The 57,671-nt window shown below is 55.5% G+C and carries 38 protein-coding genes (2 of these 38 running past the window's edge); 18 read left to right on the top strand and 20 right to left on the bottom strand.

The genetic code is table 11. The features are described from left to right. Window positions 1-704, top strand: the 3' portion of a protein-coding gene (locus tag OQH67_RS05130; protein WP_215458902.1) for a DUF3313 family protein. The gene continues 28 nt to the left of window position 1, outside the view; the window shows 704 of its 732 coding nt (coding positions 29-732); its start codon lies beyond the left edge, outside the window; the stop codon is at window positions 702-704. 19 nt (window positions 705-723) lie between these two features. Here OQH67_RS05130 and OQH67_RS05125 read toward each other — a convergent pair whose 3' ends face one another. Next, window positions 724-1,494 (bottom strand): PP2C family protein-serine/threonine phosphatase, encoded by a 771-nt coding sequence (locus OQH67_RS05125; RefSeq protein WP_215435573.1) that lies wholly within the window; start codon window positions 1,492-1,494, stop codon window positions 724-726. 16 nt (window positions 1,495-1,510) lie between these two features. Then, on the bottom strand, window positions 1,511-2,992 hold the full coding sequence (gene lysS / locus OQH67_RS05120) for a lysine--tRNA ligase (RefSeq protein ID WP_215435574.1): 1,482 nt from the start codon (window positions 2,990-2,992) through the stop codon (window positions 1,511-1,513). Between the two features lie 433 nt (window positions 2,993-3,425). Between lysS and nifJ the strand changes: the two genes are divergently transcribed. Next, window positions 3,426-7,010 (top strand): pyruvate:ferredoxin (flavodoxin) oxidoreductase, encoded by a 3,585-nt coding sequence (nifJ, locus tag OQH67_RS05115; RefSeq protein WP_215435575.1) that lies wholly within the window; start codon window positions 3,426-3,428, stop codon window positions 7,008-7,010. 276 nt (window positions 7,011-7,286) lie between these two features. On the opposite strand, the gene OQH67_RS05110 is transcribed toward nifJ, so the two are convergent. Next, the gene (locus tag OQH67_RS05110; RefSeq protein WP_215435576.1) at window positions 7,287-7,739 is read right to left on the bottom strand and encodes a cupin domain-containing protein; all 453 of its coding nucleotides are present in this window, start codon (window positions 7,737-7,739) and stop codon (window positions 7,287-7,289) included. Window positions 7,740-7,893: 154 nt separating this feature from the next. Between OQH67_RS05110 and OQH67_RS05105 the strand changes: the two genes are divergently transcribed. Continuing rightward, entirely contained in the window at window positions 7,894-8,214 is a 321-nt protein-coding gene (locus OQH67_RS05105; protein WP_240042109.1) for a winged helix-turn-helix transcriptional regulator, read from the top strand. Window positions 8,215-8,233: 19 nt separating this feature from the next. On the opposite strand, the gene OQH67_RS05100 is transcribed toward OQH67_RS05105, so the two are convergent. From OQH67_RS05100 to hisF, 3 genes are all read right to left on the bottom strand, one after another. Beyond that, complete coding sequence (locus tag OQH67_RS05100) at window positions 8,234-9,298, bottom strand: hypothetical protein (protein ID WP_215435577.1); 1,065 nt, start codon at window positions 9,296-9,298, stop codon at window positions 8,234-8,236. A gap of 274 nt (window positions 9,299-9,572) precedes the next feature. Further along, window positions 9,573-11,705, bottom strand: a complete 2,133-nt coding sequence (locus tag OQH67_RS05095; protein ID WP_215435578.1) for a glycoside hydrolase domain-containing protein — start codon at window positions 11,703-11,705, stop codon at window positions 9,573-9,575. Between the two features lie 54 nt (window positions 11,706-11,759). After that, a complete protein-coding gene (gene hisF / locus OQH67_RS05090) occupies window positions 11,760-12,527 on the bottom strand; it encodes an imidazole glycerol phosphate synthase subunit HisF (RefSeq protein WP_215435579.1) in 768 nt (255 codons plus the stop codon). Window positions 12,528-12,985: 458 nt separating this feature from the next. Between hisF and OQH67_RS05085 the strand changes: the two genes are divergently transcribed. The 4 genes from OQH67_RS05085 (at window position 12,986) to OQH67_RS05070 (ending at window position 18,993) form a co-directional block, all read left to right on the top strand. Then, window positions 12,986-13,759, top strand: coding sequence for a PEP-CTERM sorting domain-containing protein (locus OQH67_RS05085; RefSeq protein ID WP_215435580.1), 774 nt, complete (start codon window positions 12,986-12,988; stop codon window positions 13,757-13,759). An 85-nt stretch (window positions 13,760-13,844) separates the two neighbouring features. Beyond that, entirely contained in the window at window positions 13,845-16,292 is a 2,448-nt protein-coding gene (locus tag OQH67_RS05080) for a sialate O-acetylesterase (protein WP_215435581.1), read from the top strand. A 237-nt stretch (window positions 16,293-16,529) separates the two neighbouring features. Then, a complete protein-coding gene (locus OQH67_RS05075) occupies window positions 16,530-18,278 on the top strand; it encodes a TrkH family potassium uptake protein (protein WP_215435582.1) in 1,749 nt (582 codons plus the stop codon). Between the two features lie 10 nt (window positions 18,279-18,288). Beyond that, window positions 18,289-18,993, top strand: a complete 705-nt coding sequence (locus OQH67_RS05070) for a potassium channel family protein (RefSeq protein WP_215435583.1) — start codon at window positions 18,289-18,291, stop codon at window positions 18,991-18,993. 667 nt (window positions 18,994-19,660) lie between these two features. On the opposite strand, the gene hrpA is transcribed toward OQH67_RS05070, so the two are convergent. Then, on the bottom strand, window positions 19,661-23,356 hold the full coding sequence (gene hrpA, locus OQH67_RS05065; RefSeq protein WP_215435584.1) for an ATP-dependent RNA helicase HrpA: 3,696 nt from the start codon (window positions 23,354-23,356) through the stop codon (window positions 19,661-19,663). A 69-nt stretch (window positions 23,357-23,425) separates the two neighbouring features. Continuing rightward, a complete protein-coding gene (gene ilvN / locus OQH67_RS05060; protein WP_067569564.1) occupies window positions 23,426-23,908 on the bottom strand; it encodes an acetolactate synthase small subunit in 483 nt (160 codons plus the stop codon). Between ilvN and OQH67_RS05055 the strand changes: the two genes are divergently transcribed. Beyond that, window positions 23,813-24,070 (top strand): hypothetical protein, encoded by a 258-nt coding sequence (locus OQH67_RS05055; protein ID WP_215720087.1) that lies wholly within the window; start codon window positions 23,813-23,815, stop codon window positions 24,068-24,070. The genes ilvN and OQH67_RS05055 overlap by 96 nt on opposite strands. On the opposite strand, the gene OQH67_RS05050 is transcribed toward OQH67_RS05055, so the two are convergent. Further along, complete coding sequence (locus OQH67_RS05050) at window positions 24,033-25,493, bottom strand: trypsin-like peptidase domain-containing protein (protein WP_215458904.1); 1,461 nt, start codon at window positions 25,491-25,493, stop codon at window positions 24,033-24,035. The two genes, OQH67_RS05055 and OQH67_RS05050, sit on opposite strands and share 38 nt — an antisense overlap. Window positions 25,494-25,752: 259 nt before the next feature. Between OQH67_RS05050 and holA the strand changes: the two genes are divergently transcribed. The 3 genes from holA to OQH67_RS13120 all read left to right on the top strand — a co-directional run bounded on the left by holA (window position 25,753) and on the right by OQH67_RS13120 (window position 29,150). Continuing rightward, a complete protein-coding gene (holA, locus tag OQH67_RS05045) occupies window positions 25,753-26,859 on the top strand; it encodes a DNA polymerase III subunit delta (RefSeq protein WP_215435586.1) in 1,107 nt (368 codons plus the stop codon). Beyond that, window positions 26,859-28,733, top strand: coding sequence for a tRNA uridine-5-carboxymethylaminomethyl(34) synthesis enzyme MnmG (mnmG, locus tag OQH67_RS05040; RefSeq protein WP_215435587.1), 1,875 nt, complete (start codon window positions 26,859-26,861; stop codon window positions 28,731-28,733). The genes holA and mnmG overlap by 1 nt, the downstream gene beginning before the upstream one ends. Window positions 28,734-28,850: 117 nt before the next feature. Continuing rightward, window positions 28,851-29,150 (top strand): YqaE/Pmp3 family membrane protein, encoded by a 300-nt coding sequence (locus tag OQH67_RS13120; RefSeq protein WP_215435588.1) that lies wholly within the window; start codon window positions 28,851-28,853, stop codon window positions 29,148-29,150. On the opposite strand, the gene ribD is transcribed toward OQH67_RS13120, so the two are convergent. Further along, the gene (ribD, locus tag OQH67_RS05030) at window positions 29,144-30,199 is read right to left on the bottom strand and encodes a bifunctional diaminohydroxyphosphoribosylaminopyrimidine deaminase/5-amino-6-(5-phosphoribosylamino)uracil reductase RibD (protein ID WP_215435589.1); all 1,056 of its coding nucleotides are present in this window, start codon (window positions 30,197-30,199) and stop codon (window positions 29,144-29,146) included. The two genes, OQH67_RS13120 and ribD, sit on opposite strands and share 7 nt — an antisense overlap. Window positions 30,200-30,617: 418 nt before the next feature. Between ribD and OQH67_RS05025 the strand changes: the two genes are divergently transcribed. Together OQH67_RS05025 and dnaN are read left to right on the top strand one after the other, a co-directional pair. Beyond that, window positions 30,618-31,433, top strand: a complete 816-nt coding sequence (locus OQH67_RS05025) for a DapH/DapD/GlmU-related protein (protein ID WP_215435590.1) — start codon at window positions 30,618-30,620, stop codon at window positions 31,431-31,433. 430 nt (window positions 31,434-31,863) lie between these two features. Continuing rightward, window positions 31,864-32,964 carry a DNA polymerase III subunit beta gene (dnaN, locus tag OQH67_RS05020; protein WP_067569578.1) on the top strand — a complete coding sequence of 367 codons (1,101 nt, stop codon included), beginning with the start codon at window positions 31,864-31,866 and terminating at the stop codon, window positions 32,962-32,964. A 220-nt stretch (window positions 32,965-33,184) separates the two neighbouring features. On the opposite strand, the gene OQH67_RS05015 is transcribed toward dnaN, so the two are convergent. Both OQH67_RS05015 and OQH67_RS05010 read right to left on the bottom strand, forming a co-directional pair. Then, window positions 33,185-33,625, bottom strand: a complete 441-nt coding sequence (locus OQH67_RS05015; RefSeq protein ID WP_215435592.1) for a hypothetical protein — start codon at window positions 33,623-33,625, stop codon at window positions 33,185-33,187. 98 nt (window positions 33,626-33,723) lie between these two features. Beyond that, window positions 33,724-34,782 (bottom strand): Rossmann-fold NAD(P)-binding domain-containing protein, encoded by a 1,059-nt coding sequence (locus tag OQH67_RS05010; protein ID WP_215435593.1) that lies wholly within the window; start codon window positions 34,780-34,782, stop codon window positions 33,724-33,726. Between the two features lie 448 nt (window positions 34,783-35,230). Here OQH67_RS05010 and OQH67_RS05005 point away from each other — a divergent pair, with 448 nt between their 5' ends. From OQH67_RS05005 to OQH67_RS04995, 3 genes are all read left to right on the top strand, one after another. After that, on the top strand, window positions 35,231-40,960 hold the full coding sequence (locus OQH67_RS05005; protein WP_265145677.1) for an RHS repeat domain-containing protein: 5,730 nt from the start codon (window positions 35,231-35,233) through the stop codon (window positions 40,958-40,960). A gap of 596 nt (window positions 40,961-41,556) precedes the next feature. Beyond that, the gene (locus OQH67_RS05000) at window positions 41,557-42,354 is read left to right on the top strand and encodes a hypothetical protein (RefSeq protein ID WP_215437343.1); all 798 of its coding nucleotides are present in this window, start codon (window positions 41,557-41,559) and stop codon (window positions 42,352-42,354) included. Between the two features lie 328 nt (window positions 42,355-42,682). Then, window positions 42,683-42,916 (top strand): hypothetical protein, encoded by a 234-nt coding sequence (locus tag OQH67_RS04995; protein ID WP_215437346.1) that lies wholly within the window; start codon window positions 42,683-42,685, stop codon window positions 42,914-42,916. A gap of 483 nt (window positions 42,917-43,399) precedes the next feature. On the opposite strand, the gene OQH67_RS04990 is transcribed toward OQH67_RS04995, so the two are convergent. From OQH67_RS04990 to OQH67_RS04980, 3 genes are all read right to left on the bottom strand, one after another. Then, window positions 43,400-44,104 carry a L,D-transpeptidase family protein gene (locus tag OQH67_RS04990; RefSeq protein ID WP_215437349.1) on the bottom strand — a complete coding sequence of 235 codons (705 nt, stop codon included), beginning with the start codon at window positions 44,102-44,104 and terminating at the stop codon, window positions 43,400-43,402. A gap of 30 nt (window positions 44,105-44,134) precedes the next feature. After that, window positions 44,135-44,617, bottom strand: a complete 483-nt coding sequence (locus OQH67_RS04985) for a LysM peptidoglycan-binding domain-containing protein (RefSeq protein WP_215437351.1) — start codon at window positions 44,615-44,617, stop codon at window positions 44,135-44,137. 68 nt (window positions 44,618-44,685) lie between these two features. Continuing rightward, on the bottom strand, window positions 44,686-45,501 hold the full coding sequence (locus tag OQH67_RS04980; RefSeq protein ID WP_215437353.1) for a TatD family hydrolase: 816 nt from the start codon (window positions 45,499-45,501) through the stop codon (window positions 44,686-44,688). Between the two features lie 73 nt (window positions 45,502-45,574). On the opposite strand from OQH67_RS04980, the gene OQH67_RS04975 reads away from it, so the two are divergent. Beyond that, window positions 45,575-46,693: a lipid A deacylase LpxR family protein gene (locus OQH67_RS04975; protein WP_215719995.1), complete on the top strand. Its 1,119-nt coding sequence runs from the start codon at window positions 45,575-45,577 to the stop codon at window positions 46,691-46,693. A 199-nt stretch (window positions 46,694-46,892) separates the two neighbouring features. Further along, window positions 46,893-50,636, top strand: coding sequence for a glycoside hydrolase family 2 TIM barrel-domain containing protein (locus OQH67_RS04970; protein WP_484460791.1), 3,744 nt, complete (start codon window positions 46,893-46,895; stop codon window positions 50,634-50,636). A 348-nt stretch (window positions 50,637-50,984) separates the two neighbouring features. Here the strand turns inward: OQH67_RS04970 and OQH67_RS04965 are convergent, their stop codons facing one another. The 5 genes from OQH67_RS04965 to OQH67_RS04945 form a co-directional block, all read right to left on the bottom strand. Next, the gene (locus tag OQH67_RS04965; RefSeq protein ID WP_215437361.1) at window positions 50,985-51,677 is read right to left on the bottom strand and encodes a PEP-CTERM sorting domain-containing protein; all 693 of its coding nucleotides are present in this window, start codon (window positions 51,675-51,677) and stop codon (window positions 50,985-50,987) included. Between the two features lie 12 nt (window positions 51,678-51,689). Continuing rightward, window positions 51,690-52,694, bottom strand: coding sequence for a hypothetical protein (locus OQH67_RS04960; RefSeq protein ID WP_215437364.1), 1,005 nt, complete (start codon window positions 52,692-52,694; stop codon window positions 51,690-51,692). Between the two features lie 110 nt (window positions 52,695-52,804). After that, a complete protein-coding gene (locus OQH67_RS04955; RefSeq protein WP_215437366.1) occupies window positions 52,805-54,220 on the bottom strand; it encodes an alpha-L-fucosidase in 1,416 nt (471 codons plus the stop codon). A 345-nt stretch (window positions 54,221-54,565) separates the two neighbouring features. After that, entirely contained in the window at window positions 54,566-56,923 is a 2,358-nt protein-coding gene (locus OQH67_RS04950) for an exo-alpha-sialidase (RefSeq protein ID WP_215437368.1), read from the bottom strand. Further along, window positions 56,805-57,671: the 3' portion of a hypothetical protein gene (locus tag OQH67_RS04945; RefSeq protein ID WP_215437370.1), read on the bottom strand. It continues 36 nt past the right edge of the window; the window shows 867 of its 903 coding nt (coding positions 37-903); the start codon falls outside the window, past its right edge — the gene reads right to left on this strand; the stop codon is at window positions 56,805-56,807. The genes OQH67_RS04950 and OQH67_RS04945 overlap by 119 nt, the downstream gene beginning before the upstream one ends.

The raw sequence follows: 57,671 nt of genomic DNA, 5'->3' as shown, positions 1-57,671 counted from the left end.
CCTGCGCCGCCCTGGCCGGCCTGTTCTGCTCATGCACGGAACATCTGCTTGCCAAAATACCGAAGACAGAGTTTGCCCCCGAGACCCTGCAACCGTGGAACGCCCCCTTTGAAGGACTTTGGGTGAACCCGAAAGTCCAGGGAAAAGAGAAGCATTACAAGCGGCTTTACATCGCTCCAACGACCATCGACTACCTGACGCCGGGAGCGGACCGGCACTGGCATCCGGAAGAGTTCAAGGCCCAGGCCATGAAACTGGCGGGAGAGTTTGACCGAAAACTCCGGGAAGATCTGGCCGCACAGCCGGGACTTCCCATCGCCCTGGCGGACAGCCGTCAAAAAGCTGACCTGGTACTGGAGACAGCCTTTGTCAGCATCAACCGCACCCTGGTGGGCGTCAATCTCCTGTCCCTGGGATCCTCCTTTTTCATTCCGGGGGTTTCCTACGGCCTGGGGTTGATCTCCAAAGGGGACATGGCGATGTCGGGCCGTGTGACGGATGCACGCACCGGGGAGCGCCTGGCCGTGTTTGGCGACTACCGTTCGGACGAACCGACCGTTTTCGGAAGCGCCAGGGATTACACGATGTACGGCAACCACCGGAAGACGATCGACATGTGGAGCGCCAAACTGGCGGAGTTGATTGCCAAGGGACGCAACGGGAAGGTGGCGCCCGCCCTGTGGTTCACGCTGAATCCGTTTTAACGGCTGTAGAGGAAGGTTTTCAAGACTTCCTAACCACGGCGGCCCAGACGGAAGCATTGTCCTGCTGGGGTTCCAGCATGTCCTTTACCTGCTCCATGACGGTTTCCACCAGATGCCGGCTGGAACGCTCCCGCGCCGCCTTAAGGGCCAAGAATGAAGGCTCCCTCAACAGTTCGGACCAGACCTGCAAGCCGTCCGAACAGGCCAGAACGGCATCCCCGGGATGGAGCAGCAGGGGCATCACGCTGATGTCTACCAGCTCCACGGGGCCGCCCATCACGGCGGAGCGGAGCACGCAACGCTGCCGCAGGGCCCGCTGGAGGGACATTTCCCCCTTCCGGTAAAGGCAGTCCGCAATCGGTCTCATGGAATGGTCTTCATTGAGGCGGTCCATGCAGGACCCGTCCGTGCCGCTCCACAAGTAAAGGGGGGAATCCCCCACACTGATCCACCACAGGCAGCGGTCCCGGATGAATGCGGCCAGTAGGGTGGTTCCGGATTCTTCAGGTTCCTTTTGGGTAGCGGCCAGCGCCTCATTGCCCGCGTGCAGCGCTTCCGCCAGGCGGGCGGGGATTTCCTGCTGGCCGCTTTCCGCAAACGCGGAGGCAAATGCATCCGCCACCACGCAGGAGGCGCAGGCGCCGCGGAGATGGCCGCCCATGCCGTCGCACACGATTCCCAGCATTCCGCCGTCAACGGAAAGGCTTTTGACCACGTCTTCCTGCTCGCGGCGTTTGCCGATCCATTGAGCGGAAGCGCAGTCCAGGGTATCGGGAGTGCGTCGGGCCATGCGGCATGCGGTAAAATTAACTGTCCTTCCGCTTCAACTGGGGGAAGAGCAGGACGTCGCGAATGGAAGACGCGCCTGTCAGCATCATGATGACCCGGTCAATGCCGATGCCGATGCCGCCCGCCGAGGGCATGCCGTATTCCAGCGTTTCAATGAAGTCGTAGTCCACGCGCTGGGTTTCCCCGGCGGCCTGGTGTTCCAGGCGTTCCTTCTGGACGTCCGGGTCATTGAGTTCGGAATAGCCGGGGGAGATTTCCTGGCCGTTGATCACCAGCTCGTACACATCCACCACGTCCGGGTTTTCCCTGTTGAGCTTGGCCAGGGGCACCAGGTCCTTGGCAACGTGGGTGACGAAGCAGGGGTTCATCGTTTTTTCCTCCACCAGTTTTTCATATACCTGCTGGGAAACGTCCACGTCCTTCATGTCCGGGCTGATTTCCACACCCAGTTCCGCACAGCGGGCGCGGCGTTCTTCCGGCGTGATGTCAAACCAGTCCCGGCCGGCCACGCCGCGGATCAGGTCCTGGTAGTCGGCACGCTTCCACGGGCGCGTGAGGTCAATGGTATAAAGCACGTTGCCTTCCGCATCCTTGTGGTCGATCTGGAGGCCGCCGCAGAACGTTTCCGCCAGATGGCAGATGAGTTCTTCCACCATGTCCGCCATGGTTTCAAAGTCTCCGCAGGCGCAGTAGGCTTCCAGCATCGTGAATTCCGGATTGTGGCGGCGGTCGATGCCCTCGTTACGGAAACTGCGGTTGAGTTCAAAAATCTTGGTGAATCCGCCCACCATCAGGCGCTTGAGGAAGAGTTCCGGGGCAATGCGCAGCGTGAGCGGCATGTCCAGCGCGTTATGGTACGTTTCAAACGGCTTGGCGGCGGCGCCCCCCGCCACGTCCTGGAGCATGGGGGTTTCCACTTCCAGATAGCCGCGGTCCTGAAGGAAACGGCGGATTTCCGCGATCATCAGGGAGCGGGTGACAAACAGGGAGGCGCTTTCCTCATTGGAAATGAGGTCCAGATGGCGCTTGCGGTAGGTAACTTCCTTGTCCGCCAGGCCGTGCCATTTGTCCGGCAGGGGGCGGAGGCTCTTGGAAAGGATGACCAGGCCGGAGACCTTGACGGTAGGCTCCCCGGTACGCGTCAGGAACGTGGTTCCCGTAATGCCGACCCAGTCCCCGCGGTCCAGCAGCTTCCACAGGTTCCAGGTGGTTTCGTCCACTTCATTCCGGTGCAGGAAGCCCTGGATTTTGCCGCGCACGTCCCCAATGACGAAGAACTGGGATTTGCCCATGTCCCGAATGGCCAGCAGGCGCCCGGCCACGGCCACCTGCCTGTCTTCCTGGAAGTCGGCCTTCAACTCGGCGGGCGTGGTGGTCGCGTCAAATCTTGCACCGTAGGGGTCGATTCCCAGCTCGCGGATTTTGGCGAGCTTGTCGCGGCGCACGGCAATGAGTTCGGATTCCGTCGTATTGGGATGTGCCTGCTGTTGTTCGGACATAGTGCGGGGATTTTAAAGGCTTGACTCCGTTTTGGCTAGCGGATTGTCAGGCAGAATCCATTTTTGGCGGCCCGCCCTGCATGAAATGCCGTTTACCCCAGGCATCCCACGGGGAGGATTCCATTCTCCGCGACCGGCCTGCGGCGAAGAGAAGAGCCGCTTTTTCCACAGCCGAGGAAGTTCAGGCAAATATTCTGAAATTGCATTTTTAACGTCCTGCCTTCTTTTTAAAAAGACAAGCTTTCTCTAAGAAAACCAATATCATACGCCGCAAGCGGCATTTTTTTCTCTGGTTCGTATCTGGTCTTATTATAAAAAATGAACGGCAGGGGGTCACATACGCATAATTGCTTTTACCTTTGCAGCCGGACATGTTATAACCAGCCCCGTTAAGACGCACCTTATTTATCAATTATACTATCCGTGCAGACTTATGAGTGATCAAAAAACCGTAACTTACAGCACGATTGACGCTAACGAAGCCGTAGCCTCTGTAGCCTATCGTTTTTCTGAAGTCATTGCCATTTACCCCATTACCCCGTCTTCTCCGATGGGTGAATCCGCCGAAAGCTGGGCGGCCGTCAACCGGAAGAACCTGTGGGGGACCGTTCCCTCCGTCGTGGAAATGCAAAGTGAAGGCGGCGCCGCAGGCACCGTTCACGGCGCCCTCCAGACCGGTTCCCTGGCGACGACCTTCACGGCATCCCAGGGCCTCCTGCTGATGATTCCGAACATGTTCAAGATTGCCGGGGAACTGACTCCGGCCGTGTTCCATGTGGCGGCCCGGTCCCTGGCCTACCAGGCCCTTTCCATTTTTGGCGACCACAGCGACGTGATGAGCGCCCGCTCCTGCGGCTGGGCCATGCTTTGCGGTTCCTCCACGCAGGAAGCCGCGGACTTTGCCGCCATTTCCCATGCCGCCACGCTGGAATCCCGCATTCCCTTCATGAACTTCTTCGACGGGTTCCGCACGTCCCATGAAATCGGCAAGATCGCCGATATTTCCGACGATACGCTGAACGCCATGGTGAAGACGGAATGGCTGGATTCCTTCCGCGAACGCGCCCTGACGCCGGACGCCCCGGTACTGCGCGGTACCGCCCAGAATCCGGACGTTTATTTCCAGGGCCGTGAAACGGTCAACACGTTCTATGCCGCCACCCCCGCCATTGTGCAGAAGGCCATGGACAAATTCGCGTCCCTGACGGGCCGCTCCTACCACCTGGTGGACTACACCGGCGCGCCGGACGCTGAAAACGTCATCATCCTGATGGGTTCCGGCGCCGAAGCCGTGGAAGAAACGGTGGAAGCCATGATCGCCCGTGAAAACGCCAAGGTAGGCGTGCTGAAAGTGCGCCTGTTCCGCCCCTTCCCCGCCGCGGAGCTCATCAAGGCCCTTCCCGCCACGGTCAAAAAGATCGCCGTGCTGGACCGCACGAAGGAACCCGGCGCCCAGGGCGAACCGCTCCACCAGGACGTTATCCAGGCCCTCTTTGACGCCCAGGCCAGCGGAGACCTTGCCTTTACCAACGGCATGCCCACGGTGGTCGGCGGACGCTACGGCCTGTCCTCCAAGGAATTCACCCCTGCCATGGTCAAGGGAGTTTATGACAACCTGGCCCAGGACAAGCCCAAGAACCACTTCACGATCGGCATCAACGACGACGTGCTGGGCACCAGCCTTCCCTACGACGAAGACTACTCCACGGAAGCGGACGACGTGACGCGCGCCATGTTCTTCGGTCTCGGTTCCGACGGTACCGTGGGCGCCAACAAGGACGCTATCAAGATCATCGGCCAGCACACGGACCTGTATGTTCAGGGCTACTTTGTATACGACTCCAAGAAGTCCGGTTCCTCCACCATCTCCCACCTGCGCTTCGGCCCGCGCCCGATCAAGTCCACGTACCTGATCACCAAGGCGAATTTCCTGGCCCTGCACCAGCCCTCCCTGCTGAACCTGTTCGATTTCCTGAAGAACGCCGCCAACGACGCCACCTTCCTGATGAACAGCCCGCATCCGGCGGACAAGGTGTGGGACACGCTGCCCGCCCGCATGCAGCAGCAGATCCTGGACAAGAATATCAAGCTTTACACGATCGACGCATTCTCCGTGGCCCGCAAGACGGGCATGGGCGGCCGCATCAACATGATCATGCAGACCTGCTTCTTCAAGCTGGCCGGCGTGATTCCCGCAGATGAGGCCATCGGCTACATCAAGAAGGCCATTGCCAAGACCTACGCCAAGAAGGGGCAGGAAGTGGTGGACAAGAATATCGCCGCCGTGGACGCCACGCTGGACAACCTGCACCAGGTGGACACCACCGGCAAGACCGTCAACGGCCACGTCATCCCGGCGGTCATGTCCGCAAACGCTCCGGAATACGTCCAGGACGTACTGGGCAAAATGATGTGCGGTGAAGGGGACAGCATCCCCGTCAGCCAGATGCCCGTGGACGGCACCTTCCCGAACGGCACCTCCCAGTACGAAAAACGCAACCTCGCCCTGGACCTGCCAGAATGGGACCCCACCCTCTGCATCCAGTGCGGCAAGTGCACGGCCGTCTGCCCGCACGCCGCCATCCGCAGCAAGTTCTTCTCCCCGGACGCCCTGTCCGGCGCTCCTGAAGGCTTTGAATGCCTGGATGCCAAGCATCCGGACTGGAAGGGCGAAAAATTCGTCATCCAGGTCTCCCCGGACGACTGCACGGGCTGCACGCTCTGCTCCGATGTCTGCCCGGCCAAGAGCAAGACGGACCCGACCCACAAGGCCCTGACGATGGTTCCCAACGAGAAGATCCACGACAAGGAGGAAGCCAACTGGGACTTCTTCATGAGCCTGCCGGACGTGGACCGCACCAAGGTGAAGACGGACAACATCCGCTCCATGCAGGTGCTGCGCCCGCTGTTCGAATTCTCCGGCGCCTGCGCCGGCTGCGGCGAAACCCCGTACGTGAAGATGCTTTCCCAGCTCTTCGGCAACCGCCTGGTGGTCGCCAACGCCACGGGCTGCTCCTCCATTTACGGCGGCAACCTGCCCACCACCCCGTGGTCCCACGACGCCGAAGGACGCGGCCCCGCCTGGTCCAATTCCCTGTTTGAAGACAACGCCGAATTCGGCCTTGGCTTCCGCGTCTCCCTGGACAAGCAGATGGAACACGCCATCGAGCTCCTTCATGACGCCGCCGGCATCGTCGGCCAGGAACTGGTGGACAAGATCCTTGCCAATCCGCAGAAGGACGAAGCCGACATCGCCGAACAGCGTGAAAACATCGCGGAACTGAAGCAGAGAATCACCGGCAAGCCGGAATGCGCGCGCCTCCTTACCCTGGCGGACAAACTGGTCCGCAAGAGCGTCTGGATTCTCGGCGGCGACGGCTGGGCCTACGACATCGGTTACGGCGGCCTGGACCACATCCTGTCCACCGGCAAGAATGTGAAAGTGCTGGTCATGGACACGGAAGTATATTCCAACACCGGCGGCCAGTGCTCCAAATCCACCCCGCGCGCAGCCGTGGCCAAATTCGCCACAACCGGCAAGCACAGCGTGAAGAAGGACCTGGGCCTGATGGCCATGACCTACGGCAACGTGTACGTGGCCTCCGTCGCCCTCGGCGCGAAGGACGAACATACGCTGAAAGCCTTCGTGGAAGCGGAAGCCTACGACGGTCCCGCCCTGATCATCGCCTACTCACACTGCATTTCCCACGGCATCAACATGGCCAAGGGCCTGCAGCAGCAGAAGGCCTGGGTGGACACGGGCCGCATCCTCCTGTACCGCTACAATCCGGACCTGGCCCTCCAGGGCAAGAATCCGCTGATCGTGGAAGGCAAGGGACCGAAGGGCGACCTCCGCGACGTCCTGCTCAGCGAAAACCGCTTCAAGCTTCTGGCCAAGACCAACAAGGAAGAATTCGAAAACCTCCTTGAACAGGCCCAGAAGGACGTCTGGCGCCGCTGGAACCTGTACCAGAACATGGCCGCGATGCCCGTTGAAAAACCCGCGGACGCGGAATAAGGGTCATCGCTTCTGAATTTCAACGCCCCTGCGCGGTTCTTCCGCCAGGGGCGTTTTTTATTGATTTACGGCTTGTCCGGGCATGATGCTTTCATGATCCCGCCCTTCCCTTGTTTGCCAGGCGCCGCATAAAGCATGCCCGAGTTTAAAACCGCCATGAATCCCGGCCAATTTTTCCTCCCAACGGCTGACAGCCAAAAGGAACGCCGCTCCGGGACAATCCGAAACGGCATTCTTTCCGTGATTTGCCTGGCGGGAGCACCGCGCCGCAGTCTGCTATTGCCACTTCACAGGTTCATCAAGAATGTCGCCGTCCAGCGCATCCTCGCTCGTAAACGTATTTCCGCGATACTGCACACAGAGCATCACGAGCGGCTCCGAACCATTATTGCGCACGGAACGCTTCCCCGGCGGCGCTACGCGGACAACGCTACCTTCAGCTACGGGAAAAACTGTACCGTCCACCTGGAATTCTCCCCTGCCGCTGAGGAAAAAGTAGAGTTCCTCATGATTCTTGTGCGTGTGCAGGAATCCCGTTTCCGTGCCCGGCTGAAAAAGCTGGAAGGAAAAATCCCCCCCGCCTGTATGCAGGGCAGCTCCTCCGAATACCTTGCCCGGAATTTTCACTTCCGGAGAAAGTTCCAGAACATAATCGCCCAATTCATTAAATTTGCCGACACTTGACGCGCTGAAATTTTCACCGCCGGCTATTTTTTCCATTCGTTTCATTTTATTCCCGTGTTTGTGATTTATTCCCTATCATGCTTGCCTGTCCGGCAAACCTTCCCTACAGTAGGCCTGAATATCCCATCTGTAAAGTAGGCAGAAAATTGTGCTTTAGTTACCAAAAGGAAACCATCATTTGAAACCAATGACTTGCAAAATGACTCCATGTCCCGTCGAGACGACTCTCCAACTGATTTCCTCCCGATGGAAAGTCCTGATTATCCGGGATTTGCTGGAAGGAACAAAACGATTCGGAGAACTCCGGAAATCCATCGGTCCCGTAACACAGAAAGTCCTGACAGCCAATCTGCGGGCCATGGAAGAAGATGGCCTGCTCACCCGCAAGGTTTATGCCGAAGTCCCCCCGCGCGTGGAATATACACTTACGGAACTGGGCTACAGCCTGCATCCCATTCTGGCTTCCATGTCCCGCTGGGGAAAGGCCTATCAGCAAATGGACATCCACCAAGCCCGCTAGACAAAGAATATTCCTGTTTTTACGGCTCTTCCCGGTCCACAGCTCCTTCCGGCTTCATTGAACTTCTTTCAAATACAGTTTCAGCCGGAGATGGAAATAAGGGACAGGCTTTTACTTCTCGGAGATTTTTTACGTGAAGAAGCGCATCCATGGCCCGCACGGCTTCTTTCTGGTTCCATTGCCGGGATTGTTCAATGGCAGGACCGGAAACTTTCCTCCATTCTTTTTCCGCCTCTTTTAAAGAAACTTCCCTAAAGCATTTCCAATGGGGAATATCCTGCGTAAGAAGCTCAAATAGGGAAACAACCCAAACTGTTTCAGAAGGCTTGTTTTCTTTCAATTTTTCCTGTTCAGGTGATGCAGGCGATTTTGCCTTTTCTTTTACTATTGTTTCAAACGGATCTTCACCTTCGGCTATCTGGGAAAGAGGGACCCGGCGTCTGCCTGGGGAAAGGGAGCATGTTTCCTTAATGACGCCCGTAGTTACATAAACGCTTTCCGTCTGCTCCACACCGCTTTTCCAGTGGGTTCCATCTTTGGGATCAGTCTCTTCACAGCCACTCCATTCCAATACCCTGCCATACTGTTCCGTTAGTTCCCATTGCTTCCATCCATAGGTAAAGCGAAACCTGTTAACATGCCTGTCAGGACAAAAATAATAGGCTTCTTCACCGCGGAAAACATTGCCGATTTTCTTCCCGCGCAGGCAGAAGGAAGGAATTGTATAAAGGCAGGTACCATCTGCATTGCAGATGACCCTCACATGTTCATCCTGCCGTGGAAGGGTTCGGGCTACTTCGGGGCTTTGATACAAGAAGATTCTTTCTTTCCGCTCATCCCCCACAAGATCGATTTCCTGCATAAAAACAAGGCCTCCGTGAGGGCCTTCCGAATTCTTTAATGCAGAATTCCAGCCCGTCCAGGATTCAATAAGGTCGCCCTGTCTAGAAACTTGTTTCCGTATGTTCCACTGAAGAAAAGAGGGAAGCTCTGAAAAAGAAAGAGAAAAAACAGGGATTTCTGCCGCCTCTAACAAGGCGGCCGAAGAACATAAAAAGCATACCCCTGTGAGCAAGACGTTCATGCTAAATTGTTCTATTCCGGTCAGAATCCTGTCCTCGTCATCAAAACCGTGATTATTATATCTGGAAATGGGCCATTGTCGAGAAGCGTTCAATCACGATCAATAGTGACCGGGTTTCCCGGGATCATCAGGAAAACAGGGAGAGTATTTGCAGAATTGCCCTCTTTCCATCGGTGATAGAACAATAAAAAGCCTGTCCGTTGTTTCCGGCAGCCGGAAAGACAGAGACAAGCGTTTTATCAGATAAAGATGGAGAAATGCGGAATCTATGAAATCACCTAGTGGCTTCTGCCGTCTTCCGGATGATTTCACGGGCTTTGCGCACGTCGTCCTCATGGGAATCGCCGCGGCTTTTTTCCACGGTGAAGAGTTTGGAAAGCTCCTCATCCATGCGGGCCACGGCGGCTTTCGCCTTCGGATTTTTTGCGGCGCGGGAGCGCAGGATATTGACCTTTTCAAATTCTTCCAACCCATCGCGGAGTTTTTCAAACCGCAGGGAACTGAGATTGCCGGGATAAACCAGGTAGCAGTCCCCCGCGGGCCAGTTGCCGAAGTCCGTCTTCTCAAACGGATTGCGGTTCCAGGAATTGTAGGCCCACCTCAGAAAACCGTCCAGATGGTTGGCGGCGGCAAAGAGGGGCAGCCATTCCGCCTCCGCGAGGGGAGAGACAGTGAAGGTATTGGGCTTTTTGGGATACACGCAAACGTAAAAGGTCGTCTTTTTCCCTTCCTTCTTGCGCTGCGCCAGCAGATCGCCCGTGACTGTGCCCGCATGGTCGATCACGGGAGAGACGTCATACACGTCGCGGGTCATGGCGGTAGGGCGGTTGACGGCGGAGACGATCTTGAATTCCGGAGCATACTTGTCCAGCACGTTCTTGGCCGCCTTCACCATGGCGTCCGGCCGTTCATCCAGCCCGATGCAGGTTTTGTCCAGCCAGCCTTTGCTTTTGACGTGCTTGCGGAAATCCGTGAGGAAAGGTCCCCAGATGGCTTCGTAGGAAGGATCGTTCGGTTTGAGGTCCAGGAACTTGTATTTTCCGGTAGCTTCATCCAGATAACGGATTTTCATGTTCCACGGAATCATGGTATAGCAGGATATCTGCCCCTTGATGCCCACCTCGTTGATCATGAAGGAAACCCATTTGTCAAAGTTGGCATAGTTCCAGCGCATGGTTCCGTTCCTGCCCTTGATCCATTCGATCATGGGGGGGAACCAGTCGTAAGTCTGGGCGTTCCAGGCTTCATCAATGAGGGAACAGGTAATGGCCTTCTGCCCGGCGTCCGCCAGCCTTTTCATCACCGGCTTCATCAGCGCGAAATGTTCCGGGGACCACGGCTCCACATCATGCCAGCGGGCCACAGCCTGCGGATGCTGCCAAAGGTCCAGATGAACCTGCCAGTTGGAGGGAGCAGGCAGAAATTCCGGAGCCACTTCCAGAGTTACGGGAACGCTCACTGGAGAGCCGCTTTCAGCGGAAACCACTACTTTTCCCTTGTACACGCCGGGTTTGGCGGACGGGGGGATATTGACTTCCACCCAGACGGGCCGGACGCCTCCCGCCTGCAGGTCACAGCCGTTTTCACTGCCGATAATATCAGAAATGATCCTGTTGCCGCCCTTGGTATAGCGTATCATGGTGGTCCGGACGGGAATAACCTGCCCGGCAGCGTTTTTTACTCCGGCGCAGGAGGCGGACAACTGGGGCTGCACCTGGGAAGACCAAACGGCAATTTGGCCGGCGGCACGTTCGCCCCTCCATCCGGACAGGCGCACGGCATCCTGAAGCATTTCCTGCCTGGGAGCGCCGCTCCATGGAATACGGTCATAGTCCTTCACCGCTGCGGCCTGCAGATTCAGAGCGGCATCAGGACCGTAACCCTTGATTTCCACCAAATGCCCTCCCTTGTCATTGCCGGCGCTGTTGCCCAAGAAGGTGATTTTGACGTACCGGACCGTCTGGGGATTGAATTTGAAGGGTACGCCCTCCGAAGTGGCTGCAATGCTGTTGGATGACTGGTCCGCCAGCATCTTCCAGTTCTTGCCATCCTCCGAACCTTCTATCTTGTACTTGTAAATGCGACCCCCCTCCCAATACGGCCAGACATGCAGGGCGGAAAGCGTGCGGGGCTTCCCCATGTCTACCTGAAGCCAGACGGGAACACCTTCACAGCCCCAGTATTTGCCGGCGTTGTTCGCCTGCCCGTCCACGGCCAGTTCCGGACGGTCATTGCCGTAATGTCCGGAAGCGGTGACTTTGGCTCCGGCAAACAAATTGCCCGCATCACCCGCCGCTCCGGCGGAAACCAGGGCGGGTTCGTACAGGGGGTGCCTGTCCGGCGACTGGGCTTGAACAACAGATGCTAACGCAATAACTGAGCACAGAGGAAAAAAAAGGTGGCGCATGCGTACATTACGTACCGGAATTCCATTTTCTCTCAAGAAAAAAGAACATCCGCACTACTCCGCCAAGGGTCGCACCGGAATCCCCCTGGAGGCAAAGTAGGTTTTGGCTTCCGGTACCGTATACTCGCCGAAGTGGAAGATGGAGGCCGCCAGTACGGCGTCCGCCTTTCCCTCCATGAGCACTTCCACCATGTGGTCCAGATTGCCCGCTCCGCCGCTGGCGATCACGGGAATGCGCACCGCCTCGCTGACGGCGCGGGTCAGTTCAATGTCATACCCGGTTTTGGCGCCGTCCGCATCCATGCTGGTGAGCAGTATTTCCCCGGCGCCGCGGCGTTCCGCCTCCATGGCCCATTCCACCGCATCCAGTCCCACGAATTTCCGGCCGCCGTGGGTAGAAACGCCCCACTTGCCGGGTGCCTGCCTTTTGGCGTCAATCGCGACGACGATGCACTGGCTGCCGAATGCCGCCGCCCCTTCGTTAATCAAAGCCGGACGGTTGATGGCCGCCGTATTCAGGGAAACCTTGTCCGCCCCGGCCAAGAGCATTTCCCGCATGTCCTCCACGGAACGGATACCGCCGCCTACCGTCAGCGGCATGAAACAGCATGCAGCCGTGCGGCGCACGACGTCCACCATGGTAGCGCGGCCGTCGGAAGAAGCAGTGATGTCCAGAAAAACGAGCTCGTCCGCCTGCTGGGCGTCGTACGCCCTGGCGCATTCCACCGGGTCCCCGGCATCCCTCAAATTGACGAAATTGGTTCCCTTGACGACCCTGCCGTCCGTCACGTCCAGACACGGAATGATTCTTTTAGCCAGCACGGTCTTATCAAGCCATTCCCGCCAGCAAAGGAAAAGCCTAAAGTGCGGCTTGATTCAGGATGTTTTCAAAAAGGAGTGTGCCGTTTTTTCTACCCAAGATCTTTTTCTTCCCTTCCGACGAATTCCTTCATTTCTGTAAAATGTACATTGTATTTCAACAAATAATATTATGTATTAACGCATTTTCCATTAAATTATCTCCCTTCATGAAACAAGTACTTCCGGATTATAAATCCGCAAACAATAAGAAAAATTAACAATCAATATATTATATATTTTAATCTATTGAAAATAAGATCATTGAATTGCACCTGGTATTTTTTAATTTCTCCTCTTTCCAAACTTTCTCGGACTTGTATCAAGTCTAATTCATACTCGGAAGAAACCGGATTTATAATCCGATAGAGGAAGAGGAGCGTTATTTGCAAATGTTTTTAACTCGAACTAGCATTATGCCAATGAAGAAAACACTCTCTATGCTGATCATCAGCGCCGCCACAATTTCCGCCGCACAAGCGGCCGTTACTCTTGTTTCCGGATTTTCCCATTTCGGACAGGGAGAAACCGCAGTTTCCGACCTGGGTTCCAAATCTATCTCCCTGTCACTTGCCAATGCCATCCGAAACGACGACGGGACTTTCACCACCGACCCTGCGAATAATACGAAAACGATGCTGGACGTATCTTCTCTGGGACTTTCCGGTGCGGCCGGAGGCAGCGGGTACACTGTCAACATCAATTTTCAAAAGGCAACGGACCTCAACAATCAGGATTCCCTTTTTTGCGCTTCCATAGGAGAAGCCAATAGCAATTCCCTGATAGGGCGTTACGAAAATGGAGACAAGATTGGCATTGCCAACAACGGCAGCAGTACAGGCCGCCCCGGAAGCGGATTAAGCGGAACAGCCATTGACTTCAACAATCCTTTTTCCCTGACTCTTTCCGTCCAGGCGGAGGGTGCCTACACGCTGTTTATTACACAAAACGGCTTTGCTCAAGCCTTATCCTGGCCCAGCCAAAAACAATCCGGAACTTTGAACACGCTGTACCTCGGCTCCTGGGCTACTCTTCCCGGATACCAGTCTGCCGCAACGATATCCGGCATCAGCTTCTGGGAGGGAGCGGCAACCCAGGACGACCTGGCCGCCATCATTAATGTCCCGGAACCGGCAACCGCCTCTCTGGGCCTTGTGGGACTTGGCGCATTGTTCCTGCACCGCCGGAGGAAATAGGCCACGGCTTTTCCACTCCCTGAAAGCCGCTGACCGTGTTGCGCTGCCAACGGATTTCATTTTTACCCTTCTAACTACAACAACAATGAAACCGACTCCCTTTTGCCGCAGCCTGCTGTACGCCTGTCTGGCGGCGGCTTTAATCAGCGCGGCGGAAGCCAAAACGCTCCAATTATATATCCTGACAGGGCAATCCAATTCCCTGGGAGCCGTCAAGGGTTCCCCGGCGTCCGCAGAGCTGCTGGAGCAGTACAAGTCCGACGGAAGTACCAAATTCTGGCACAACAATTTCAACAAAAATACGGGCAATTCCGTGGATTACAATCCTCCACCCTCTTCCTCCTGGGGCTCCGTCGCTCCCCAGGTATGCGGAACGGCCGCCAGTTCTTACAACTGCATGGGGCCGGAGTATGGGTTCGCTGCCGTGATGGAGCGCAAGGGATGGTCCCTGGGCGGACCGTCCTCCGGCAATGCGGACATGGGGATCGTGAAAGCCTCCCTGGACGGAGGAGGCAATTCCTATTGGAACAAGGGTACGAACGCCTACAATGCGGTCGTGGAAACCGTCAGGAAGGCCTGTGAAAACGCCCTGGCCAATAACTACGACAAGGTGGAGATCATGGGCGTGATGTACCTGCAGGGGGAATCCAACACAGCCGCCGAAAGCAATAATGCAACCAATTCCTTGTTAACGTTTCTGGACAATTTGCAAAGGGATGTGGCACAGAAAGGGGTGGATGTCTCCCGGTTGACGGAGCACCAAGCCATACTGGGAGAACAAGCCAAGTGGAATACAACGAATGTCACCAATGCCGAAACGGGAGACGTCACCGGAGGATTCAACGGCAATGAAGGTTCCTCCGGAACGACCCGTGAACAGCAGGAGGCCCTGGCCCGGGCAAACGACCAGATGGGCTGGGTTCCCACACGGGACCTCGCCAAAATCACCTCCGGCGACAGCATGGGCGTTCATTACGACGGAAAGTCCCAGATTACGATCGGAGCCCGGTATGCCTATGAGGCGGCCAGACTGGCCGGCTATGACGTGGGCACGGTCCGCAGCGGGAATTACGACGCCGTCCTTTCCTCCACGGATGCCTGGATGAACGGCAAATTGCCGACGGACAGCGTGGCCGTCTGGGACGTAGCCTCCTCCGCCAAGGATAATATGGTGAGTTCAGCCGCCGGAATCAACGCCACGCTTTACGGCATCAGGATTGAAGATACATACCTGAATACCATCACCATCCGTGGGGTAGCCGCTGATGGCAGTTCCGCTCCCTCCATGCAGGACGGCCACTTGATCCTGGAGAGCGGCGGCATTGACATCGCCGCCGGAAAAAACCTGACCATCGCCTCCGTACTGGAACTTCAGGGCACCCAGCAATGGGACATTGCGGGAGGAAGCGCCCTGTCCATCCGGGGAAGCGGTTCCTCCGGCAACCACCAGCTCACGTTCATCACGGGAACCGGAGACATCGCCATCTGCAATTCCACGCTGGTGGAAAGCCCTTCCGGCGTGGCACGGGTGGAGGTGAATACCTATCTCAGCGCGACCGCCCCCGCTTTCACGGGTAGCTGGTCCATCGGCCCCGGTGTCGAAATGACGATGAACGGAGCCGGTTCCCAGACAGCGGGGTCCGGATGGGGAACCGGAACGGTGACCCTGCAGGGCGCCACCGTTCTTGCCGGCTGGGAAAATGCGGGCAATACATGGAACAACCGTTTTATTCTGGAGGAAGGTACCGTATCCTCTTTCGGCGGATCTTCCAATACCGCCGGGAAGGTTCTTACCCTGGACGGTGAAATTTCTGGAAAAGGGACGCTGGCCAAGACCACGAACAACACGTTGGTGCTGGCCCACGCCAATACGTATAAAGGAGGCACTCAGGTTAACGGAGGCGCGCTGCAACTGGGGAACAAGGGTGCCCTGGGCAATGGAACGGCAGCAGTCAACGTTGGAGGCACGCTGAACCTGAACCATTACAATGTTTCCAACATCATCCGCCTGGCCGGAGGAGAGGTGCTGAACTGGGGAACGGCGGCACGGGTGGAAATCGCCCACCAGGTTGTCTGGGCCAACCAGCATCTGGCAGGAATACTCACCTTGTCCGACGGTTCCCGCATCCTGGCCGGCAATTCCATGACGGTCGGAACGGGCGACGGTCTGACGGCGGGAAACTTTACCGTGGAACTTTCATCCATGAACCTGGTAGAGGGAGGCGAAGGGCTGGCCGCCATCATCATGACGGGCGGAACCTTGAATTTGCTGAACGGATTGACGCTGGACATCAGCGGAATTGTGAGTGCCGCAGATACCATGTCATTCAAGATCATGGACATTTCAGGGGGAAGCCTGAAAGGGCTTTCCTCCGCGCAAGATTTTTCCATGGCGGACGCCGCCCATGGCTGGAATGTGCTGGATTACGACACTTCCACAGGAATCGTAACGCTTTCCGTTCCCGAGCCGTCTTCAGCCCTGCTGGGACTCCTGGGGATGGCGGCCCTGCTGACCATGCGCCGCCGAGGGTGATTTTTTTCTCCCGGATATTTATCTGCCCGCGAGTTACCCAAAAAGAACGGATTCCAGTTCTCCAGAACCGTTCCGGATCATGCCGGGAATTTCCCGAGAGGCCGGTCTTTTCCCTCAGCCGTATTCACGGCATAGGTCCCGAAATTAATCTAAGGAACCCGGGTGGGGAGCGGCAAACGGCTTAAGAGCTTTTCTTTCCATGTCCAGGTGGTAGACTCCGCGCAAGGCATTTCACCCATGACAACCACGCGCTCGGGATTCACCAAACTTGCAGCCATCTGCATTGCCATCCTTCTGGGGTCGGTGATCTGGGAATTGGGCTGGCCTTTGGACCGGGCGGAACACGAATGGGCGCGCCTGATTGCCGCCGTGGCCACTTTCGGGCACTTGACGGGCGTCTTGGGTTCCTACTTCCGGAAAGAGATCAACCGGCCGCGGCCGCGGCTGCTTGTTTTCCAGATTGTCAGCTGCCTGCTTATTTTCGCCCTGATCGCGCGGGAGCAGCAGGAAGACAATTTCATGCGTTTTACGGAGCTGTCCCGTCTGGTCATCACGGCGGGCCTGATCGCCATTCCCACATTGATGTCCCTGACCAGAATTTTCGAATGGCTGCTGCGCAAGCAGAAACACGGAAAGCCGCTGATGGCTCCGGCCATGCAGTTCGTCGCCTCCCTGGGAATAGTCATTCTGGCCGGGACCGGATTGCTTCTGCTCCCCAATTCCACCTATCCCGGCATTACCTTGGGCTTTACGGACGCCCTGTTCACCAGCACCAGCGCCGTTTGCGTTACGGGGCTGAACGTAGTTGACTTTGCCAACGTGTTTACGCCGTTAGGGGAAATGTTCGTGCTGGCGCTGATCCAGATCGGGGGGTTCGGCATCATGACTTTCGCTTATTTTGTGGCCATGGTGGCCGGACAGGGCTTTTCCCTGCGCGACCGAGTGCTGCTGACGGACCTGCTGGACGAGGGGAACCTGGGTTCCGTGGTTTCCTTCATCACCACCATCATCGCCAGCACTCTGCTTATCGAATTGTGCGGAGCCGTACTGCTCTATTTTTCCTGGGAGGGGAAGGACATCAACCTGATGGGGGAACCGCTGTGGTGGCATTCCCTTTTCCATTCCGTTTCCGCCTTCTGCAACGCGGGGTTTTCCACGTTCCCGATGAATTTGATGGAACCGGGTATCCGCCTGTGCCACACCGGGCAGGCGGTCATCATGACCCTGATTGCCTGCGGCGGCCTGGGATTCGGCATTTACAAGGAACTCTACGCCCGGCTGGTCAACCGCTTTACGGCCAGGCACCGCCGCCTGCGCATGCAATGGACTCCCTATTTCAGGCTGGTGATGATCACCACCGGCATTCTTCTGGTCGGAGGAACACTGGCGATTTTCACTGTATCCGCCCCACATGCCTCCGAACCACTGGCCCAGCATTTCTGGAATTGCCTTTTCGACAGCGTGACGGCGCGCACGGCCGGATTCAACATCAGCGATTACAGCCGCTACCTGCCTGCCGCCAGCCTGATCATGTGCGGACTGATGGTCGTGGGCGGCAGCCCCGGAGGCACCGCAGGGGGCATGCGCACCACCACCTGCGCCATTGCGGGGGCCGAAATCCTGCGCATTCTCCAAGGCAGGGAGCATGTGGAGTTTTTCCGGCGCCGCATCGACCAGCGGACCGTCGCGCGATGCGTGATCACCGTGGTGGTGTCCTGCGCGTGGATCGGTTGTTTTACCATTCTGATCTGCAGCCTGGAGCCAGCTCTGAGCTCCCTGGATATCTTCTTTGAAAATTGCAGCGCTTTTGCTACGGTAGGCGTGTCGCGGGGCATCACGCCCCATCTGGGCGACCCTTCCAAATACCTGCTTATCATCAACATGCTCGCCGGCCGCGTGGGGCTTTTCGCCTTCCTCATCGCCCTGGCCGGCACCCCCACCCCGCGGCATTACCGCTATCCATCCGTCAAAATCCCGCTAACCTGAATATACCGTTATGAGATACACCGTTATCGGCCTGGGCCAGTTTGGACAGGAACTCTGCACAGAGCTTTCCGCCCGCAATATTGAAGTGGTGGCCGTCGCCTCCTCCGATGAAGAACTGGAGCAGGTCAAGGACCTGGTGACTTACGCCGTGGTGACGGATTATACCAATCCGGCCGCCCTGCGGGAACTGGAGCTGGACGACCAGTCCGCCGTGATTGTGGCCATCGGGGACAGCTTTGAAGAAAACCTTCTTGTTGTGACTCACCTCCAGAAAATGGGCGTGCGCTACATTTACGCACGCGTGATGAGTCCGGTACACGAACATATTCTGAGCCAGATGAACGTTTACGCGCTCATCAACCTGTCCCGCGTGGCGTCCAAGCAGCTCGCCAGCCAGCTGGAGTCCCCCGAATTTCTGCGCGTTTCCCCCATGGATGAAAACCACAGCATTGTGGAAATAGCCGTGCCGCGCATCTGGGTGGGCAAGCAGCTCCGCGACGTGGGCCTGCGCACGGAACACCACCTCAATCTGCTCACCGTACGCCGCGGGGAGGCCCAAACGCCCCAGGGACGCCGTGAAATCCTTTCCATCCCGCGCATTCCCGTGATCGGCACCCCGTCCCCGGACCTCGTGTTCGAGGACCACGACATTCTCGTGCTGTTCGGCAAGGAAACGAACCTGATCGACTTCGCCCAGTTGTCCAAGGGGCTGTAGTCCGGAAACATTTTCCATGGACAGGGGACCACGGCTCAAGCCGGAACCCGCATTTTTTATTGAAACTGCCGCAAGGAATGGAGAATAAGATTCTCCCGGATTATTTGCCGTCTTTTTCCGAATGGCAAATTTCTTAAAAATCATGTATCCCTGCGGATTGGTATTAATGGAAATCCAGCATATCCTCCCGCCTTCAGTAAAAGACTACGGCCAGCGGAGGAGGCAGGTTTAAATAAATTCCGGCAACCAGACAGAGGAAGGATGAACAGTTAACAGATAAAAGCAAGGGATTATTTTCCCGATGCTTCCATGCCCATAGGAGAGAAAGAATTTCTAAAAATCCCTGAATCATCCACAAAAAAATACTGAACGTCAATCCATTGCTTTAAATTCTCAGCTTTCGCAATGTTTCAAATTTATTTCGTCCCATCAGCCCCGTTACAATAAGACGGCATTTTTTCCATCTGCCAGATTCGTATTGTATTCATTCAAATAAAAAACAGGATTTTTTATTGAGTGAATTAATGAACCATATTCGGAGACAATAATTCAATTCTTGTATTTCCTCCGTTTTGTGATCTACAAGTCTGGCAAGATTTTTAATTAAATCAGTAAAATAATGGTATGAGAAAAAAATACGGCTAGTGGTAAAAAATCTCTTCAATTTCTACCTAATATTTAATTCTTCAAAAGCGGTTCCCAGGCGCTTTTCAGAGATACGGCCCTTGACGGAGACGGCAGGCGCGAAGACGGCCAGGCGGTATTCTTCCAGCAGGTAGCCGTACTGCGTCCAGCGCGGGTCTCCGGAATGTTCCGGCAGGGCCTGATGCCAGGGAAGATATACGCGTTCAAAGAGGTCGAGACGTTCGAGCTCTCTGGCAAGAGGCTGCTGGTCGATACGCCTGATGCGCTCCGCGATGCCCTGCATGTACCGCTTCAGGTCCGGCAGGCGCTCCGCTCCATGCGCCCACAGGAAACGGGGGCGGAGCAACCAGTCAAGCTGGCTCTGGAGATCAGCCGTGATGCGCTCCGTATGGCGCACTCCCTGTTGTGCGGCCATGAAGTCTCTGGCAGCATGTTCCGTAGCCGCCACCAGTTCCCATATCTCTGCTACATGATGCGCAGCGTCAAAGAGGTTCTGGCGCAGGTTCATTTCCGCAGCAGCAAATTGTTCCGCCGTGCGCGGCAAGGGGCGTCCCATGGCCATCTCCGCGGAAACGTCCACCAAGTCGTCCGCATTGGTGGACGGCACCTGCCCGAGCGTATGTAGGGAGAGTTTCCCTTCCAGCCTCAGAGGAAATTTCTTGCGGAGATGGTTGAGCTGGTCCGTCTGGCGCAGGCGCATGAAGCGCAAACACCCTTTCCGGTGGGATTCCGCCGCGCGCAGTTCATCCTCAAAAACACGGACGCCCACAGATCCGTCTTCATCCACCAGGGCCACATAACCCGGCCTTCCCGCCACATTCACCGTACGCTCCAAATTTCCGCAGCTCCATTCCTTCATGCCGGTCACGGATACGATGTCCGCCGCTGTTTCCCTGAACCGGCGGGAGAGTTTTTTATCCAGGCGGCCGTTCAGCTCCGCAATGTCCGTACCCATGGCAAGTTCTTCGCCTTCATCGTCGCACACCCAGACTTTTGTAACCAGTTCCGCCGGAAGACGGTTCATGTCAAAGAAGGATGGAGCACAGAACCTCCCTGTTTCCGCTTCCACAAATTCCGCCAGCTTCCGCGCCAGCGGGCCGTCCGGTTCCAGCCCATGCCGCAGTTCGGCAAAGTAGGCGGCTTTCTGGCTGATGGGCTGGAGAAAGACGCGCAGGTCTTTGGGAAGGGTGCGCAGCAGGCATTCCGCCCTCTGGGCCAAATGGCCCGGCACGCCCCACTCCGGCAGCCATTCCGGCACGTCCGGAAGCTGGTCGATGTGGACTCCCAAGGTTACGCCGTCATCTTCCGCGCCGGGGTCATTCTGGTAATAGACGGCGTATTCCGCGCCGTTGCATGAAATTTCATCCGGGAAACCGGCCAGCAAGTCCTTCCCCCAGAATTCATACATGGCTTCCTCCGCGGGAACATGCAGGGATTCCGGGTTCTTTTTTTCCATGCCTGCGGCCCACCGCAAAAAAGCCTTCGCCGTGCAGCAGTCCTGCGGAACAAGGCCGTTGAAGAATTGAAAAACGCCTTCCTCGCACCAGACCTGGTCCGGGCGGCGTAGTTTAAGTTCTATCTGCCGCACTTCCTCGCGGAGCGATTCCAAATGCCGGATGCAGGCGGGCTTCGTGCGGAAGCCACCGCCAAGCAGTCCTTCGCGGATCATGATTTCCCGCGCATGGGCGGGATTGATGCGTCCGTAATGAACACGCCTGTTGTCAATGATACGCAGGCCGCCGCATACCACGCGCTCCACCGCGTAAACCGCACCCTGTTCCTTGTCCCACCGCGCTCCGGAGTAATGGGATTCACAGAGATGGGGAACCACCTGCTCCACCCACTCCGGTTCCAGCCGGGCGGCGCGGCGCATCCACAGGCGGGTGGTGTCCACCAGTTCCACGCCCATGACCCATTCGCTCCGCTTCTTGCGGCGGAACAGGCCGGAGCCGGGAAAAATGCCGAAGGAACGCCCCCCCGCGCTGCGGTATTCCCGGCTGTCCGCATCCCAGAGGCCGAACTGACGCGGCACGCCGGCCAAAATGCTCCGGTGGATCATGGCAAAGGAGGCTTGGCGGTCCGTTTCCTGTTCCAGAGGGGATATTTTACACCTCAAGGTTTCCTTCACCAGCCGGGAGAGGTCCTCCCACAGGTTGAACCATTCCATCATGCGGTTGAAGTTGAGGAAGTTTTTTCCGCACCATTTGCGGAGCTGGTTTTTACGCCAACGCCGCCCTTCCCTGAATTGCCACGCATCTTTCCACAGCTTGAGCAGGGACAGGAAGTCACTGTCTTCGTCCTTCCATTGCGCATGAGCCTGGTCCGCCTTCTGGGCGGCGTCCGACGGACGCTCACGGGGATCCATGATGCCCAGGCCGGCCACGATGACAAGCATTTCAGGCAGGGCCTGTTCATGCCGGGCTTCCAGCAGCATGCGGCCCAGCCGCGGATCAATGGGTAGGCGTGCCAGTTTTTTACCTACGGGCGTGAGCTGCCGGGCCTTGTCCAGGGCTCCTATTTCCCGCAGGGTGCGGTAGCCTTCCGTCACCAGTTTGGAGGAAGGAGGGTCCGGCAGCGGGAATTCCGGCATTTCCGGCAATCCCAGGTCCTTCATCCTGAGCAGGGCTCCGGCCAGGGCGCTGCGCTTGATTTCCGGGTCCGTAAAGTCTGGACGGTCTTCCCAGTCCTCTTCACTGTACAGGCGTATGCAGACGCCTTCGCACACGCGTCCGCAGCGTCCCGCACGCTGGCGCGCGCTGGCCTTGGAGACGGGCTCTACCTGGAGCCTCTGCACTTGGCGCGCGGGGCTGTAGCGGCTGACACGCGCCAGACCGGAGTCAATGACGTAAATGATGCCGGGAATGGTCAGGGACGTTTCCGCCACATTCGTGGCAAGCACGATGCGTCTGTACCCCTGCTCCGGATGGAAGATTCTTTGCTGGTCCTCCAGCCCCAGCCTGGCAAAAAGGGGCAGGATGCGCGTGTTCCTCAACCGGCGGCCTTCCAGTTTTTCCGCCACCTCCCGTATTTCCCGTTCGCCGGGAAGAAAGACAAGCACGTCCCCGCGGTCGTCCAGTGTGTCCAGCCAGTCCACGGCGCGCGCCACATGGGCGGCCAGCTCTTCGTCTTCATGCAAGGGCGGCAAATAGTGCAGGTCCACCGGGTAGGTACGTCCTTCCACCTGCACGATGGGCGCGCCGTTGAAGAATTCGGAGAATCCCCCCGCGTCCAGCGTAGCGGAGCTGATCACCAGCTTCAGGTCCGGCCGCCTGTCCAGCAGGAGCTTGAGATATCCAAGCAGAAAGTCGATGTTCAGGCTGCGTTCGTGAGCCTCGTCCAGGATCAGGGTATGGTACTGGCGCAAGTCCGGATCATGCTGAGTTTCCGCCAGCAGGATGCCGTCCGTCATGAATTTCAAACGCGTATCCGGTCCCGCCTTTTCTTCAAACCGCACCTGGTACCCCACCAGGCCGCCCAGTTCACAGCCCAGTTCTTCCGCCACACGGCGGGAGACGGAAGCCGCGGCGAGCCTTCTGGGCTGGGTGCAGCCCACCCTGCCCGGCCTGTCTCCGGCAAGTTCCATGGCCATTTTGGGAAGCTGGGTGGTTTTGCCGGAACCCGTTTCCCCGACCACCACCATGACCTGATGCTCCCGCAGGGCCGCCAGAATGTCATTCCGGCGGCGGGAGATGGGAAGGTCAGGATAAGTGATGTTCATGGAAGGAAGGGAGAAAAAAACCCTGCAAGACCGTCCTGCAGGGTTTGATGGAAAAGCCGGAAAGGTTTCTTACTGCCGGGGTTTGGGAAGTGCGATGCGGCCGCTGCGCGTCAGCATTTGCACGTTGTAGTCTTCAATAAGGGACAGGAAGCGGTCGATTTTATGCTCGCCGCCCGTAACCTCGATGGTCAGGGCGTCTTTGGTGACGTCCACAATGGAGGCGCCCAGGATCTGGCAGAATTCAATGACTTCATGCCGCGTGGCGGAATCCACGCCGATGCGGGTCAATACCGTCTCCCGGTACACGTTGTCCGTGTTGCGGAAATCCACCACTTCCACCGTGTTGACGAGTTTTTCCAGGTGCTTGATGATCTGGTCCAGGACGTCTTCCTTTTCACGTACGACGATGGTCATCCGTGAAAAGCGCGGATCCTGGCTAGGGGCAACGTTCAACGAATGAATATTGTAGCCCCGTCCACTGAACAAACCGGCAATGCGAGCAAGCACGCCGAATTTGTTTTCAACAAGTACGGAGATGGTATGACGAGTCATAAGTTTAATTTCTTAAAGGTGATATATTATATGCGTTTTTATCTGGCAGTCAAGCCTGTGCCGGGGAATGCCGCAAAATGCGGCGGAAGAGCAAGCGTTCCGATGGGAACCGCAGCGGCGGAATTTAAAGTTCCCTCGGCAAGATGGCATTGTTTTTCGTAGCCGTGGGAATGCGGGGGAGCAGGGTTTTTTCCGACACCGGACGGGCATCCACTTTCACGTTGAACTGCTGTCCGTCACGGGAAACAGTAAGCAGTGCCGGCCCTTCCCGCAGGGCCTTGACCAGTGCTTCCATGGTACTAACGCTCTGGTGGTTTACAGCAAAGACCATGTCTCCCGTCTGGAGGATCTGGCCCACGGATTTTTTTGGGTTCACCTGAATGACCAGCAAGCCCCGTGCGCCAATGGATTGTTCTTCCGCCGTGAGTTCGCGCAAGTGCATGCCCACACCGTCCATGAAGTCCGCCCACGGAGAGGGGGCATTTTGCAGAATGCTGTCACCAACTTTCAGGGTAAGATTCATTTTTTGCCCCTTTCTCCAGATTTTCAACCGGAATTTATCGCCAATGGAAAGGTTTTCTATGCGGTCAAGCACGTCCTGGACATTCAGAATGGGAACTTCATTGAAATTGAGCATGACGTCTCCCGTCCGGAGACCGGCCTGTTCAGCCGGGGATCCGGATTTGACCATGTTCACGACAGCGCCCGTGGCTTCATGATAGTCCAGAAAACTGCGGAGAGGGGGCGTATTGGGTACGATGTCCAGTCCCAGATACCCCCTCATGGGACGGCCATGCACGCATATTTGCTGGAAAGAGTGCTGGACGAGATTGGAAGGAATGGCAAAACCGATACCCGTATAACTTTTTTCCGTATTGGGGAGAATCGATTTGTTGATACCGATGATTTCCCCGCGAATGTTGATGAGAGGCCCGCCGGAATTGCCGGGAAAGATGCTGGCATCCGTCTGAATCAGATCCAGGCCGGAATCCATCAGCTTGCGTTCCCGGGCGCTGATGATGCCGCGTGAAACCGTCGTGCCCAGTCCGTAGGGGTTGCCGCAGGCCAGAACGATCATGCCGGGAGCCACTTTGTCGCTGTTGCCGAAGGGAAGAGGATTGAAGGTCGTCTGGTTGTCCGGCTTGTCCACTTTCAGCACGGCGATGTCCAGTTCCGGGTCCACGCCTACCAGATGTACGGAGACGCTCCTTCCGTCGCTCAGGGTGACCCGCAGGGCATGTTTGTTCTGGATGACATGGTAGGCGGTGATGATGTGCCCTTCCTTGGTGACGATGACTCCGGAACCCAGGCCGTGCACCGCCAGCCTTTTTTCAATGACGGACTGGCCGTCTTCCGAAGGCTGGGTGACATTGGTTACGCCCGTGGTGTCTATGCTGACCAGCACCCGCTCCACGAGCTGCGCCACTTTTGAGTATTCCTCATTGAGCTGATGGAGAGTGGGAATGTCCGTATCCTTCAATTCGGATTCCTGGGCGGTGGTGAATACTTCCGACCGGAAGGAAATGTTCCTTTCCGTGACGCGGCTGTCCCACCTCCAATAAGCCACGGCGACAACGGTCATCATAACCGTCATCATGATGACAAGTAGAGTCCGTGTCCAGATGTTCGATCTCATGAAAATGCCCTGCCGTGGTGATGATCAAACGGTTTTCGGCTTGATCACAAGGGTATGGGAAGGAAAGGAACGGAAAAACTCCGGATTATGCCCCTCATTCCTTTCCCATTGATACTATTTAAGCTTATCTTCTTCAAATGAAAAAACTTTCTAATGACAAATACGTCTTTCAAAAAACCGGATTTTGTGGTATGAACGGGCACGCTTTATGGGCAGTTTCATTCCAGAACAACAGGCCATTCATCTCGTTTTCGGCACGGATGAAGGGATGGTGCGTGAAAAGGCTTCCGGCGTTTTTGCCGCCCTGACGGAAGGAACGAATGAGTTTTCCCATGAAATCCTGGAAGCGGGCTGCGGAGATTCCGATGAAGCGGCCCAAATTGTCCGCCAGGTCATGGAGGCCCTGCGCACACTGCCTTTTTTCCCAGGCCGCAAGGTGGTCTGGATGAAGAATTGCAACTTCCTGGGGGATTCCGTCACCGGCAAGTCCTCTGCCACGGAAGCGGCCCTGGATTCCCTGAGGCAATTGCTGGAAGCCGGGCTGGGTCCGGACGTCATCCTGGTTGTTTCCGCTTCCGAATTCGACAAGCGCCGCTCCTTCAATAAATTCCTGCTCCAGCATTCCGCCACGGCGGAGTTGAACAAGCCGGACATTACCAAGGCTGGCTGGGAAGGCAGCCTGATGCCCCTGGTAAACAAGGAGGCGGCCGCAAGAGGGATGGCCTTCGACCCTTCCGCACTGGAATTGTTCATCCACCGCGTCAGCGAGTCTTCCCGCCAGATTATTTCCGAAATTGAAAAGCTGGATCTTTTCCTGGGAGCGGAACGGCGGACGGTCATGCCGGAGGATGTGGAAAGAATGGTTCCACTCACCCGCACGGGAGTAATTTTTGAAATTTCACGGGCGCTGGAAAACAAGAAGAGCGACACGGCCATTTCCCTGATCGATTTTCAACTGGAACGCGGGGAAAATGCCGTCACCATCATGCGTGCCGCGTTTATTCCGACCCTTAGAAATTTGCTGGCCGCCAAGCTTTTGTGTGATGCTTTCAATTTGAAGCCTACCAATTTCAAGGATTTCACCGCCAGAATTTCTTCCCTGCCCTCCTATGCATCCGCGCTGATTCCCTTGAAGAAGGACGGCACCCCGAATGCCTACCCGCTTTTCCTGGCGGCCCAAAATGCCGCCAAATTCAAGACGGAGCGACTGAAACAGACCCTGAAGGAGTGCATGAAGGCCGACAAGGCCCTGGTTTCCTCTTCTCTTGATCCTCGGCTGGTCCTGCACCGTCTTGCCATTTGTTCAGCATCCTGATGAATTCCTCCACCCAAGCATCTTCCGTGTTCGACGTTCTCGTCGTCGGCGCAGGACACGCGGGCATTGAAGCGGCTTTAGCCGCTTCCCGCATGGGCTGTTCCGTAGCCGTTCTTACCCATAACCTGGACACCATCGGCCAAATGTCCTGCAATCCTGCCATCGGCGGCCTTGCCAAGGGGCATATTGTCCGGGAAATAGATGCTCTGGGCGGCGCCATGGGCCTGAATACGGATGCCACCGCCATTCAATTCCGGATGCTGAACGCTTCCAAGGGCCCCAGCGTCCGCGCACCGCGCGCCCAATGTGACAAGACCGCCTACCGTACGCGCATGAAAAGAGTGCTGGAAACCGCTCCCGGCGTACGGCTGTTCCAGGGAGACGTCGTCAAGCTGCTTGTCAATGGAGAACAACAGGCCGCGGGCGCCGTCACTTCCCTGGACTATACCATTTATGCACGCAGCGTGGTCATCTGTTCCGGCACCTTCATGAAAGGCCTGCTGCATGTAGGACTGCAGCATATCACGGGCGGCCGCATGGGTTGTGCACCTTCCACGCTTTCCTCCGGCTTGGCGGATTTGGGCTTTCAGGTGGAACGGCTGAAAACAGGCACTTCTCCCCGCATCAACGGCAGGTCCATTGATTTTTCCGTCTGCGAACTCCAACCGGGGGACACTCCCCCTGCCCTGTTCAGCTACCGCTCACGCAACCTGCTGAAGCGTTCTTCCGAACCCTATTGTACACTGAACACGTGGGGAGACAAAGATTTCCGGATGGAGCAGATGCCCTGCTGGATCACGTACACCAACCAGACCACGCACGACATTATCCGGGATAATCTGAAATTCAGCCCCCTGTACAGCGGTATCATTGAAGGGATAGGGCCGCGCTACTGCCCTTCCATTGAAGACAAAATCGTGAGGTTTGCAGAAAAAACGAGCCATCAGGTTTTTCTGGAACCGGAAGGGCGCAGCACGGAGGAATTCTACCTCAACGGCGTGTCTACTTCCCTGCCCTACTCCGCTCAACGCGAATTTATCCGCACTATTCCCGGTTTGGAAAATGCCCAGTTGATACGCCCGGGGTATGCGGTGGAATACGACTTCTGCCCACCCACCCAACTTCACCCCACTCTGGAAACTAAGCTCGTGGAGAACCTGTATTTTGCCGGACAGATCAATGGGACTTCCGGATATGAGGAAGCTGCCGCACAGGGCCTGATGGCGGGAACGAACGCCGCCTTGAAAGTTCTCGGAAAGCCTCCGCTGGTTCTCCGGAGGGACCAGGCTTATATAGGTGTCATGATTGACGACCTGGTTACCAAAGGAACGGACGAACCATACCGCATGTTTACCAGCCGTGCGGAATTCCGGCTGCTGCTGCGGCAGGATAACGCGGACCTGCGGCTGGCTCCCCTGGCGTTTGAAAACGGCCTCATCACCCATGATCTGTTCATGGAAACGGAAAACAGGCGGAAGGCTATTGAAGAGGGAATAAAGCAGGCGGCAGCAATGAAATATGAAGGCGTTCCCGTCTCCATCTGGCTCAAGCGCCCCGGAAACGAATGGTCCATGCTGCCGGAAAATATGAAAAAAATGTTCCACGTGGAACATTGGGATGCCATAGCTATAGACATCCAGTATGAGGGCCACATTGAAAGGCAAAAAAAACAGGCAGAAAAAATCGTGCGGATGGAGGAAAAAAATATCCCTGACGATATTGATTACGAATCCGTCCACGCTTTAAAAAAGGAAGCCGTCATCAAGCTGGGTAAAATACGTCCTGCCACCATAGGACAGGCTTCCCGCATTCCTGGCATTACTCCGGCGGATATAGCGCTTCTGCTTGTCTATTTGAAGAAACGGAACAGATAAACAGCATTCGCGTTACTTTTTCCGCGTGAAATTTCCTGTCTTGGAAATCTTCAGCACGCGAAGATAAAAATCATTGTGCTTGTTGATCTATAGAAAACGACATATGATCATTACATCATGCGGTACGTTCTGGCCATTTTGCTGCCGCCTTCCATGGCACTGGCTTATGGAGGATGCGGAAGCTTTACCCTCAATATCATCCTTTGCCTTGTCGGATACATTCCCGGCATGGTCCATGCCATATTAATTGTCCTGCAGAAAGAAAGCAACGACAGGCACCAGGCAATGATGAAAGAGATGGTCAAATGGCAGGCTCACCAGGATCTGAAACGGAATTCCAGAAGAAAAACGGAAATAGTCTGCCGTAAAAAGGAAGATAACGTTACAGCATCCGGAGACAAAGCTTCCTGTTATTGATAACGCACTTCACCCCGGATGCACACGTCGTCTCCAAACATCTTTGCAGACGGCTTTACAAGATGAGCTTCACGCTCCAGGAAATCCCCTCCTTCCACTCCATCAACACCGCCGCCCGTAATGACGGGAGCATAAAACCCCACCCATTCATCCACCAGCCCGGCTTTCAAAAATTCCTTCATCAGAACACCTCCAGATTCCAGCAGAAGGGAGCTTATCTTTCTTTCCGTGTACAAATTTTGTAACAATTCCAAATAATTGGATACATTCTCTACGATCAGGGTGCGGTCGCGAAATTCATCCGTCAGGCAGATGGAATTTTTCGGGATGGAAGCGGCATTCCGGGTCAGGATAATGCGCCACGGTTGTTCCTTAAGGGGAGAAACGGGTTTTTCCGGATTCCTGATCGTCAAAGACGGATTGTCCATGCGCACCGTGTTTCCTCCTGTCATGACAGCTTCACATTCGGAACGGAGCGTATGCACAAAAGACCTAGCCGCTTTTCCGGTCAGCCATTGGGAACGTTCCGGACTGCGGGAAATATGTCCGTCCAGGGACATGGCGCTTTTGGCGATTACCCAGGAACGGCCTTCCATCATGTTCAGACGGAAAGCCCTGATCAAAAAGTCACATTCCTTTTCCAGAACTCCCCGGGTAACTTTAATGCCCGCATTCTTCAAGATTTCCGCGGCAATTCCCTTGTGACCGGGATTGGGATCTTCCGAACCGTAAACTACTCTCTTGAAACCGTGTTTTATAATGGCTTCCGTACAAGGGGGAGTTTTTCCCGTCGTGCTGCACGGTTCCAATGTAACGTAAAGGGTGGAATCCGGAAACAGCCCGACATTGCCTTTGGCAATACCGTCGGCAATGGCATTTCTTTCTGCATGGGGGAGGCCAGCTTTTTCGTGAAATCCGGAGCCGATGATCTGATCCTTGTGAACGATGACCGCGCCCACGCAGGGATTGGGGCTGGTCAGTCCGAGCCCTTTTCCGGCAAGTTCAATGGCCAGTTTCATCCAGCGGGCATCCCGATCCTCTGCGTTCATGGGGACCTTGTATCATGGATCATGGAAAAAGGACAATAGAGATGTGCGTTGAAGAGTATTAGATTTAACAATATTTAAATTCCTTCTTCTTCTACCCTGTGGCAATTGTGAACAACACTGGTTCCGCGTTTAAAATGAGTGTGGTTTGTCTTTTTTTAAATGTGAATAAATTCCGTTAACAGGAATGTGAATAATGTCCGAATAAGTTATTCACAGATTGTTCACCCGTGATTCACTATTCCTTTCACACAGTTATTGCCTGAAGAGGTCACTCCGGGCACCGACTGCATTGCTCTTGCAGAAAGTACGGAACAGGGAATATCATTCCTGCATGCGGATTGCCAGATTGATTTATATTCCTGAGAGGGATCTCACTTTTCCGGCAACGGGTCCTGAAAGGCCCTTCCACGCGTTTTCCGTGGCCGGGACAAGCATCGGTGCGTATTGTGCCTTACAGCTCCGGGAAGCGGGCTTTGAAGCCGTTTTGGGACCGGAAGAGGAAGAGCGCGGGAGCGGGGATGGAGCTGTGGAGGTGTCCATGCATGATTTTTCACCGGAGGCTGCTGTGTGGCTGGCGGATTACGGACTGGGGGAATGCGAGCTAAGGAATGCGGAGGGTTGTTTTCTGGCGGGGAAAGGGGCTCCGGGAGTACGGCGGAGTTCCTTGAAAAGGGATATGGCCGTGGAGCGGCTGGTATATCCGTGGGATCTGCTGGACTGGCAGGAGAGAGTGATGAGGGGAATGGAAGGAGATGGCGGTTTCATAAAAGACGGCGCGCATGTTATGGGAACCTTGCGGCTTGGGAGGGATTCCGCAGTGTTGCCCGGCGTGGTGGTGGAAGGCTGCGTATGGGTGGGAGACGGTTGCAGGGTTGGTCCGAATTGCTATTTGAGGGGATATGTTTCTTTGGGAGACAGGTGTGTTGTGGGGCAGGGCGTTGAGTTGAAGAATTGCATTGTGGGGGACGGGACGTTTATTTCTCATTTGAGTTATGCCGGGGATTCCATCATCGGAAACGATGTCAATTTTGGCGCGGGAACGGTTTGTTCCAATTTCAGGCACGACGGGGCGGAGCAGCGGATGATGGCTGGAGGGAGGCTGGTAGAAACGGGAAGGAACAAGCTGGGAGCCGTCATTGGAGATCACGTCAGGTTTGGAGCCAATACCGTTGTACTGCCGGGACGAGTGGTTTCCCCCGGAACATGGACCATGCCCGGCGAAGTTTTCCGGTAGGACGGTTTTCCGGAACCGAACACATGGTTTGCCCGTGAACGGGGGTATCCTGAGTGGAAACCCACAAAGTTTTTTGTTTCATTCAAAGATTTCCGGAATGAGTACGGATGAAAAAGTTTTTACCACTTTATATCTTTCCGTTTCCTGCATTTGCGAAAACTTCTGTCCGAAAACCTTGCTGAAGCTGCATTTCCAATGCTCCGGCGAACCGGAAATGCCGGAGACGCACGGCTTGTGGAACAGACTTTTAAGAATGCTTAAATAATCTCAAAAAACGCACCATGCAAGATATGCCCTTCAAAATGGAGAATTACTATATATGGTATGCTTTTATAAAAAATACTGCCAAATATGCCGATTTGACGGAGAAAGAACTTGAAGAGAGGGAGGCATTTGTGAGAGGATGCGAGGCAGATAAAAGCACAGTCACATGAAGTTTACTATTTCCAAGCAAGTATTTCTGGATGGCCTGAGACAGGTAGTCAGTGTGGTGTCTTCCAAGACGACGCTGCCCATTCTTTCCAATGTAAAGATTGAAGCTGAAAACGGGCAGGTGCGCTTTACTGCAACCGACCTCGACGTCTGCATCACGGGCGTGGTGCCTGCCAACGTGGTGAGGGACGGTACGGTTACCCTCCCCGCCAAAAAGCTGGTGAGCATTATCAGCGAACTTCCTGAGGCGGAAGTGCAGGTGGATGTCAACCAGCGCAACCAGGCGACTGTGGAATGCGGCCGCTCCCAGTTCAAGTTGAACGGCCTTCCGGCGGACGAATTCCCCGAGCTTCCTTCCTTTGAACAGGCAACCGTGTACCAGGTGGAGCAGAACCTTCTGCGCGACTGCATCCGCCGGACGGAATACGCTATTTCCACGGATACGACCCGCTACGTGCTCAATGGCATTTCCCTTTCCTTCCGCAACGGGAAGATGACTCTGGTGGCTACGGACGGCCGCCGCCTGGCCCTGGCGGAAACTGCTCTGGATTTCCCGGAAGAACAGCAGCTGGACGCCATTCTGCCTACCAAGGCCGTAGGGGAACTGAGGCGCCTGCTGGATGAAGTGGGCTCCGTCACGATCCGTTTCACCCGTAACCAGGCTGCTTTTGAAATCAACGATACGTTGCTGATCAGCAAGCTGATTGACGGCAATTACCCGAATTACCGCCAGGTGATTCCGACGGACTGCAAGGAAAGCATCGAACTCCCCTGCGGAGAATTGCTGGAAACCGTGCGCCGCGTCTCCCTCCTTTCCGTGGACAAGAGCACGAACATCAAGCTAAACTTCCGGGAAAACGAGCTGGAAGTGGCATCCAGCGCGGAAGGCGTGGGTGAAGCGCACGAATCCGTGACCATCACTTATTCCGGCAGGCCCCTTTCCATCTCCTTCAATCCGGACTTTTTCATGGCCCCCCTGAAAACCATGCCCGGCGACACGATGATCACGCTGAACCTCATTGATGAAATGAGCCCGGGCGTGCTGAAGATTGGCGATGAGTTCCTGTACGTGCTCATGCCGATGAGATCTCCCAACTGATTTTGACTGGCACAAAATCATTCATACAAAGGGACAGGCGCCGTGGAAACATGGCGCCTGTTTTTTATTGTTTGAAAGTGAATGGAATGGATATGTTATTCACATGAATGTTCTACGTGGAACATTTTTCATTTTCCCGGATGAGATGAAGTATGGACCTGGAGAAAATAAAAAGCCAACACCTTCCTTTTCCCAGTGGCAGAACAGGCATTTGGAACGATTATTCGCTCAGCATGCCCGGAGCGGCAAACAGGTCCGGAGCAAGATGCACGGGATATTTGCCGGAGGCGTGAAGGGCGGCTTCCCGTACGGTGGGCAGGGAGGAGAAACAGGAGGAATCCACATCCAGAATATTGCCGTCTTTCAACTTTATTTTAAGTCCCGGCTTGTTTTCCTGGTTCGGCGTATATCCTATGCTTTCAATGGCTTCCCAGGGAATTTGCCTGCGCGTGATTCCGTTGCCCCATGCGATGAAGACGGACGTGACAGTCAGAAAATGCGGCCTGCCGAGGATGACGGGAAGCCACAGGCAAATTAGAACCGCAGCCAGTGGAAGAACCCACCAGCCGGCTCCAAAAATGCCCCATGCCAGAGCGCACCCCAGAGTGCCGTAGAGTTTTCCGGCCAGGTGATAACTGTGGTAGGAATAATAAGTGTTCATGAGTTGCGAAGCCAATGAAACGGATCCGGCAGGAATGTTGAGTTTTCAGCCGTACTCTATACGATACTCTTCCGGCTTTCCGAACGCAAGAGGATAAGTCAGGAAAGGGAGTCCAGCAGTTGCTCTGGAATGATTCCCCCGGAACGGACCAGGGACAGGAAATATTCCTCCGTTTCCGGAGGAGGCGGAAACAGGCCGGGCTTTCCGCGGCCTGCGGCCAGTTCCACGGCGCCCTGGTTGTGAAGAGCCAGGGAAGAATCAATATAGCACATTTGCGTGGGATCGGGCAGGATGAAGTTGAGGGGACGCCCTTCATTCAGAATGCGGTTTTTCGGGATGGATGGCCCCCATTCGTCTTCCACACCCATATTCGCCAGCAGAACACCGGAGGAGCAGGGCAGGGCGGGATCAATCAGATTTGACAGGGCATGCCGCCTGCCGGTGGCCGTGACGGCGCAGAAGGCCTGTTTTACCGCGTGGCTGAGAGCTGCGCCATCCGTCGCGCGGAGAAAGGAAACGGACGGGGAAGGAAGGCGTTTTTCTTCTATGTCCGCCACAATGACGCGCATCCGGTTGTTCAGGGCATGCAGGACGATGCCTCGGCCCACTTTCCCATACCCGATGACGACAAGTGTTTTCCCATGCCAGTCATCAAATCCCAGGGAGGCCAGGGCGCGGAAGAAACTTTCCCCGGTGCCCAGGCAGGTTTCAATCTGTTTGATTTTCCCCGCATCCACCATCCAGACGGGCTGCGTACATCCCACATAATGTTGCGCACCGGACCGCGTCAATTCCACATAACCGCAGAGGCTGGGGACATGGGAAAGGGCGCCCGCACAATCCAGGACGACATCGTAAGGACCTTCGGTCCGTTCCGCGCCTATCACGGGAATTCCATAGGCCGCCAGCAGGAGAAGGATTTCCGGATCATGGGGCATGACCCGGGAGACGGCCACCGTCAAATCCGCTCCGGCCGCCAGCAGGGCGGCGTATTTGGCGCAGGTGTTCCGGAATACAGGGGAGGCGTCAATCACCCGACATCCTTCCAGCGGGCGGCTTTCCAACCATCTTTTATACTGGTCGAGCAGCACGGGGAGTTCTTTTTCCCGGTAAAAAGAAAAAATGTCTTGGAGAATATGTGCCGGAGTCACAGGCATGGCAAAAGTGTACGGATTCCATGGAAAAGGAGCAATCTTTCTCCTTCTGGTTTTTCACATGAAAAAATTTGGCAAGTGCGCAGCATTTGTTTGACGCTTTGCAGAGTGTAAGAAATTCGAATGAGACCTGTTTCTGAAGACATGAGTATTTTTCTTTCCCCTACGAGAATCTTTTGCATAAGAATTTAGTTGATTCTCATACCTGGTTTTCCTTTCTTCTTATTTTATCTAACAAATAGAAAATATTTATGTCCATGGCATGGAGAAGCTGATCATAAAAATGATATACTTATTTTTTGATGGAAAATATTCACCATGATTTCATAAGCAAACAGAAATTTTCAAATAAACTTTATTGACACTGGATCTGAATAATACTACTGGGGAAATGATCATAGAGAACTGCCCTCCTCTCATTTCATTATTAATCCCAACACCTTAATACCTTATGAACACACCCCATCGTTTTTCCTCCGGCCATCATTCTTCCGTTCCTGTTTACCGCAAGTGGTACTTTGGTTCCGGTGCAAAACAGTCCGGCTCTATTCGCGGTGTGCGGTCATCCGGTGCCCCGGAGCCCGATCCGCTGCCGTTTGAACCAATCCACGAAAAAGACAACCATAAAGTAGGTCCTCCCAGCACCTCGGCGGACGGGTACGACACCTACGGCACTTTCACCATTCCGGAAGGAGCCGATGGCAAAAAACTTTACGGCACCTGCTCGCTCTTCCTGGGGGTGGACGACTGGGGGAGCCTGGAGGTGAAGGACTCCGGCGGCAAGGTGGTGGCGCAGGTGGACCTGAAGAAAAACTCGCAGACGGAAGGCGAGCAGGGCGGCCACAAATACCACACGGGCACCGGCGGGGCGCAGCTGCCTTCCGGCACTTACAGCTGGGAAGTCAACCAGACCAACATCGACTACAAGCCTGAAAGCGCCAACGTCTCCATCTGCAACTACAGCATCGACGTGGTGCCGACGGAACCGGGCGGCCAAAAGAAACCCGATCCATGCCCGTGCGAGGGAGACACGTGCGACCATAGCGGCGGAACGCCGCCTTCCCCGTCGCTGGCCCGGTCGGGATCCGCGGCGGGTGTGAGAAGCAGTACATTGGGAGATTATTCCTCGGCAGGGTGCAGCGTGACGGCGGAAAGCACGGCCACGCTGATGTACTGGTCGTGCAACTTCGGGGCATTCAGGGGACTGGGAGGCCTTCCTGCGGGCCGGGTGGAACTGAGGGGTGAGGAAAGTGTGCAGGGCCTGGAAAACCCGTCGTCTCTGGCTTACAACCATCCCTTGAACAGCCGTCTGGACGTTCCGGAAGGAGGCATTGTGCCCGGAGTGCGGTTTAATCTGATCCAGGGAGACCGGGTGATTGCGATGCGCTGCTACACCAACGGGTCCGTGCTGCCCATCGGGGTGGACACGTCGGGCGGCGGGCGTGCGGCGCTGGCCACGGTGGAAGGACAATCCTGCTTGCGCTGGGTGGTGGAAGACGGCAGCCAGTATCTCTTCTCGGCGGAAACAGGAACGCTTCTCTCCTACACCACGGCGGACAGGCAGGTCATCTCCAATGCCGCCACTTATCTGGACGTCAGGCATGCCCAGGACGGCTCCATCAGGCAAATCTGGAATCTGTGGGACGGCCTGCTCAACGTGGAAGATGTCACGGCTACGGGCTACACCATCGCGCTCTACACGCCGGGGCAAATCACCGGAACGGACGAACAGGGATTTTATACCGTTACGGGCGTTCCCTTCAAAACATTTGTCCTCTCCCTTTCCACGGACGGCCAATTCACCATCACGGAACAAACGCCAGCCAGGCAGCCCTATGCCGTCACGTGGTGGAAAAACGGCCTGGCCTGGAACATGCGGAAGGGAACGGGGGAAGACGCGACTACAACCATCCGCACGCGCACGGAGGTGGAAGCGGAAGACTCGGTCTGGCAACTGGTGACGGAAGTTTCCAAAGGGGGCATCATAGCGGCGCGCACCTGCGCCATCTACCAGACCACGGACGTAGGAGACCTGTTGCTCACTCAAGTGGAAGGCTACCAAAGTCCGGAGGCGCAAACTACGCAATACGCCTACGACCAGTGCGGGAGGCTCAAAACAGAGACCGCTCCGAACGGCAGCCAGATCCACTACGCCTATGACTTCTACGGCCGCCTTCTTACCCGCGACGAACCGTGGGCGGAAAGCGGCAGGCGCATCACGCGCTACACCTATGCGTCTTCGGGAGAAGCCGACTTCAACGACGAACCGGCCTCGGAAACAGTGGACCTGCTTCCGCTGGAAGGGCACATCAAGACGCTGACGACCACCACCTGCAAGTACACGACGGCCAACCACGTCAAAAGGACGGAAAAGCGGGTCACGGGGCTGGGCGTCACGGGCACGCGCCTGACGGCTACGGAACAATGGCTGGCCGGGGCTCCCGACGTCTACGCCCGCGGACGCACCCGGATGACCCGGGAAGTCAACGGCGTGCAAACCTGGCACGACTACGCGGCTACGACGGAACACGGAGCCCTCTACACGGAAACGGTGGAAACGCGCGTCAACGGGGAAGCCGTACCGGGACAGAGCACGCGCACCACAACGTGGATCACGGCGGAAGGGCAGCGCGTCAGGGAGGAAAGCCACGTTCTGCTCAGCAGCGGGGAATGGGTCATCACAGACAGCTCCTCTTACGAATTCGACACGCAGAACCGATGGGTGAAGCGAACGGGGGGCAACGGCCGGGTGACGCAGCGCGAATTGATGTGCGACGGACGCCTGCTGTGGAACATTGATGAAAACGGCGTAAGGACCGACTACACATACGACACGGCGCGCCAACTGGTGGAAACCACTCGCTCGGCGGTGATGGACGGGGAAACCGTCATTACGCCGGAAACCATCACCACCTACACCCGGGATGCGGCGGGACGCATCCTCTCCACGCGCCGGGATACGGGGGCCATGACGACCCAAGAAAGCTCATTGTATAACCTTCTCGGCCGCACAACAACCACCACCGACGTCCTGGGCCGGATCACTACCTACGCCTACAGCCAGGACGGTTTGACGACGACGCAAACCGTTCCCTCGGGAGCCACATTCATCACGCGCCATGCACCGGACGGAACGGTCCTGGAAGAATCCGGTACGGGACAGCGGCATCTGGCTTACTCCATTGACTTGGCCAATGACGGTGTGCGGACCTTCACGAAAGCCGTGTCCGGTGAAACGGAAACCGAACTGCAGCGCAGCATTGTCAATGGAATCGGGGAAACCCTGCGCACGGGCGTCCCCAACACCGTCGGCGGAGTCATTTACACGAGAAACACCTACAACGCCAAGGGACAGCTCACCAAAACACAGACGGATGCGGGCAACGCGGCCACGACGATGGCCCCGACCCTGTGGGAATACGACGCCTTCGGCAACAGGACGAAAGAAACCTGGAAGCTGGCCGATCCGGCCACCGTGTCCAACTCGCGCATCACTACGTGGAGCTATGGAGCGGAACAGGCGGAAGATGGCGTGTACCGTGTCGTCACGGCGACCAGGAACAACGGCCAGGGCACGACCTATGACGAAACGCAAAAGGAACTCATCTCCAGCCTCTCTTCCACGCTGGAAAGCAAAACCATCGCTACCGATCCCAGGGGAAATATATCCACGCAGTGGAGCGAATACGGAGCGGGCGCCCTGCGGACGCAAAAGAGCGCCGTTCCCACCTCGGATATCACGGGGATTATTCACGCAGTAGAAGAATTCATCATAAGTTCGACAGACTACGCAGGACTAATGAGTACGGCATCCCGAACGTATACAGAAGTGGGAATCGTCTACACCAATACGGACGGACGGGGTAACACGACTACGACGAAGACCGACATCGCCGGGCGCACCGTTTCGGTGACGGACGCGGCGGGCAACACGACGACCACCGCCTACAGCCCTTACTTCGACCAGCCTTCCGTGGTCACCAACGCTCTCGGGAACACGACCTGCTACAGCTACGACCTCCGGGGCCGCAAGACGGCGCAATACGGCTCGGCCACCCAGCCTGTCCTCTTCGGTTACGACGAGGCAGACAGAATGGTCAGCCTCACCACCTTCCGGGAGGACGCGGGCGACATCACCACCGATCCCGCGGGACGCACGGACGGAGACCTCACCACCTGGAGCTACGATGAAGCCACCGGGCTGGTTCTGCGCAAAACCTATGCGGACGGCACCCATGAGGATACGACTTACAACGCCCTGAACCTCAAATCAACGCTCACGGACGCGCGGGGTGTGGTCACCACCTGGGGCTACAACCTGAAAAAAGGAGTCAACACCTCCGTTTCCTACAGCGACGCCACGCCCGGCATCCAGTACGCCTACAACTACCTCAACCAGCTGACCCGGGTCACGGACGCCTCCGGTACGCGCACCATCGCCTACAACCAATACAGCGAACCGGACACCGACAGCATCACGATAGGGGGAGCTCTCTACCAGCTCCAGGAAAACTACGACACTTACGGCCGGTCCTCCGGCTATACCTTGAAGCAGGGAACCGACGTCCTTCAGGAAGTCAGCCAGGGCTACGCAGACGACGGACGGCTGGCCAGCGCCGGAATCATGCACGGGGGAGAAGAACAGACATTTGCCTACGGCTATCTGGCGGGAAGCAGCCTGCTTTCCAGCCTGGCGATGCCCAACGGCATCGTCAGGGAACTTTCTTACGAACAGCGGCGTGACTTGATTACCGGAATGAACTGCCGGCTGGGAGAAACCGGGCTGGTCTCCCGCACCCAGAGCTGCGACGCACTGGGACGCCCGACTGCCCGCACCCGGCAGCGGGGAACCGAAGCTGCCCGCAATGACAGCTTCAGCTACAACGGCAGAAACGAACTCACCGGAGCTTCCCTGGGAACCGCTCCCTACGGTTACAGCTACGACAACATCGGCAACCGCAAGACGGCGCAGGAACTGGCCGAGGAACTTACCTACGCGGTCAACGAGCTCAACCAGTACACCAGCATCACCAACTCCACTCTCAACTCACCACTCTCAACCCTGGAACAGCCCTTCGTTCCGCAGTACGACGCCTCGGGCAACCAGACTCTCATCAAAACATCAACGGGTATCTGGACGGCCGTGTACAATGCGGCCAACCGGGCGGTGAGCTTCACAAGCCAGGACGGAAACATAGTAGTGGAATGCGGGTATGACGATCAGGGGCGCCGCTACATGAAGAAAGTAACCGTCAACGGAACGGTCGCCAGCCATGAACGGTACCTGTACCGCGGCTACCTGCAGATAGCTGCGCTGGACATGCTCAACAGCCGGAACGTGCTTCGGACACTGTTGTGGGATCCTCTGGAAGAGGTAGCCACGCGCCCCCTGGCCCTGGTGCGAGACAATGCCCTATACTGCTATGGCATTGACTTCAACAAGAACGTTACGGAGGTGTTTGATGAAGAGGGAAGTATTGCGGCAGCTTATGACTACTCTCCCTATGGACAGGTTGCTTCCACGGGAGACCTTGTCCAGCCGGTGCAGTGGAGCAGCGAGATGAACGACGGGGAACTGTCCCTGGTCTATTACAATTATCGTTATTACCATCCCTCAGACGGCAGGTGGATCAATCGCGATCCCATCGCCGAAGAAGGGGGATGGAATCTCTATCTTTCAAATGGTATAACATATTTATCGGATTATATAGGGCTTAACAGATATATTACACATTTTGATATAGCAGGGTATGGAGGATCTGGAACAACAACACTACATGTTGGAGTAGCAGTAGATCAATGGATTGAAAAAGAGGGGAAATATATTAAGAATGGAATTGTAACATATGATTTTGCGGCTGTTTTAACAGAGAAAACGGGGTTTTGGTGTTCTGTTGGGAATATTCTGAATTGCATATCTTCTATTGTAATTGCAAAAGGAAAAATTGTATCATCAGAAGGTTTAAATCTTGAATCTCCCATTACAATGAATTCATCTCCATGCCAAGATATCGAGATGCTTTCTAAATTGAAGGAGGATGAAGCAGATCCGCCATTATATAACTTGATATTCAGTAGTTGTATAATATGGTCTAGTAAGGCTGCAGCATATGGAATGGATAAACCAGGAATTGGGAAATGTTGCAATCCGGACGGAACAATATTTAAATCCAATGAATAAATTATCTAAAAATCCGTTAACATACATTTTAGTTTTTTTTATTTTACTGTCATTATTTGCGATACATGACTATGCAGTAGTATACTGTAAAATGCAAAATTTGATTGTAGATAGCGTATGGAAAAATATTCATATATTTATTATTTTTCTAATACTATTCTTTTATATATCTTTGTTATTTTTATCAAACAGAAAAGTAAGAAAGTGTGTAATTATTAGCATTTTTATATTATTATTATTGTTTCTATTTATGACATTAACTGTAGTTTGTATACCCTAATAAGTCTGGAATTATACTCGTAATTTTTTACTTATTATTTATATAAAAACAGATGAAAAAAATGCTTATCAAAAATTTTATGAGGCAGCGAAACGATATCAAACGCTGAAGAAAAAGACATATTCAAGTTGTTTTGAATTATGTCTGGCCATGGCAGAATATGCAAAGGTATTTTTAAAAAGTGATTTAGGAAAAGGAATGGTTTTATTATTCTCAAAATTTCTAATAATAAATGAACTATTTTTATTTTTTAACATTTTGCATCATAACAAATTCTTGTTTAAGCCAGCCGGTTCACTATCAAGAATCATCTCCCATGTGTATTAATTCTGACATTGATTTACATGAAGACGGTTTGCATTTTATTCATTTATTAGAGAAACTGAATAAAATATCCAGCAGGCTGGATAGTACAGATGACGCCCAAAGCATACTTGATGAAGCACGGGAATCTATCTATGCTTATTTAAGAATTCAGTATGGTGACGGGAATTGCATAAGTAAAAAAGGTCTAATATCGTGTGGCAAGATATTGAGATTGCATGAATCACTTTACCTCCCCGGAAATAAATTTATCGCTACAAAATATGATGTAAAAAATAAGATATTTGAATATCAGCAGGAACTTGTTTCCGCTTTTCTTAAAAGGAGCAATGAGATAAAACAAGCAGAAAGGGATGTAGATCAGGAAATATTTAAGTCTTTATCAGAATTGGATTGTGATATGTTTAATTATGACAATTTCAGGAGCCATTTGATAAAACAGGGCAATGAAAAAGAGTGGTTGATACGCGGTCTTTTTTTTCTCATCCAGGAAGCTTATGAAGGTAATCAGAATGCCATGTCCATATTACTGAAAAACAGTAACGAGGGGATATGTTCCCTTGCCCTGGCTCTTATTCTAGAACGGCAAAATAGATTGCGTTTTATATTGAGCCAGTATCATGATTTATCATGGGAAAATACCTGGGGTTGCATAGATAAACAGAAAGAAATGATTTCCGATTTGTTAGAAAAGAGTATTGCCCAAGGTGAACCTTGGGCCAAAAAGATTAAAGAGGCTGATATTATCGCCAAGTCCAGCCTGGATTTCTTAAAGAGGATGTGGAAATAATACTTATGGATGCGGAATATCACTAGCCCAAGGCAACGGAGAAAGCGTTATTGATACTATATAAATTCATAGAATGGTTTAAAGTATCAGAAGCATTGTAAATAAATCAAATATATGAAAATGTTTCATTCATGTATTCAAAATGTAATAAGGATATTTAATATGAAAATATCTAATATTTCCTATAATGGCATATTGTCTTTCTGTTGCTGTTTTCTTTTTGCAGGATGCTATTCTTATATGAGCAATCATAAAACGCTACAAGCACAAGGATAAAAAGGCTAAAACAAAACCGGTAGAATTAACCGAACGGGAACGTAATGATTTTTTGAGACTTATTAAAAAATTTAGAAATAAATATGTAGAAGGGCCAGTCCCACAAATGGCCATGGATGGGATAGGAGAGGTGAATATCACTTCATATGACTCTGTCACAATTCTGTTTGATGATTTTTTTAGGACTATCCATGTACCAGGAAAAAGAGCGGATGAAGAAACAAAGCATAAACTCTACCAATTAATGGATGAAATAGATAACAGATTGTTTGAATTTAAGAAATAACCGCTGAAATCCAATTATGAGCATCATTTCTTGTCTTCCGCTTCCAGTGGTACGATGTGCGGGGACACCCGGCACCTGCACGCAATAGCAAGAAACAAAAGCAGGCTACAGCGACAATTTTAGTTATAACGGCAGAAATGCACTCATCGGAGCCACCTTGGGCTCTACAACATTGGCAAACACAAGACGGCACAGGAAGTGAGGGGGACTGTCCCATGCATCCAATGAATTCAATCAGTATATTCGCATCTCCTATATTACTTTTAACGCTCCATACCGGAATAACCTTTCGTACCGCCATATGACACCAATAGCAACCAGACCACAGCCAACACTTTAACAGGAGTCTGGCCGACACGAAAACAGGAGACCTTGTGCAGCTAGTGCAGTGGAATAGCGAGATATGCGGTTCAAAAGAATGAAGACCGAAAAAAGGACTGCCGGTAAGGCAGTCCTTTTTGAGACAGGGAATGGAAACTTCCATTATTGCACCATGGGCGTTTTCTGGGCCTCCGGCACGGGCAGCGGCGTGTTCTGAATAGTGACCGGAGTCCCTATGCTGGTCTGCTTATAGAGGATTTGGGCTACGTTCCGCGGCAGGCGCACGCAGCCGTGGGAAACGGGGTAACGGCGCACTTTGCCGACGTGCAGACCCAGCCCTGCGTTGGTGAGACGCTGCCAGTAAGGCATGGGAGAGCCGTCAAAACGGCCGCCTTCCGGAACGGGATCGGTGGATTCCGCATTGTAGTTGATGCATTTGCCTTCCGCATCATACATTTTGCCGTACAGATTGGAAATATGGTCCTCCTTTTTGGAGATGACGGTGTAGTCGCCCGTTTTGGTCGGGTAGGCCTTGACACCGGAAGAGAGCGGGAAGTCCATGGCGACGAGTCCGTCCACCAGGTACTGCCCCCGCTGGTCATTCAGGCAGACAAAGATCTTGCGCGATTTCTTCGGCGTACGCTTCAGCAGGGTGTCATCCTTGTAAATATCGTAGGTTTTCTTGTAGTCCTTGCGGGCTACGAAGTGCGCGTACGTGGAAGGATGGAAGGGGTTTTTGTATTCCGGAACGGATTTGTCCAGGGTGCGGGGGTCCGGCAGGGAGGAGTGTTCCTTGCCGGAGTGGGAACAGGACATCCACCCCATGCAGAGCACGGGGAGGATGGCCAAAGGGAGGAGGCGCTTCATAAGTGGCGGATCCGGAACGAAGGCTCCGGATTATTTGGAACGTGGGATCGTCAGTTTCTGGTTGATGTGAATCAAGTCGGACTTGAGCCTGTTGGCTTTTTTGAGTGCGGCTACGGAAGTGCCGTTTCTGCGGGCAATGGCGCCCAGGGTATCGCCCTTCTTCACGGTATAGGTCCGGGCCTTGGGAGCGGGCTTCCGCGTAGTTTTTTTGGCAACGGCGTTGCGGGAGGAGCTGGTGGATTTGGCCGCCGACTTCCGCGTGGTCGATTTCTTGTTGACGGAGGGTTTGGCGGGCGGGTTGTAGGAGTAGTCCGAATTGCTCGCCACCGGGCTGTAATGGCCGGATTCATACGAGGGATCGGAACTTTCCGCAATCCACGGCGGAATTTCCCCGTTGGCTATGGGTTCCGCAGTATCGTAGCCAGCCGTGGAAGATTTCTGGCTGGAGCAGGAGGAAAACGGAAGGACCAGCGCGGCAGCGCAGGTGCAGGTTAAAATAAGGTGCGCTTTCATGTGTGCCTGTTCTTACTAATTTATCATTTCGGTTTCAAGGAGCTAACGCTGATTTTGCGGATTTTTTTTCACTGCTGGCGCAAATTGTAAAATGTTCCGGCATTCCGGGTGGTCAAACGGGCGAATTCTTCCAGCTCCATCCCTCTGGCCGCAGCGATGAAGCGGGCCGTATGGATAAGATGGGCGGGTTCGTTCATGCGGCCCCTGAGCGGTTCCGGACTGAGGTAGGGGGAGTCCGTTTCCAGCATGATGCGGTCTTCCGGACACCAGCGCGCCGTTTCCGCCACGACGGGAGCGTTTTTGAAGGTAGCCACCCCCGTGAAGGAGACCATGCCGTCCAGCCTGTCAAAGATGCGCGCTGCCTGTGCGGTGTCCCCGATGAAGCAGTGGAAGACGGGCCGGACGCGGCCCGCATGGTTTCCGGCAATTGCCAGGGCGTCTTCAAAACTCCGGGAGCCTTTTCTGTCCCGGGTATGGAGAACAATGTTCAATCCCAGGCGCGCGGCCAGTTCAAAGTGTTCTTCCAGGAGTTCCTGCTGGCGGCGGTGGAAGTCCGCCGTTTCCCAGCCTTCCGGGACAGGGTGGAAGTAGTCCAGGCCGGTCTCTCCGATGGCGGCGAGGGGAACGGTTTCCGCGGCCGCGGTCAGCTTTTCCGCCCAGTTTTCAGGCGCGCCGTGTGCATCGTCAGGATGAATGCCCAGCGCGCAGAAAACCGTGCCGGGGAATTGGCGCGCCCAGGACAGGTTTTCTTTCCAGTCGTCCATGCACGCTCCCAGAGTGATCATGCGGTCTATTCCTGCCTCAGCGGCATGCCGTACGTAAATTTCCCGGCGGGACTGGTCGAATTGCCGGGAAGCCAGATGGCAGTGCGTGTCAATGATCATGGTGTGGAACCCTTGTGGGGTAAAGCGGAAGTCTGTGGATATTTTCCCTTATTGAAAAGTCCAAACCGGAAGCATGCCTGATTTTTCCTTGCAAGGCGGATGGGAAACGGACAAACTGCCCCGCATGAAATGTGCAGCTTTGCGCGTATGCGCCAGCCTGTTAATGGCAGGAGCGTCTTCTCTTTATGCAGGAACCGCCCCTGCCGCAGCCCCTCAGGAAGGGTCTGTTATCAGCCTTCATGTGGAGAACGACATGTTCGTAGGGGATGACGATAATTATACCAGCGGCGTCCGCATTGGCTGGATGTCCGGCACCACCGCGGAAAGCCGAACGTTTTCGGGCATGCTGGGAACGGTGCTGGGGGGTACGAATGCTTCTGATTCCTGGCGGCGCTTCATGGGAATGAACGGTTCCTCCAATCTGCGGCAGCAGTGGGGCCTGGACCTGACCCAGTTAATGTTTACACCGGAGCGGAAGCTCCGCGAGCCGATTTACGGAGAGCATCCCTACGTGGGCAACCTGACGCTGGGTCTGATATCCCTGGTTAAAAACGAGGACCGGGCAAATGTCCTGGAGCTCCAGCTGGGTACCACGGGTTCGCCCTCCCTGGCCAAGGGTTCCCAGCACTTGGTCCATAAGATGTGGGGCATGGAGCAATGGCCCGGCTGGAACAACCAGCTTCCCAGCGAAATGACCGCCAATTTGTTTTTCAAGCGCTATTACCGCCTCCGCGGGCTGGAAAGGCATTATGGTTCCGGGTTGGAGACGGACGCTCTGGCCTACTGGCATGCGGATGCCGGCACCGTGAAGGTGCAGGCGGGCGGGGGCATGACCTTCCGCTTCGGCTACAATCTGGGCAATACCTCGCCGGAAAACAGCATCCGCGGGGCCACCAGCGCCGCTCCCCCCTTCGTTTACAACCGTACTTCTGTTTCCAACTGGGGCTATTACGGGTATCTTCACGCGTCGGCGCGCGCCGTGGCGCATGATCTGTATCTGGACGGCACCGTTTTCCATTCCTCCCCGGATTACGTGAACAAATATCCCGTGGTGGCGGAATGGGGCTACGGATTCGGCGTCACCTACAAGCGTACGGAATTCCTTTTCGGGCTGCATTATATTACCAAAGAATACACGCGGCAGGAGTCCCTCCAGTGCGTAGGCGTGCTTCAGCTGAGGCATACCTTTTAATACCCGCATTTCATATGGCCAGGGCGCATAGCGGGGCGGCAGCTTGCAAAATGCAGGTTTGCTGTTAGAATTAGAATCGCGGATTCGTATGTAACAGGACGATCCGTTCGTACATACAACCTTTGACACACCCCATATATTCATGAGAACAACCAGATACTGGCGTTTGTCCTGCACCGCGCTGGCGGCAGGCACCGTGATGTGCGGCCTGTCCGCCCATGGCGGGGATGCGCCTCCGTCCGAACCCGCCCCCACCGGGCTGGAGTGGGAACAGGAGCAGAACCTGCATTTGAACAAGGAGGCCCCCACGGCTTCCTTCATGTCTTTCAGTGATTTGAAGTCCGCCCTGAACGTGCTGCCGGAAAACAGCAAATGGTGGAGGTCCCTGAACGGACAGTGGAAGTTCTACTGGGCCAAGGATCCGCAGAGCCGCCCGGCCGATTTTTACAAGCCGGATTACGACGTGAAGGACTGGAAGGAGATCAAGGTTCCCGCCTCCTGGCAGACCCAGGGCTACGGCACCCCCATTTATTCCAACCAGCCTTATCCTTTTGAGCGCGCGTGGCCGTATGTGATGAAGGAGCCCTCCAATAAGAATTATACGTCCTACAAGGAACGGAATCCCGTGGGTTCCTACCGCCGCACGTTTGAGGTGCCCGCGGACTGGGACGGCCGGGAAGTGTATATGCAGTTTGACGGCGTGGATTCCTTTTTCTATCTCTGGATCAACGGCAAATACGTGGGCTTTTCCAAGGATTCGCGCAATCCCGCCCGGTTTGACATCAGCCCCTACCTTAAAAAGGGCGAGAACGTAGTGGCCGCAGAGGTGTACCGCCATTCCGACGGCGCTTATCTGGAATGCCAGGATATGTTCCGCCTCTCCGGCATTTTCCGGAATGTTTCCATCTTCGCCCTGCCGAAGGTGCATGTGCGCGATTTCTTTGTGCATACCAATCCGGTGGACCAGAGGGACTGGGCCCTGAACATCGACCATACCAAGCCCGGCACCATGGACGGCGACTGGCGTCTCCAGGTGGACGTGGATGTGCGCAACCTGTTCCCGGCCACGCAGAAGCTGGACGACTGCACGATTTCCATGGCGCTCTACGATTCCGCCGGAAAACTGGTGGAACCCGTGAAGCCCAAGGACGCTCCCTACGACGGCGTGATGGAAAAGCCCCTGCGCATTACCGGCATGAAGGATTTCAAAACTTCCCTGCTGGGCATTTATTCCAAGCCGAAGCTCTGGTCCGCGGAGGACCCCAACCTGTACACCCTGGTGCTGACCTTGAAGCGCGACGGCAAGACGGAGGAAATGGTTTCCTCCCGCGTGGGTTTCCGCAATGTGGTGATCAAGGACAGCGTGTTCCTGGTGAACGGCAAGCCTGTCAAGGTGAAGGGCGTGAACCGTCATGAAAGCCATCCGGAGACCGGGCATTACCTGACTCCGGAACAGATGGAGCAGGAAGTGCAGATGATGAAGCGCGCCAATATCAACCACGTGCGCTGCTCCCATTATCCGGCGGATCCCTATTTCTACTACCTCTGTGACAAGTATGGCATTTACGTGCAGGACGAGGCCAACATCGAGTCCCACGGCTATTATTACGGCAAGGAATCCCTGTCCCATCCCATCGAATGGATGGCCGCCCATGTGGAACGCATCATGGCGATGGTGGAACGCAACAAGAACCACCCGAGCATCATCATGTGGTCCCTGGGGAACGAAGCCGGCCCCGGCCAGAATTTCCGTACTGCGGAAAAGATGGTGAAGGCGCGGGACATGTCCCGCCCCACCCATTATGAACGCAACAACGATATTGTGGACCTGGGCTCCAACCAGTATCCCTCCGTGGACTGGACGCGCTCCATGGCGGCCAACAAGGATTTCCCGAAGCCCTACTACATTTCCGAGTACGCGCACAACATGATGAACGCCATGGGCAACCTGGCGGATTACTGGGAGGCCATCGAATCCTCCGACCGCATCATGGGCGGCGCCATCTGGGACTGGGTGGACCAGGGCCTGTACAAGACCCTGCCGAACGGGGAGAAGATGCTCGCCTATGGCGGCGACTTCAACGACCATCCCAACAGTGGCCAGTTCGTGTTCAACGGCACCATCCTGGCGGACCGTACGCCGGAACCGGGCTATTTTGAAGTCAAGCATGTCCATCAGAATATCTCCACGTCCCTGACGGAAGACGGCAAGATTTCCATCTTCAACAAGAATTTCTTCACGGACCTGTCTCCGTATGACATTACCTGGACCCTTACGGAAAACGGGAATGTGGTGGCGGAAGGCGCGCTGAACACGCCTCCGGCCGGACCGCGGGAGAAGATTGTGGTGCCCGTACCGGACATTCCCCAGTTGAAAAACCGGAAACCCGGTGCGGAATATGCCCTGCGCGTCAGCTACAAGCTCAAGAAGGACACGGACTGGGCAAAGAAGGGCTATGAACTGGCCTTTGACCAGCTTCAGCTTCCCGTCCAGGGAGGACTGCCCATGTTCACGGCCCCCGCGGGCAAGGTCACGCTGGGAGCGGACAAGCACACGGTGTCCGGCAAGGATTTCACCGTGCAGTTTGACCCGGCTACCGGGGAACTCAGCCAGTTCACCGTGAACGGTAAGCCCCTGTTCAAGACGCCCATGGCGGTGAACGCCTTGCGCGCCGCCTCCAGCAATGAGCCGGGCGTCATGTCCAAGAGCATGGCCAACGGCCTCCGCCAGCTCAAGCAGGAAGTGGTCAGCTATGAAGCCATTGACAACGGCAGCAGCGTGACGGTCAAGCAGTCCGTCAAGGTCAGCGGAGTCCAGGCTGAAAAGGTCAACGGCTACGGGGATACCAAGACCACCATCACTCCGGTGAAGGAGCCGCTGAATGATGCCAATACGCATTTCATCAACAATCAGGAATGGACCATTTACGCGGACGGCACCGTGGTGTGTCAGTCCGTGCTGCTGCCGCGCGGCAATCCCCTGGAGCTGCTGCGCCTGGGTTATGAGTTCCAGTTCCCCGCCAATCTGGGCAACGTGGCCTATTACGGCCGCGGGCCGGAGGAGAATTACGCGGACCGCAAGAGCGGGATGCCGCTGGGCGTTTACAAGACCACCGCGAAGGACTCCTTCTTTCCGTACGGAAGGCCGCAGGATTGCGGCAACCATGAAGACACCCGCTGGGTGGCCGTTACGGACGACAAGGGGCAGGGGCTGCTTTTCGGTTCCCTGGGAACTCCGTTTGCCTTTTCTGCAATTCCGTATACCACGACGGAGCTGATTCTGGCCAACCACCCCGTGGAACTGCCGAAGACGACGGACAGGACCGTGCTGGTTCTTTCCGCCGCCACGCGCGGCCTGGGGGGCGCCTCCTGCGGTCCGGGACCGATGAGCCGGGACATTATCAAGGCCAATAAGCCCTACCCGATGTCCTTCTTCATCCGTCCCGTCACGGCCAAGTCCTACAAGGGAGAGCTCCGCGTACCCGCTGCCGAATTGGACATGACCATGCTGACCCGCACAGACAAGTACGCGGTCAAGAGCGTGACCAGCCAGGAACAGGGCGAAGCGGACGCCGAGTTTGCCATTGACGGCGATCCCGGCACCTTCTGGCACTCCGAATATAACAAGACCGTGACCAAGCACCCGCACGTGCTGGCCGTGGACCTGGGCAAGGAACGGGAGTTTTCCGGAATTACCTATTTGCCCCGCCAGGACGGCAGCGCCAACGGCCGCGTGAAGGATTATTCCGTGGAAGTGAGCATGGACGGCGAGAAGTGGCAGCCTGCCGCCAAGGGTTCCTTCCCGAACAATGCGGACCTGCAGCAGGTGAAATTCGCCGCACCCGTAAAAGCCCGTTATTTCCGCTTCTCCGCCCTCAGCGAGGCGGGGGGCAGGGATTACGCCGCCGTGGCTGAACTGGAAATTATTCCGGTGAAGAAGTAGCTTCTGCGGCTCAACCCGCTTGCACGATCGCCCCGCCGTTTTTTAAAGCGCGCGGGGCGGTTCCTTTTCCTTCCTGCAAGGTTGGCAAAGTGCCGCAAATCCTGGCGCCAGTCGAATCGCCATGCGGTCTCCGGCTGCACTTGTATTTAAAAGTACATTCGCAGGTATTCGTTCGGCCGCCATTGCCGTCAAGGCTTGCGGCATTCCGACGGCCATTTCTGAATTAATAGCGGTTTGCTGATGGCATGCGGCTTCATGGGACTCTTTCCATCCATGTTTTCGTGCATGAAAAAGCCTCCGTACAGAGTAATCCGCACGGAGGCTGATTGGTCAAGGAAAGCCTGTTTTTTATCTTCTTCTGCGCATCATCAGGGCCGCCAGGCCAAGCAGGCCCAATGTGGCCGTGGCCGGTTCGGGAATGAGCTGGAATCCATCGGGAGTGTTGTGGCCAAGGATGCATTCAACGTACCATTCACTTCCCAGTGCAGCAGCCTTATCCCGGGAAAGAAAATCAAGATAATTGGAACTAGGAAAATTCGGATCGGAGGGATAGGTGGCGAGACTGCCATCCTCAGTGTTGCGGAAGACGAATACGGCGATTTCGGTAGATGCATCAATGGTTGAACCGTTGCCGACCATCAGATAAAGAGGGGTATTTTCCAAGGTCAATCCCGCAGGCTGCTGGTATGATCCCGACAGGGAAAAGAGTCCGCCATTGGTAATAGATCCGTTGTCGGAAGAACTGACGTTGAGCGTGCTGACAAAATTGTTCCGAATATCGACTATTTGACTATAGCTCAGATTGCCTTGATCGTATTCATTTCCTCCGTTGGCCCATTTGACGTCGTTAAAGTTGTAATTCCAGTTTGTCAGGGTGCCGAGCATGGCACAACCGCTGCTGAGAGGGATTCCCAGGGTATCAGCGATGGAGGTATTATAATCCTCCTCGTTGGAAATGAGGTAATCGCCCGCCTGGACAAGTCCGCCGGCAAGGAAGGAGATTGAAGCAAGCGCACAAGTAAAGAAGGAATAGTGGGACATGGTTTGCAAAGGTTATTGTTGAGTGGAGATTGAAGAATTAATATTGATGTAGGCCGGAGTCTTGGAAGAGGAAGAAATGGAAAGAACTCCATGGAAGGGGATATCGGACACATCCTGTCCCTTCTCGTCTTCCCAACGGTCTCTCTGATAAGTACATTTTACCATGACGTTCTTGTCACCGAGGGGGACGTAAACGGCATCTCCTGATTGCAGAGTATTCTGCAGCCCGGTTTCCCGGAGGGAGTGGGCCAGGGGAAGCCTTGTGTGGAGCAGCGAATTTTGCCCGGCCAGCAGAAGTTTCTGATGTTTAGGAGATACTTCCCCAATGACGAAAGCCTTGATATCTTCCCCGGCCTTGCGAGTAATGTCCAACGGCTCATGGCCGAAGACGGGCATGCCGCCGACATCCTCCTTGGACCCTCTCCGCATCCATTGCGTTCCGGAGTAATATACCGCCTGTTTGGTAGTTTCCGAGTTGAAAATACTCGCATTGTCGGCGGAAGCCGCAGAGCCGCTTTTCAGTCCGAATTTGTTGTCATCGCCCAGCACGTCATTCAAAGTCCTCGCCTTGCGGAGAACATAGAAATCAGGAAAATTCCCCTTTTTGAGGAATTCGGCCAGAAGGGAGTCGCTTACCTCGATCTCATGCTCCTTCCAGCAGGAAGACGGTTTTTTCCAGCCGTCCCGGTTGAGGGGAAGAGCCACGACCTCGTTGCCGAAGTGGAGGGCCAGGATATAGGCGGAATTTTCGTCCATCAATTCATTGAAATTGACGTCAGGGTCTGTGATGGTGACCTTGCTTCCGCTTGAAGTGACATTGTCCGTTTTCAATGTATGCTGCATCAGGGCTTCCGGATGGACTCCCAGCCCCAGGTAATTGGCTTGCTTGGCGTACAGGTCCGTTTGAATATAGCCGCAGGGCGTGCTGTAGGCCGTCTCCGCATGCAGGGTCGCCGAGAAGACCGGAAACAGGGCACAGGTACAGAAACAAGCTGGCAGGCAATGTACCGGATTCATAAACATTAATCCATTAAGGGGAAAGGGCATCATTTGTCAATTCAGAAAGGGAAAAACGTTCTGAATTTTCAATTTTGCGTGATGAATGGTCTTTACCCGCAGAAAGAGAATTATGGAGATTCCTGCTGTTTGTCCATGACGCAGCAGGCACTGAAGTTGCTGATTTCCGGCGTGCCGGCGGCTTTTTCCACCGTCAGACGGAGTGCGGACGCCTTGACAGGGGCAAAGGACTGGATGCGCTTGTGGCCGATGGAAGTTCCCTCGCATACGGGAATCCAGCTGCCGTTGACTTTTGCTTCCACGCGGTAGGCGCGCACCCGTTCTCCGTGCCGGATGTTTTCCTGGATGATGCAGTAGTTGACGCTTTGCTCCCCTTTCAACGGAAGGGTAAGCGTTTCCGCATTCCCGGAGACGGAGGCCAGAGGCGTGCCGAAACGGCGCCGGATTTCTTGCCCCAGTTCCTTCAGGCGCGCTGCGTCGCCGGGAGGAAGCAGGCCGTCCGGGTCCGGCGTCAGGCCAATGATCAGCGTTGCGTTGCGGCCCACGGATTTTTCATACATGTCCATCAGATTGGCCAGGGGATAGACAGCCTTGTCATCGTCTCCCGGTTCCCAGAACCATTCGTGGCGGCCGTTGTAGCCGCGCAGGGGAGTGTCCGCCATGGCGGGAACCCAGTGTTTTCCGTCCGGATCCCCGTGCCTCAGGAGCTTGTTATGGTCCGCAGCTTTGTCATTTGCGTTGCTGTGGCTGTAGGGATAGGGAAAGCCTGACCAGCAGGGATAGCCCACCGTTCCGCTTTCCGAGCCTCCCCACCGCAGATCCGCCCGGTCCACATTGTGGTAGAACAGGCAGTTGGGCTGGTATTTGCTGACGATGGGTTCCACATCCGGACCCAGCCCCCTGGGATCGTCCGCCCCTCCGTCAAACCAGATCATGAACAATTCTCCGTAACGGGAACAGAGTTCCGTCACCATTTTTTCACACAGGCGTTTGTACCAGGCCTGGCGATTGCGGGCAAATTCGCCGTCGCCTTCCGCCTTGAAGTTGTGGATGCCCAACAGGGAGTTCCAGCGGATACCGATGTAGATGCCCGGCTGGATGCCGTATTTGCGGCAGGAGGCGACAAAGTCGCGCACGATGTCGCCTTTGCCGTCCCGCCATTTCACGGCTTTCAGACAATAAGGATTGGCGTCGCTCTGCCACAGCCCGAATCCGGTTTCATGCGTGGCGGTCAGGATGGCGAATTTGGCTCCGGCCGCCTTGGCTGCCGCCAGCCATTGGTCAGTGTCCAGTTTGACTGGATTGAAGACGTTGTAGTCTTCCACCGGTTTGATGCGGTTATTGCCCTGATTGTAAATTTTCCCGTCAAACACATGCAAATCATAGTGGAAAACCACCCCCATTTCCGCTTCATGCCATTTGAGTTGGTGGAGGGCCGGAACGGCTATATCCACAGCGGGAGAGGGTTGGCCGCAGGCGAGGAATGGGCAGAGAAGCGCCAGAATAATGAATGTAGGTTTTTTCATCTGCTTGGATGATTGGGATTGAATGCCTCCGGTTCCGCCATGCCGTTTTTCAAGGGTGCGGGCATCAGCCAGGAAACGGTTTTCTTTTAAAAGAAAACGTTGGAAAAAATGGATTCTTTCTTTCGAATGCCCCGGTTTGGAAAGCTGTTGAACGCCGGAGCGTGGGAAAGCGTTAAGGATAGCAGCTGTAGCAGGCTGGTTGCCGTGCATTCTCTCCTTCCGGAAAAACGGCTGCGGTTCGGAAGCCCATTCCGCCGCCGGCACAGGAAGAGGATGAACCGGAAGGATAAAGCCTCCTTCCCTTCTTGACGGAACGGTTTCCGGGAACCGCAGGATTCCGCCTTGTTAATGCGGGTTTTCTTCTTCCCGGGAGATTTTCAGGCGCAGGAAGCGCCGCGGGGGACTTTCCGCGTTGATGGGCACGGTATCCCGGAAGATGGCGGAGCTTTTGCCTTCCGTTTCCACTTCCGCCATTTCCGTCCAGGTTTGAAGGTCTTCCGAGGATTCCACCAGGTGCCTGATTCCCGTGGCCTCCTGATTGACGGGCCAGGCCAGCACCAGGAAGGCGCCGCCGTTCGTTTTTTCCGTGGAGATCTGCACGACGTTTCCGCAGGGCTTGAGCGGGTCCAGTCCCGTAGCGTATTTCAGCAGGTTGGGGATGCCGTCTCCGGCGGGAGAATCAGTGGGGCCTGTCTGGTCCGTATCCGGGTCCCGGGAGGCGATTTCATCCTCCTTCCATTCGTCCCAGGTGCGCTTCTGACCGCGTTGGACCACGGTTGCGGAGCGGACGGTTCCGAAGGAGGAAAAGGCAAGCTCCGCCGTGCGGGAGCCTGCTGCGGCATTGGCCGCTGCGGTAACGGACACGGTTCCGTTGCCCGTCTCCGTGCCCTGCGTTCCGGTGATGTCCAGCCAGTCCGCCGTTTTGGATACGTTCCACGCAACGTCACAGGTGACGGAGAAAACGGCTGTTCCCCCGTTTTTGGGAAGAATGAGGATGGAAGGGGAAAAGGTGAGAGAAGGCTCCCTGCCGGACTGGATGATGGTCATGACGGCCGGCTGGATGCCGGGAACGGAGATGGTGATGGCTCCCGCGCGTTCTCCCGCTCCTTCCCAGCGGTCCACGCTGTAGGTGACCGTGCCGTTTCCGGAGCCTGAAGAGGGGGAGACGGTTATCCAGCCTGCGGAGGAGGTGGCTGTCCAGGAAGCATCGCTGGAGACGGTGAATGTGGCCGCCGTTGTTCCCTCCGCTCCCACGCGGATGATCTGTCCCGTGGCGGGAACGTCCAGGGAAGGCAGGAATTCTTCATACGGAATGCGCAGGAAAAAGATGTTTTCATCCCCGTTGAGCCCTTCATAAAGCACGCCGATGTGGCCGTCCCCCGTTTCGCAGATGTCGGAATAGCCGGAGGAGGGGCGGGAATCGTAAAGAACCTGGCTGCCGGAGGGCCATGTGGAGCCTTCGTCAAAGGAGGCCTTGAGAGTCATCAGGGCGCGCGGGGCGGCGGTTTTGGCGGGGTTGGAGAAGAGAAGGGCCCTGCCGATGTTCCCGGAGTTTTCCACGGCAAGCTGGCTGGCCTGGCAGGCGGCGGGCTCCGGCAGCGCTTTCAGGTTGGTGGCATGGGCCGTCCACGTCTTGCCCATGTCATCCGTGGTGAAGATTTTCCGGTACCCGCTCCTGTTTTCATTGCGGGCGTTGAGCATCAGGCGCCCGTCGCTGAGCTCCGTGACCACGCATTCGCTGGAGCTGGCCCCGATGCCGAGCGTGCCGGCTTTTCCCGTATCCTCGCTGATCCAGGTCTGGCCGCGGTCCAGGGAATAAATGATGCAGGACTGGGGTGTGCCCGCGCCGCTGGTACCCGTCCATATCTGGGAGGGGAAGACAATGGGGCGCACGCCGTTGACCGTCTTTTTCATGGTGATGCCGTGGCCCGGACCCTGGAAGAAGGACTTCCAGGCCTTGTTCTTGATATCCTTGTTGATGCTCCTGGGCTTCGTTTTTACAAACTCCCCGGTATCCGGATCAATGGAACCCCACGTCTGGCCGTTGTCCGTACTGCATGCCACCACGTATTGGACGGTTTCCAGGCTTTCCACGTCCACGTTGGCCTTGGAGGAGGCCAGCCCGTGCCTGGCGATGCCTGCCACCCACAGGGTGCCGTTGACTTCATCCAGCAGGATGCAGGGGTCGCTGACGCCGTAGCCGGAGTTGTAATCATTGGCGGAATTGCCCGTGGGGTTGAAGTTGACGGCCACGTTGACGGGCGTCCAGGTGCGGCCGTTGTCCGTGGAGCGGCTGCACCCCGTGTCAATATTGGCCTGCATGTCGTTCCGGCCGTCGTAGCGGATGTCAAAGACGGAGACCAGGTCTCCGTTCCTGGCGCGCACAATGCCCGGAATGCGGAATTTCCTGGAGGTCTTTCCTTCCGTGGGCCCTCCGTAAACGGGGTCGTTCGCCTTGGCGATGGCATAGCCTATCCGCTGCCGGGCCGTCACTCCGCCGGTAACATCCGTCGTTTCCCCGTCCACGGTAACGGAGGCGATTCTGGCGCCCACCTTGTGGTCCATGCTGGCGGAATCCTTGAGCTTAACGCTGACCCAGAAGTAATATTGCTGGCCGTCCGTGAGCGCCCCCGGAGTGACGGGGAAGGTCATGACGGGGGCCGGCGGCTGGGCGGGGCTGGCCAGGATGCCGGGGGAACTCATGGCGCCGTGGCCGCTGCTGCCGTAGGCGGGGGGTGGAGTAAATGCTGTTGGCGTCCCCGGTGTAAAGGGAGACGCTTTCAATGTCTCCCAGGTCATCGGACGGGCTCATGTCCACGGTGACGGACATGCCGGCATAGGAGGCGGGGACGTTCGTCAGGGAAAAGCGGAGAATGCCGTTGGCCTCCATGCGGATCATGGCCGGCCATGCTTCTGCGGCGCTGGAAAAGGGCTGGAAGGGAGAAAGGACCAGATCATCGAAAAGAACGCCCGTATTGGCAGGAGCTTCACAGCGGAAAATAAGGCGGACGGTCCCGGACGGGAGAACTCCCTGCACTTGCTGGGTCATGGGGCTGTTTCCCGTTTGCAGGGAGGAACCGTCTACGGCCAGCGTTTCATTCCCTTCCTGGTCCGCGGCATGAATGGTGAAAGAAAAGGGACTATCGCGCGTCCAGCGTTCCCCCGTCAGGGAAAGAATTTTTCTGGCCGTCAGGGGGGAAGGCAACGTCAGTGTGGCTGTGCTTTTGGTTCCGGTGCCCTGGCCTGTCAGCCGCATGCAGTTGGGCAGGGAGGAATAACGGTTGTCAGCAATGGCGGCGTGGCCGCTTTCCGCTGTCATGGTTCCCAGAGCGGTGGCCAGGGTGGTGAAGCCGCCCGTCGGGAATGAATCAAAATTTTCGGAAACGGCCTCGTCTGCTCCCCTCGTCATGCCGGTGCCCAGGCACAGGAAAAACAGGACGGCGGCGGAAAT

Origin of the sequence: Akkermansia biwaensis, assembly GCF_026072915.1 — a bacterium.
Lineage (GTDB): Bacteria > Verrucomicrobiota > Verrucomicrobiia > Verrucomicrobiales > Akkermansiaceae > Akkermansia > Akkermansia biwaensis.
Note: the sequence above shows the minus strand (reverse complement) of the source record. Positions and strands in the feature narration are given on the sequence as shown.

What these genes read in the sequence shown, in the direction of transcription:
- OQH67_RS05125 (WP_215435573.1), bottom strand. Translation starts at nt 1,494, where the DNA reads ATGGCCCGACGCACTCCCGATACCCTGGACTGCGCTTCCGCTCAATGG.
- lysS (WP_215435574.1), bottom strand. Translation starts at nt 2,992, where the DNA reads ATGTCCGAACAACAGCAGGCACATCCCAATACGACGGAATCCGAACTC.
- nifJ (WP_215435575.1), top strand. Translation starts at nt 3,426, where the DNA reads ATGAGTGATCAAAAAACCGTAACTTACAGCACGATTGACGCTAACGAA.
- OQH67_RS05110 (WP_215435576.1), bottom strand. Translation starts at nt 7,739, where the DNA reads ATGAAACGAATGGAAAAAATAGCCGGCGGTGAAAATTTCAGCGCGTCA.
- OQH67_RS05105 (WP_240042109.1), top strand. Translation starts at nt 7,894, where the DNA reads ATGACTCCATGTCCCGTCGAGACGACTCTCCAACTGATTTCCTCCCGA.
- OQH67_RS05100 (WP_215435577.1), bottom strand. Translation starts at nt 9,298, where the DNA reads ATGAACGTCTTGCTCACAGGGGTATGCTTTTTATGTTCTTCGGCCGCC.
- OQH67_RS05095 (WP_215435578.1), bottom strand. Translation starts at nt 11,705, where the DNA reads ATGCGCCACCTTTTTTTTCCTCTGTGCTCAGTTATTGCGTTAGCATCT.
- OQH67_RS05085 (WP_215435580.1), top strand. Translation starts at nt 12,986, where the DNA reads ATGAAGAAAACACTCTCTATGCTGATCATCAGCGCCGCCACAATTTCC.
- OQH67_RS05080 (WP_215435581.1), top strand. Translation starts at nt 13,845, where the DNA reads ATGAAACCGACTCCCTTTTGCCGCAGCCTGCTGTACGCCTGTCTGGCG.
- OQH67_RS05075 (WP_215435582.1), top strand. Translation starts at nt 16,530, where the DNA reads ATGACAACCACGCGCTCGGGATTCACCAAACTTGCAGCCATCTGCATT.
- OQH67_RS05070 (WP_215435583.1), top strand. Translation starts at nt 18,289, where the DNA reads ATGAGATACACCGTTATCGGCCTGGGCCAGTTTGGACAGGAACTCTGC.
- hrpA (WP_215435584.1), bottom strand. Translation starts at nt 23,356, where the DNA reads ATGAACATCACTTATCCTGACCTTCCCATCTCCCGCCGCCGGAATGAC.
- OQH67_RS05055 (WP_215720087.1), top strand. Translation starts at nt 23,813, where the DNA reads ATGAATATTGTAGCCCCGTCCACTGAACAAACCGGCAATGCGAGCAAG.
- ilvN (WP_067569564.1), bottom strand. Translation starts at nt 23,908, where the DNA reads ATGACTCGTCATACCATCTCCGTACTTGTTGAAAACAAATTCGGCGTG.
- OQH67_RS05050 (WP_215458904.1), bottom strand. Translation starts at nt 25,493, where the DNA reads ATGATGACCGTTGTCGCCGTGGCTTATTGGAGGTGGGACAGCCGCGTC.
- holA (WP_215435586.1), top strand. Translation starts at nt 25,753, where the DNA reads ATGGGCAGTTTCATTCCAGAACAACAGGCCATTCATCTCGTTTTCGGC.
- mnmG (WP_215435587.1), top strand. Translation starts at nt 26,859, where the DNA reads ATGAATTCCTCCACCCAAGCATCTTCCGTGTTCGACGTTCTCGTCGTC.
- OQH67_RS13120 (WP_215435588.1), top strand. Translation starts at nt 28,851, where the DNA reads ATGCGGTACGTTCTGGCCATTTTGCTGCCGCCTTCCATGGCACTGGCT.
- ribD (WP_215435589.1), bottom strand. Translation starts at nt 30,199, where the DNA reads ATGAACGCAGAGGATCGGGATGCCCGCTGGATGAAACTGGCCATTGAA.
- dnaN (WP_067569578.1), top strand. Translation starts at nt 31,864, where the DNA reads ATGAAGTTTACTATTTCCAAGCAAGTATTTCTGGATGGCCTGAGACAG.
- OQH67_RS05015 (WP_215435592.1), bottom strand. Translation starts at nt 33,625, where the DNA reads ATGAACACTTATTATTCCTACCACAGTTATCACCTGGCCGGAAAACTC.
- OQH67_RS05010 (WP_215435593.1), bottom strand. Translation starts at nt 34,782, where the DNA reads ATGCCTGTGACTCCGGCACATATTCTCCAAGACATTTTTTCTTTTTAC.
- OQH67_RS05005 (WP_265145677.1), top strand. Translation starts at nt 35,231, where the DNA reads ATGAACACACCCCATCGTTTTTCCTCCGGCCATCATTCTTCCGTTCCT.
- OQH67_RS05000 (WP_215437343.1), top strand. Translation starts at nt 41,557, where the DNA reads ATGTGTATTAATTCTGACATTGATTTACATGAAGACGGTTTGCATTTT.
- OQH67_RS04990 (WP_215437349.1), bottom strand. Translation starts at nt 44,104, where the DNA reads ATGAAGCGCCTCCTCCCTTTGGCCATCCTCCCCGTGCTCTGCATGGGG.
- OQH67_RS04985 (WP_215437351.1), bottom strand. Translation starts at nt 44,617, where the DNA reads ATGAAAGCGCACCTTATTTTAACCTGCACCTGCGCTGCCGCGCTGGTC.
- OQH67_RS04980 (WP_215437353.1), bottom strand. Translation starts at nt 45,501, where the DNA reads ATGATCATTGACACGCACTGCCATCTGGCTTCCCGGCAATTCGACCAG.
- OQH67_RS04975 (WP_215719995.1), top strand. Translation starts at nt 45,575, where the DNA reads ATGCCTGATTTTTCCTTGCAAGGCGGATGGGAAACGGACAAACTGCCC.
- OQH67_RS04970 (WP_484460791.1), top strand. Translation starts at nt 46,893, where the DNA reads ATGTGCGGCCTGTCCGCCCATGGCGGGGATGCGCCTCCGTCCGAACCC.
- OQH67_RS04965 (WP_215437361.1), bottom strand. Translation starts at nt 51,677, where the DNA reads ATGTCCCACTATTCCTTCTTTACTTGTGCGCTTGCTTCAATCTCCTTC.
- OQH67_RS04960 (WP_215437364.1), bottom strand. Translation starts at nt 52,694, where the DNA reads ATGAATCCGGTACATTGCCTGCCAGCTTGTTTCTGTACCTGTGCCCTG.
- OQH67_RS04955 (WP_215437366.1), bottom strand. Translation starts at nt 54,220, where the DNA reads ATGAAAAAACCTACATTCATTATTCTGGCGCTTCTCTGCCCATTCCTC.
- OQH67_RS04950 (WP_215437368.1), bottom strand. Translation starts at nt 56,923, where the DNA reads ATGAGTTCCCCCGGCATCCTGGCCAGCCCCGCCCAGCCGCCGGCCCCC.